At 33.7% G+C, this 57,671-nt stretch carries 65 protein-coding genes, 2 tRNA genes and 1 pseudogene (2 of these 68 running past the window's edge); 28 read left to right on the plus strand and 40 right to left on the minus strand.

Annotated elements, in window-relative coordinates; all coding sequences use genetic code 11:
* A protein-coding gene (locus DL91_RS09760; protein ID WP_156096065.1) for a hypothetical protein crosses the window boundary here: on the minus strand, positions 1 to 212 show its 5' portion. The gene continues 88 nt to the left of window position 1, outside the view; the window shows 212 of its 300 coding nt (coding positions 1–212); its start codon is at positions 210 to 212; its stop codon lies off the left edge, out of view.
* 987 nt (positions 213 to 1,199) lie between these two features.
* Between DL91_RS09760 and DL91_RS09765 the strand changes: the two genes are divergently transcribed.
* The 5 genes from DL91_RS09765 (at position 1,200) to DL91_RS09785 (ending at position 4,700) form a co-directional block, all read left to right on the plus strand.
* The gene (locus DL91_RS09765; RefSeq protein ID WP_052374364.1) at positions 1,200 to 1,874 is read left to right on the plus strand and encodes an Hsp20/alpha crystallin family protein; all 675 of its coding nucleotides are present in this window, start codon (positions 1,200 to 1,202) and stop codon (positions 1,872 to 1,874) included.
* A gap of 98 nt (positions 1,875 to 1,972) precedes the next feature.
* Positions 1,973 to 2,368, plus strand: a complete 396-nt coding sequence (locus DL91_RS09770; protein ID WP_048191367.1) for a DUF5518 domain-containing protein — start codon at positions 1,973 to 1,975, stop codon at positions 2,366 to 2,368.
* Positions 2,369 to 2,611: 243 nt separating this feature from the next.
* Positions 2,612 to 4,060, plus strand: a complete 1,449-nt coding sequence (locus tag DL91_RS09775; protein WP_231551443.1) for a B12-binding domain-containing radical SAM protein — start codon at positions 2,612 to 2,614, stop codon at positions 4,058 to 4,060.
* A 58-nt stretch (positions 4,061 to 4,118) separates the two neighbouring features.
* Positions 4,119 to 4,283 (plus strand): hypothetical protein, encoded by a 165-nt coding sequence (locus DL91_RS09780; protein WP_048191368.1) that lies wholly within the window; start codon positions 4,119 to 4,121, stop codon positions 4,281 to 4,283.
* Between the two features lie 84 nt (positions 4,284 to 4,367).
* A complete protein-coding gene (locus tag DL91_RS09785) occupies positions 4,368 to 4,700 on the plus strand; it encodes a DUF5518 domain-containing protein (protein WP_048191370.1) in 333 nt (110 codons plus the stop codon).
* A gap of 117 nt (positions 4,701 to 4,817) precedes the next feature.
* On the opposite strand, the gene DL91_RS09790 is transcribed toward DL91_RS09785, so the two are convergent.
* The 3 genes from DL91_RS09790 to DL91_RS09800 form a co-directional block, all read right to left on the minus strand.
* Complete coding sequence (locus DL91_RS09790; protein WP_048190476.1) at positions 4,818 to 5,081, minus strand: hypothetical protein; 264 nt, start codon at positions 5,079 to 5,081, stop codon at positions 4,818 to 4,820.
* A gap of 430 nt (positions 5,082 to 5,511) precedes the next feature.
* Positions 5,512 to 5,859: a hypothetical protein gene (locus tag DL91_RS09795; protein WP_048190477.1), complete on the minus strand. Its 348-nt coding sequence runs from the start codon at positions 5,857 to 5,859 to the stop codon at positions 5,512 to 5,514.
* Positions 5,860 to 6,182: 323 nt separating this feature from the next.
* On the minus strand, positions 6,183 to 6,782 hold the full coding sequence (locus DL91_RS09800; RefSeq protein WP_231551444.1) for a radical SAM protein: 600 nt from the start codon (positions 6,780 to 6,782) through the stop codon (positions 6,183 to 6,185).
* Positions 6,783 to 6,880: 98 nt separating this feature from the next.
* Between DL91_RS09800 and DL91_RS09805 the strand changes: the two genes are divergently transcribed.
* The 3 genes and pseudogenes from DL91_RS09805 to DL91_RS14265 all read left to right on the plus strand — a co-directional run bounded on the left by DL91_RS09805 (position 6,881) and on the right by DL91_RS14265 (position 9,759).
* Positions 6,881 to 7,948 carry an archaeosine biosynthesis radical SAM protein RaSEA gene (locus DL91_RS09805; protein WP_048191372.1) on the plus strand — a complete coding sequence of 356 codons (1,068 nt, stop codon included), beginning with the start codon at positions 6,881 to 6,883 and terminating at the stop codon, positions 7,946 to 7,948.
* Positions 7,949 to 8,054: 106 nt separating this feature from the next.
* Positions 8,055 to 9,305 carry a threonine/serine exporter ThrE family protein gene (locus DL91_RS09810; protein WP_048191374.1) on the plus strand — a complete coding sequence of 417 codons (1,251 nt, stop codon included), beginning with the start codon at positions 8,055 to 8,057 and terminating at the stop codon, positions 9,303 to 9,305.
* A gap of 181 nt (positions 9,306 to 9,486) precedes the next feature.
* A pseudogene (locus DL91_RS14265) lies at positions 9,487 to 9,759 on the plus strand (TMEM175 family protein).
* Positions 9,760 to 9,825: 66 nt separating this feature from the next.
* On the opposite strand, the gene DL91_RS13690 reads toward DL91_RS14265, so the two are convergent.
* Entirely contained in the window at positions 9,826 to 9,990 is a 165-nt protein-coding gene (locus tag DL91_RS13690) for a hypothetical protein (RefSeq protein ID WP_156096068.1), read from the minus strand.
* Positions 9,991 to 10,433: 443 nt separating this feature from the next.
* Between DL91_RS13690 and DL91_RS09820 the strand changes: the two genes are divergently transcribed.
* Positions 10,434 to 11,732 (plus strand): adenylyltransferase/cytidyltransferase family protein, encoded by a 1,299-nt coding sequence (locus DL91_RS09820; protein WP_048191376.1) that lies wholly within the window; start codon positions 10,434 to 10,436, stop codon positions 11,730 to 11,732.
* 82 nt (positions 11,733 to 11,814) lie between these two features.
* On the opposite strand, the gene DL91_RS09825 is transcribed toward DL91_RS09820, so the two are convergent.
* The 12 genes from DL91_RS09825 to DL91_RS09875 all read right to left on the minus strand — a co-directional run bounded on the left by DL91_RS09825 (position 11,815) and on the right by DL91_RS09875 (position 21,363).
* Positions 11,815 to 13,245, minus strand: coding sequence for an MATE family efflux transporter (locus DL91_RS09825; protein ID WP_048191379.1), 1,431 nt, complete (start codon positions 13,243 to 13,245; stop codon positions 11,815 to 11,817).
* Complete coding sequence (locus tag DL91_RS09830) at positions 13,242 to 13,724, minus strand: MarR family winged helix-turn-helix transcriptional regulator (protein ID WP_048191381.1); 483 nt, start codon at positions 13,722 to 13,724, stop codon at positions 13,242 to 13,244. Before DL91_RS09830 ends, DL91_RS09825 begins: the two co-directional genes overlap by 4 nt.
* Before the next feature lie 309 nt (positions 13,725 to 14,033).
* Positions 14,034 to 14,231: a hypothetical protein gene (locus tag DL91_RS09835; RefSeq protein ID WP_048191383.1), complete on the minus strand. Its 198-nt coding sequence runs from the start codon at positions 14,229 to 14,231 to the stop codon at positions 14,034 to 14,036.
* Between the two features lie 129 nt (positions 14,232 to 14,360).
* Positions 14,361 to 15,188 (minus strand): DUF1932 domain-containing protein, encoded by an 828-nt coding sequence (locus DL91_RS09840; RefSeq protein WP_048191384.1) that lies wholly within the window; start codon positions 15,186 to 15,188, stop codon positions 14,361 to 14,363.
* A 42-nt stretch (positions 15,189 to 15,230) separates the two neighbouring features.
* Positions 15,231 to 15,845 (minus strand): cytochrome c biogenesis CcdA family protein, encoded by a 615-nt coding sequence (locus DL91_RS09845; RefSeq protein ID WP_048191386.1) that lies wholly within the window; start codon positions 15,843 to 15,845, stop codon positions 15,231 to 15,233.
* A 12-nt stretch (positions 15,846 to 15,857) separates the two neighbouring features.
* Positions 15,858 to 16,307 carry a thioredoxin domain-containing protein gene (locus tag DL91_RS09850; protein WP_052374369.1) on the minus strand — a complete coding sequence of 150 codons (450 nt, stop codon included), beginning with the start codon at positions 16,305 to 16,307 and terminating at the stop codon, positions 15,858 to 15,860.
* A gap of 89 nt (positions 16,308 to 16,396) precedes the next feature.
* Entirely contained in the window at positions 16,397 to 16,915 is a 519-nt protein-coding gene (locus tag DL91_RS14405) for a DUF89 domain-containing protein (protein WP_255343939.1), read from the minus strand.
* 25 nt (positions 16,916 to 16,940) lie between these two features.
* Positions 16,941 to 17,258 (minus strand): ARMT1-like domain-containing protein, encoded by a 318-nt coding sequence (locus DL91_RS14410; protein ID WP_255343940.1) that lies wholly within the window; start codon positions 17,256 to 17,258, stop codon positions 16,941 to 16,943.
* A 77-nt stretch (positions 17,259 to 17,335) separates the two neighbouring features.
* Positions 17,336 to 18,349: a site-2 protease family protein gene (locus DL91_RS09860; RefSeq protein WP_048191387.1), complete on the minus strand. Its 1,014-nt coding sequence runs from the start codon at positions 18,347 to 18,349 to the stop codon at positions 17,336 to 17,338.
* A gap of 63 nt (positions 18,350 to 18,412) precedes the next feature.
* On the minus strand, positions 18,413 to 18,613 hold the full coding sequence (locus DL91_RS09865; protein ID WP_048191389.1) for a MoaD/ThiS family protein: 201 nt from the start codon (positions 18,611 to 18,613) through the stop codon (positions 18,413 to 18,415).
* Positions 18,614 to 18,746: 133 nt separating this feature from the next.
* Positions 18,747 to 19,691, minus strand: coding sequence for a TIGR00269 family protein (locus DL91_RS09870; RefSeq protein WP_048191392.1), 945 nt, complete (start codon positions 19,689 to 19,691; stop codon positions 18,747 to 18,749).
* 70 nt (positions 19,692 to 19,761) lie between these two features.
* On the minus strand, positions 19,762 to 21,363 hold the full coding sequence (locus tag DL91_RS09875) for a dihydropteroate synthase-like protein (protein WP_048191394.1): 1,602 nt from the start codon (positions 21,361 to 21,363) through the stop codon (positions 19,762 to 19,764).
* 110 nt (positions 21,364 to 21,473) lie between these two features.
* Between DL91_RS09875 and porC the strand changes: the two genes are divergently transcribed.
* The 7 genes from porC (at position 21,474) to DL91_RS09910 (ending at position 26,317) form a co-directional block, all read left to right on the plus strand.
* Positions 21,474 to 22,013, plus strand: a complete 540-nt coding sequence (porC, locus tag DL91_RS09880; protein WP_048191397.1) for a pyruvate synthase subunit PorC — start codon at positions 21,474 to 21,476, stop codon at positions 22,011 to 22,013.
* Between the two features lie 23 nt (positions 22,014 to 22,036).
* Positions 22,037 to 22,279, plus strand: a complete 243-nt coding sequence (porD, locus tag DL91_RS09885; protein WP_048191399.1) for a pyruvate synthase subunit PorD — start codon at positions 22,037 to 22,039, stop codon at positions 22,277 to 22,279.
* A gap of 1 nt (position 22,280) precedes the next feature.
* Positions 22,281 to 23,432, plus strand: coding sequence for a pyruvate synthase subunit PorA (gene porA / locus DL91_RS09890; protein ID WP_048191400.1), 1,152 nt, complete (start codon positions 22,281 to 22,283; stop codon positions 23,430 to 23,432).
* A complete protein-coding gene (gene porB / locus DL91_RS09895) occupies positions 23,433 to 24,299 on the plus strand; it encodes a pyruvate synthase subunit PorB (RefSeq protein ID WP_048191402.1) in 867 nt (288 codons plus the stop codon).
* Between the two features lie 6 nt (positions 24,300 to 24,305).
* The gene (locus DL91_RS09900) at positions 24,306 to 24,812 is read left to right on the plus strand and encodes a 4Fe-4S dicluster domain-containing protein (RefSeq protein ID WP_369792055.1); all 507 of its coding nucleotides are present in this window, start codon (positions 24,306 to 24,308) and stop codon (positions 24,810 to 24,812) included.
* 1 nt (position 24,813) lies between these two features.
* Complete coding sequence (locus DL91_RS09905) at positions 24,814 to 25,245, plus strand: 4Fe-4S dicluster domain-containing protein (protein ID WP_048191405.1); 432 nt, start codon at positions 24,814 to 24,816, stop codon at positions 25,243 to 25,245.
* Positions 25,246 to 25,474: 229 nt separating this feature from the next.
* The gene (locus DL91_RS09910) at positions 25,475 to 26,317 is read left to right on the plus strand and encodes a fumarate hydratase (RefSeq protein WP_048191406.1); all 843 of its coding nucleotides are present in this window, start codon (positions 25,475 to 25,477) and stop codon (positions 26,315 to 26,317) included.
* A gap of 252 nt (positions 26,318 to 26,569) precedes the next feature.
* Here the strand turns inward: DL91_RS09910 and phoU are convergent, their stop codons facing one another.
* The 6 genes from phoU to DL91_RS09940 all read right to left on the minus strand — a co-directional run bounded on the left by phoU (position 26,570) and on the right by DL91_RS09940 (position 31,745).
* Positions 26,570 to 27,271 carry a phosphate signaling complex protein PhoU gene (gene phoU, locus DL91_RS09915; RefSeq protein WP_048191408.1) on the minus strand — a complete coding sequence of 234 codons (702 nt, stop codon included), beginning with the start codon at positions 27,269 to 27,271 and terminating at the stop codon, positions 26,570 to 26,572.
* Between the two features lie 48 nt (positions 27,272 to 27,319).
* Positions 27,320 to 28,075: a phosphate ABC transporter ATP-binding protein PstB gene (gene pstB / locus DL91_RS09920; protein ID WP_048191409.1), complete on the minus strand. Its 756-nt coding sequence runs from the start codon at positions 28,073 to 28,075 to the stop codon at positions 27,320 to 27,322.
* A gap of 1 nt (position 28,076) precedes the next feature.
* Positions 28,077 to 28,925 (minus strand): phosphate ABC transporter permease PstA, encoded by an 849-nt coding sequence (gene pstA / locus DL91_RS09925; protein WP_048191411.1) that lies wholly within the window; start codon positions 28,923 to 28,925, stop codon positions 28,077 to 28,079.
* Positions 28,926 to 28,964: 39 nt separating this feature from the next.
* Entirely contained in the window at positions 28,965 to 29,840 is an 876-nt protein-coding gene (gene pstC, locus DL91_RS09930; RefSeq protein WP_048191413.1) for a phosphate ABC transporter permease subunit PstC, read from the minus strand.
* Positions 29,841 to 29,957: 117 nt separating this feature from the next.
* A complete protein-coding gene (locus tag DL91_RS09935) occupies positions 29,958 to 30,776 on the minus strand; it encodes a phosphate ABC transporter substrate-binding protein (protein ID WP_048191415.1) in 819 nt (272 codons plus the stop codon).
* A 156-nt stretch (positions 30,777 to 30,932) separates the two neighbouring features.
* On the minus strand, positions 30,933 to 31,745 hold the full coding sequence (locus DL91_RS09940) for a phosphate ABC transporter substrate-binding protein (protein WP_048191416.1): 813 nt from the start codon (positions 31,743 to 31,745) through the stop codon (positions 30,933 to 30,935).
* A 224-nt stretch (positions 31,746 to 31,969) separates the two neighbouring features.
* On the opposite strand from DL91_RS09940, the gene DL91_RS14415 reads away from it, so the two are divergent.
* The 7 genes from DL91_RS14415 (at position 31,970) to DL91_RS09970 (ending at position 36,771) form a co-directional block, all read left to right on the plus strand.
* Positions 31,970 to 32,458 carry a citrate/2-methylcitrate synthase gene (locus DL91_RS14415; RefSeq protein WP_255343941.1) on the plus strand — a complete coding sequence of 163 codons (489 nt, stop codon included), beginning with the start codon at positions 31,970 to 31,972 and terminating at the stop codon, positions 32,456 to 32,458.
* Positions 32,401 to 32,721 (plus strand): citrate/2-methylcitrate synthase, encoded by a 321-nt coding sequence (locus DL91_RS14420; RefSeq protein ID WP_255343966.1) that lies wholly within the window; start codon positions 32,401 to 32,403, stop codon positions 32,719 to 32,721. Before DL91_RS14415 ends, DL91_RS14420 begins: the two co-directional genes overlap by 58 nt.
* 204 nt (positions 32,722 to 32,925) lie before the next feature.
* Positions 32,926 to 33,540, plus strand: coding sequence for a hypothetical protein (locus tag DL91_RS09950; protein ID WP_231551446.1), 615 nt, complete (start codon positions 32,926 to 32,928; stop codon positions 33,538 to 33,540).
* A gap of 16 nt (positions 33,541 to 33,556) precedes the next feature.
* Positions 33,557 to 33,949, plus strand: coding sequence for a hypothetical protein (locus DL91_RS09955; RefSeq protein ID WP_048191417.1), 393 nt, complete (start codon positions 33,557 to 33,559; stop codon positions 33,947 to 33,949).
* Between the two features lie 180 nt (positions 33,950 to 34,129).
* Positions 34,130 to 35,479 carry a DASS family sodium-coupled anion symporter gene (locus DL91_RS09960; protein WP_048191419.1) on the plus strand — a complete coding sequence of 450 codons (1,350 nt, stop codon included), beginning with the start codon at positions 34,130 to 34,132 and terminating at the stop codon, positions 35,477 to 35,479.
* 114 nt (positions 35,480 to 35,593) lie between these two features.
* Positions 35,594 to 36,040 carry a universal stress protein gene (locus DL91_RS09965; protein WP_048191422.1) on the plus strand — a complete coding sequence of 149 codons (447 nt, stop codon included), beginning with the start codon at positions 35,594 to 35,596 and terminating at the stop codon, positions 36,038 to 36,040.
* 77 nt (positions 36,041 to 36,117) lie between these two features.
* The gene (locus DL91_RS09970; protein WP_048191424.1) at positions 36,118 to 36,771 is read left to right on the plus strand and encodes a TrkA family potassium uptake protein; all 654 of its coding nucleotides are present in this window, start codon (positions 36,118 to 36,120) and stop codon (positions 36,769 to 36,771) included.
* Positions 36,772 to 36,811: 40 nt separating this feature from the next.
* Here the strand turns inward: DL91_RS09970 and DL91_RS09975 are convergent, their stop codons facing one another.
* The 6 genes from DL91_RS09975 to DL91_RS10000 form a co-directional block, all read right to left on the minus strand.
* Positions 36,812 to 38,308, minus strand: coding sequence for a PAS domain S-box protein (locus DL91_RS09975; RefSeq protein ID WP_052374371.1), 1,497 nt, complete (start codon positions 38,306 to 38,308; stop codon positions 36,812 to 36,814).
* Between the two features lie 29 nt (positions 38,309 to 38,337).
* Positions 38,338 to 39,237, minus strand: a complete 900-nt coding sequence (locus DL91_RS09980; RefSeq protein ID WP_048191426.1) for a PhoU domain-containing protein — start codon at positions 39,235 to 39,237, stop codon at positions 38,338 to 38,340.
* A 12-nt stretch (positions 39,238 to 39,249) separates the two neighbouring features.
* The gene (locus tag DL91_RS09985; RefSeq protein ID WP_231551447.1) at positions 39,250 to 39,981 is read right to left on the minus strand and encodes a hypothetical protein; all 732 of its coding nucleotides are present in this window, start codon (positions 39,979 to 39,981) and stop codon (positions 39,250 to 39,252) included.
* A gap of 160 nt (positions 39,982 to 40,141) precedes the next feature.
* Complete coding sequence (locus DL91_RS09990; RefSeq protein WP_048191428.1) at positions 40,142 to 40,948, minus strand: metallophosphoesterase; 807 nt, start codon at positions 40,946 to 40,948, stop codon at positions 40,142 to 40,144.
* A gap of 83 nt (positions 40,949 to 41,031) precedes the next feature.
* Positions 41,032 to 41,103 (minus strand) — tRNA-Thr (locus tag DL91_RS09995).
* A 71-nt stretch (positions 41,104 to 41,174) separates the two neighbouring features.
* A tRNA-Leu gene (locus DL91_RS10000) sits at positions 41,175 to 41,258 on the minus strand.
* Between the two features lie 310 nt (positions 41,259 to 41,568).
* Between DL91_RS10000 and DL91_RS10005 the strand changes: the two genes are divergently transcribed.
* The 5 genes from DL91_RS10005 to DL91_RS10025 all read left to right on the plus strand — a co-directional run bounded on the left by DL91_RS10005 (position 41,569) and on the right by DL91_RS10025 (position 45,161).
* Positions 41,569 to 41,742 carry a 4Fe-4S binding protein gene (locus DL91_RS10005; protein WP_048191431.1) on the plus strand — a complete coding sequence of 58 codons (174 nt, stop codon included), beginning with the start codon at positions 41,569 to 41,571 and terminating at the stop codon, positions 41,740 to 41,742.
* Entirely contained in the window at positions 41,739 to 42,896 is a 1,158-nt protein-coding gene (locus DL91_RS10010; protein WP_048191433.1) for an NAD(P)/FAD-dependent oxidoreductase, read from the plus strand. Before DL91_RS10005 ends, DL91_RS10010 begins: the two co-directional genes overlap by 4 nt.
* Before the next feature lie 158 nt (positions 42,897 to 43,054).
* The gene (locus DL91_RS10015; protein ID WP_048191435.1) at positions 43,055 to 44,419 is read left to right on the plus strand and encodes a HEAT repeat domain-containing protein; all 1,365 of its coding nucleotides are present in this window, start codon (positions 43,055 to 43,057) and stop codon (positions 44,417 to 44,419) included.
* A 138-nt stretch (positions 44,420 to 44,557) separates the two neighbouring features.
* Entirely contained in the window at positions 44,558 to 44,887 is a 330-nt protein-coding gene (locus DL91_RS10020) for a hypothetical protein (protein WP_048191437.1), read from the plus strand.
* Positions 44,859 to 45,161 carry a methylated-DNA--[protein]-cysteine S-methyltransferase gene (locus DL91_RS10025; protein ID WP_048191439.1) on the plus strand — a complete coding sequence of 101 codons (303 nt, stop codon included), beginning with the start codon at positions 44,859 to 44,861 and terminating at the stop codon, positions 45,159 to 45,161. Before DL91_RS10020 ends, DL91_RS10025 begins: the two co-directional genes overlap by 29 nt.
* On the opposite strand, the gene DL91_RS10030 is transcribed toward DL91_RS10025, so the two are convergent.
* The 11 genes from DL91_RS10030 to DL91_RS10080 form a co-directional block, all read right to left on the minus strand.
* Entirely contained in the window at positions 45,158 to 45,625 is a 468-nt protein-coding gene (locus DL91_RS10030; RefSeq protein ID WP_048191440.1) for a 4Fe-4S dicluster domain-containing protein, read from the minus strand. The genes DL91_RS10025 and DL91_RS10030 overlap by 4 nt on opposite strands.
* 21 nt (positions 45,626 to 45,646) lie before the next feature.
* Complete coding sequence (acsC, locus tag DL91_RS10035; protein WP_048191443.1) at positions 45,647 to 47,035, minus strand: acetyl-CoA decarbonylase/synthase complex subunit gamma; 1,389 nt, start codon at positions 47,033 to 47,035, stop codon at positions 45,647 to 45,649.
* Positions 47,036 to 47,047: 12 nt separating this feature from the next.
* Entirely contained in the window at positions 47,048 to 48,208 is a 1,161-nt protein-coding gene (cdhD, locus tag DL91_RS10040) for a CO dehydrogenase/acetyl-CoA synthase subunit delta (RefSeq protein ID WP_048191444.1), read from the minus strand.
* A 12-nt stretch (positions 48,209 to 48,220) separates the two neighbouring features.
* Complete coding sequence (locus tag DL91_RS10045; RefSeq protein ID WP_048191446.1) at positions 48,221 to 48,979, minus strand: AAA family ATPase; 759 nt, start codon at positions 48,977 to 48,979, stop codon at positions 48,221 to 48,223.
* 62 nt (positions 48,980 to 49,041) lie between these two features.
* Positions 49,042 to 50,457, minus strand: coding sequence for a CO dehydrogenase/CO-methylating acetyl-CoA synthase complex subunit beta (cdhC, locus tag DL91_RS10050; RefSeq protein ID WP_048191447.1), 1,416 nt, complete (start codon positions 50,455 to 50,457; stop codon positions 49,042 to 49,044).
* 62 nt (positions 50,458 to 50,519) lie between these two features.
* Entirely contained in the window at positions 50,520 to 51,032 is a 513-nt protein-coding gene (gene cdhB, locus DL91_RS10055) for a CO dehydrogenase/acetyl-CoA synthase complex subunit epsilon (protein WP_048191450.1), read from the minus strand.
* Positions 51,033 to 53,378, minus strand: a complete 2,346-nt coding sequence (cdhA, locus tag DL91_RS10060; RefSeq protein WP_048191451.1) for a CO dehydrogenase/acetyl-CoA synthase complex subunit alpha — start codon at positions 53,376 to 53,378, stop codon at positions 51,033 to 51,035.
* Between the two features lie 273 nt (positions 53,379 to 53,651).
* On the minus strand, positions 53,652 to 54,725 hold the full coding sequence (locus DL91_RS10065; protein WP_048191452.1) for a type II secretion system F family protein: 1,074 nt from the start codon (positions 54,723 to 54,725) through the stop codon (positions 53,652 to 53,654).
* 58 nt (positions 54,726 to 54,783) lie between these two features.
* Entirely contained in the window at positions 54,784 to 56,409 is a 1,626-nt protein-coding gene (locus DL91_RS10070; RefSeq protein ID WP_081882658.1) for a CpaF family protein, read from the minus strand.
* Between the two features lie 413 nt (positions 56,410 to 56,822).
* Positions 56,823 to 57,029, minus strand: coding sequence for a hypothetical protein (locus DL91_RS10075; protein WP_048191453.1), 207 nt, complete (start codon positions 57,027 to 57,029; stop codon positions 56,823 to 56,825).
* 218 nt (positions 57,030 to 57,247) lie between these two features.
* On the minus strand, positions 57,248 to 57,671 hold the 3' portion of the coding sequence (locus DL91_RS10080; RefSeq protein ID WP_048192715.1) for a response regulator. The gene runs 32 nt beyond the window's last position; the window shows 424 of its 456 coding nt (coding positions 33–456); the start codon falls outside the window, past its right edge; it ends in the stop codon at positions 57,248 to 57,250.

The raw sequence follows: 57,671 nt of genomic DNA on the forward strand, positions 1-57,671 counted from the left end.
AAAGATCCCATGTAGAGATTTTTAGATTTAGACACAAGATGAGGATAATTTTCATTTAAAAATTTATTGTAAAGAGTCTTACAATCATTTGGTGCATCACCAAAAAGAGTTAATCCTGCAGGCATAACATAGTCTGCACCATAATCCTTTGCAGCAACTACCATGTTTTCAATGTCCTCCTCAGAGTCCGAAATAAAAGGTAAAATAGGCATGTTAATGATTCCATAACAAAAATGTCCATGATTTTCTAGATTTTACTTCCATAAAAAAAAGTCAATTATAAAACTTTACTATTTGTTCAGTTAAAAAAAATTGTTGGAGAACTTACAGTTTCTAGCTACCTCATCACTGCACAGTATCATAATTCATACACCAATACATAACCATTGAATTTACTTGTGTTTACTTCAAGATACTGTACTCTCTTGCTCTTAAACTCTCAATATTATTACATTGATACACATTCAACTGTTCTTTATTGGTTATTCGCTGATTCGGTTGCTAGATTTATCGGATACTTAAAATGTGGAAAGAAGGTACGACAGCAGTTTTAACGTGTATAGCAAACCAGTGCAAAAATTTGGCGATTCAATTTCTGAAAGTTTTTATTACGTTATAATGGATAAGTAATATTATTTTGGAATTTATAAATTCTTTTTTTAATTATCCATCAAAATATGGTAAGTATGCGGGCAACACACTTTATTAATTTAGTTAGTATCCATAATCAAGATCAAGTTAATAATTTCATAATATTTCTATGTAACTATTGAATAAGTAACCAACTTCCTATAAAATCACTTGAAAATATTTTAAACAACCGTTTAATACTTCTTTTAAATAACTATTGAAAACAATTTCACTTGGGACTTTTTAAATGATAACCATCAAAATAAAGCAATTCTTGGCTGAAAATATAGAAATCTATAATAATAACGATTGACATAGAATGTTATACAGTGAAATACATTTGAATTAAATGAAATTGATATAGATTTGTTTTAGTTATTAGACTGTGTTAATGTACCAACCGTAGAAGTGAAAATATGAACGGAAGCAGATCCAGTCTGTTATATATTATAGTAGTTATTAATTGCGTTAATTATCCTTTTAAGATTATTAAGAATATATAAACAGAACTTAAATCAATTATAGAGAAAATTGGATTACAAGATAAGAAAATTGTGGAAGGGGATAGAATGGTAGATAAAGATGAAATGAAAGAGAAAATGGGTGACATCAAATCTAGTGTTTCTGATAAAAAAGATGATGTTAATGATAGTATAAACGAAATGAAGGAAAATGCCCAAGATAAATCTGATGAAATGAAAGAGAAAATGGGTGACATTAAATCTAGTGTTTCTGATAAAAAAGATGATGTTGCTGATAGTGTAAATGAAATGAAGGAAAATGCCCAAGATAAATCTGATGAAATGCAAGAAGAAGTTGGGAAAAAGAGGACGCAGGCAGAGAAGTTGTTGAATGACATAATGAATGCTATTAAAGTTAAGCAAGTAGAAGTTGGAAAAACTCTATCTGATTACACAACAGCTCTCCAAAAACCACCAGCAGACATTATGGAAACCAATGATAGTATAATACTAAAAATAGACCTTCCTGCTGTGAAAAAGGAGAACATTGAAATTGGAATTGCAGGTGAAAGTATAGATATCATGGCAAAGTTTGAAGAGGAAAGTGAAGATGAAGACATCGATTACATCCAAAAAGAAAGGAGTTACGGCGAAACAAAGAGAACAATAAAACTTCCTTCTGAAATAAAGGTTAAAGAAGCATCAGCTAAATTCCAAGATTCTGTTTTAACCATTAAACTGCCTAAAATAGAAAAAGAAATACATAAAATTGATATTAACTAAATAATTTCTTTTTATGGAGGATAATTTATATGGTAAGTGTTGGAGCGATAGTTGAAGGTTTTATTTTAGCAATTATAATTACAGTAGTACTATAAATTTTGGGTGTAGGATCAGTTATTGGATTGCCAGTTGCAATATTTGGTTTTCTACTCGCAGGTATAATCGTTGGATACATATCATATGGTGACATTATTGATGGTGTGATTAACGGAGCACTTATGGGAGTTGCAGGTGCAATAATCTTATGGATACTAAGCTTATTCAAAGGTCAGATAGCTGCATTCTCTTCACAATTATCAACTTATGTCCCATTAAACTCAGCACCAGAATTAATACTGGTAATAGTCGCAGGCGCAATAGGCGGTTTAATCGGCTCTCTAATATTATTATTAAACCGCAGAAACCGCAGAAACTATGGTGACACAAGGGACGGAGATCGAAGAGATGAAAGAAGAGATGATGATCGAAGGGATGATAGGGATAGGAGAGATTAAGACACATTTATGGTGAAATAAGTCAAAAGTGAATATAGGAGTGATAGGAGATGAATAGCATTCTCTATTATATTATCGTCATAATTATTATTGTAGTTGTTTTAAGATTTTTAGGGATTTTTTAGGGATAACGAGAGTTATCCCCTGTGTTTATGCCATAAACATAAAGAACATTCAAATATGATAAAAAAAGTTTTATAAATTTCAGATAGGCTCTTGATTGATAACTAAAAAAGGTATAAAATGAATAAAAAAATTGATATACTGCTTATAAATCCTTACGATGAAAATGCATTAAAAAATTCACTTGGTTTCATAACCCCACCCACAAATCTTATGTACCTGGCATCATCACTTGAGAAAGAATCTTACTCAGTCAAAATTGTAGATGATGATCTTCTCCAGATGGGCTACGAAAAGGTTTCTGAACTGGCAGAAAAGCTCAATCCACAAATAGTAGGTGTTACAGCAACCACATCTACTATAAAAAGCGCCTTGAAATACGTGGAACTAGTCAAAAACATTCTACCCAATTCATTAACTGTAATAGGTGGACCCCACACTACTTTCATGCCATATGAAACCTTAAAAAATTCAGAAAACCTAGATGTAGTAGTTATAGGTGAGGGAGAAGAAACAATGGTAGATTTAGCCAACCATTCCACCGAAACTATCCAAGATCTTGACGACATTAAGGGAATTGTTTACAGGGATTTAAAGAATGGAAATTTTAAAACTACACAAAAACGGCCTTTGATAAAGGATCTTGACGCATTACCGTTCCCTGCAAGACATCTTGTACCCTTTGATTCATATGGTGCTTCTAAAGAACAGACTGGTGGAATAATAACCAGCAGAGGTTGTGTGTACAACTGTAACTACTGCTCATCATCATTAATCATGGGTAAAAAGTTCCGCTCACGCAGTCCAGACAATGTAGTGGACGAAATTGAAGAATTAATAAACCAATACCAAATAAGAGATATAAGATTCATGGACGACACATTCATGCTCAACAAAAGAAGAGCTAACGATATAGCAAATGAAATCAAAGCCAGAGATCTAGATTTAAGCTTCGTTGCATCATCCCGAGTTGACAGTGTAGACCAAAATTTACTTCAAAATCTCAAAAGTGCAGGATTAAAAACAATCTACTACGGTGTAGAATCAGGGTCACAACGTATACTGGACCTTATGAAAAAGGGTATAACATTAAAACAAGCTGAAGATGCAGTTAAAAGTGCTAAAAATGTGGATCTAGAAGTTTTAACCTCTTTCATTCTAGGATATCCTGGAGAAACCGAAGAAGATATGAATAAGACCATAGATTTCTCAACAAAACTTGACTCAGACTACTCACAATATTCTATACTTACACCATTCCCTGGAACACCTATCTACAATGAACTCAAAGAAAAAAATTTAATAGACAATGATGACTGGGATGAATACACAGTACTCAAACCAGTTTTGAAATATGATGAAATGGGTTTAAACAAGAAGATGGTGGAAAGAAAACTGGCCATGGCATATTTAAAATTTTATGCAAGACCACGATATCTCATGAACCATCGTCACATGTTCAAGGTTATGTTCAAAACAGTTATGCGAAGTTTTATACTCCCAAAACTCATGGGAGGCACCGGTAAAGGTTGGTATCAAAACTTAAACAACAACACATCATCAAAATAGAAAATATAAATATAATATTAGGAATTAGGAATGTAAAACATATTATGGAGGAATTTTTATGAGTGAAAAAACAGGTGAAATTAAAGGAAAAGCTAAAGAAATGAAAGGAGAAATAAAAGGAAAAGCTAAAGAAATGAAAGGAGAAATAAAAGGAAAAGTCAAAGAGATGGAAGGAGAAATAAAGGGAAAAGCTAAAGAAGCCGAAGGTAAAAATAAAAGATAAAATTAGGAGACGCAGTGAATATTTATTAAAAATTTTATTAATATATTATCTTCTTAATCATAATAAAAATAATGGAGGATGAAGATGGTTTATGTAAGATGGAATACTGTAATAATTGGTGTAGTAATTGCAATAATTCTTGGTTTTGTCCTTGGTTTGATATCAGCATCGGGAGCATTCATAGGATTCTTAATAGCTACTATATATGTTGGTTACATGGTAGGCGGGGACTATGTAAATGGAGCTATACATGGGGCGCTTGTTGGTATCGTTGCAGCAATAGTATTATTTATACTTGCTTTAATTGGATTTGGAGTTGGAGCAGGTTTAACGGATATAATCATTCTTGCAATTATCGGTGCAATAGGTGGAGTAATAGGAGTTTTAATAGGAGGTAGGGGTAGAGGCAGATTCTAAAACCCCGAAATTAATTCCTAATTCTTTTGTAAAGCAATAGAACTTTCAATTACAAAATTTATTCCAAATTCAATCTTTTTTATTCACTTTTGCTTTTATACAATCGTATTATTATTTTTAATCGTCTGTAAAAAGTTTCCAACCGTTTTTAACTAATTCTTGGATATATTGGTCAAGATGGTCTACAACAGATCCATCTGCTTTCTTTAAATGTATTTTAACAAACCCTTTTGAGGGATAAGAAAAGGTTCTTCTTATTACTTCGTATTTTTTATCATCTAAGATTAACCAGTCTCCAGAAACAGGATAATCAAGTAATTCTATGGTTTTTGCCAAATATTTGTTTTCATCAAAGACTAATACTAATCCTACTTTTACCATTACAACCACCTCTGATTTAATTCAAACTCCCCTCTATAATCTTGTTTCATCTACTGTCAAACCATACAATTCATAAACTAATTTATCTGTAGCATCTAAAATTTTCTTAAAATCAATCCATTTTTTTCATTAGTCTGACTGGTAATGTGATTATGTTGTTGAGACATTAACTAATTTTATTGAGTATTCGTTCTGTTTCCAGTTATGGTAAGTTCGGTGTATAAGATAGGATGGGGAGTTTTTTTTGACAGATTATGTAATGGGGAAAAGTCTTCGCCGTATCACCACAAATCAAATACCGACATATAAGTCAATGAAGCTTATAAGAAACTTCCATGAACATCACGACATTCATCAAAAACTAAAAATGGAAAAAATAAAGAGTAAATCTACCCAAAAATAAATTTTTTTGCCAATTAAAAATTTATTGTTAAAAAAATGGACCTAATTTCAATTCTATAATTTTTTGGTTGAAAAACGTAGCAAAATCTTGTTTAGTTTCTTCTATTAATGTATCTACAATTTCATCGTTTAGATATGTAGGGTAGTCGAATTCAATTGTTATGGCAAAATAAGTTTTATCACCCTTTTCTATTGCTTTACTAAAATAAGTTTTTGCATTTGGATTTTCGATATTCCAAACTTTTAAATATTCCTCAAGCATTGCAAAATTCTCACCAAAGCTTTTCTCTATTGAAAAATATATAAACCACCTAGCTTCAAAAGGTACATCTTTAACTAATTCCGCATGTTCATATTTTAAAACAATATCTACCATTTTTACCACATCTTTGATCCTGTTTAATTTAATAAATAATGTTATAATACAATTATGAATTTTAAAGTAGATATAAATAATTTTAATATATCCCTAGTGAAGATTTTTAATTTCAAGTTGGTTTAAAGAAAAATAAATAAATGAGTTAAAAATATTACATAATGTTATTTTTCAATTCTTAAATTAACAGCAGCTATGATTAAATGACACAATCAATATCTAACTATATGAATAAATGTATGTATATATGAGTAAAACAATCCATTTATATATAATGCATTTGTGTGTGCTTGAACTATAGCAACCAATCAATAGAAGTTCCATTACTGTTGAGGCATGTTAATGATTCCTGTTTTGAAACCTGCTTCACTGAATTTCTTCATTATTTTGAGTCGTTTAATTGGACTAGGTGCACCAGGTTCCAATATCTTGGCAATTTTTTCATTTAATGTTGAAAAGGAAAAAGATAAAATGATACCTGAATCCAATTTATTTTCAAGTCCAGTTGGCAAAATTGCAACATCTTTAATCCCATGGAAGATTTCTATATCCCTTAATACTAATGTGGATTTAGTGAGTATATGAAGTGGGAATCTGTAACGTTTTATCAAGCCCAATATTTCACTTGTTAATTTTAGTTCTGTTTCTAGGGTAGGATAGGGATCAGCAGATGATCCAAGGACTATAAAACCCCTTTCATTTTTTCTTATACAATTTTTTAATTGTTTTTTTAGGATGGGCACAGCATTAGACTTAGCTGACACAATGGTTCCATGGTCACCCCCATATTTACTACCACGTGTGTAGCAATAAATGCAACCCATTGAACAGCCAGCATATGGATTGAGAGTATAATCCCCTAAAAACCAATGATCACGTTTTTTATGTTTGTTAAGTAGTGATTTTACTCTTACTTCATTCACCAATTTATTCACCTATACCCTTATCAACAACTAATTTATATTATTATAATAACCAGAATATTATTTTAAAATTATCTATTATTAAGGAAAGTGAATAAATGGAAATTCAAAATTTAATGCAAGAAATCAGAGAAAATGCCCTTGATAAAATGGAGAAAAGATCCCCTAAGGATCTTGCTGCATGCTGGTCCGGGGAAGACATTCTATACTCTGGAAAAGGTAACGCTATTTTTATAGTTCTACCCACCCAAGGATGTGCATGGGCAGTTTCAGGATCTGGAGGCTGTACAATGTGCAGTTACGTTGCAGATTCTCCTCTTGAAAATGTAGATGCTGATGAATTGATAGACATATTTAAAAATTCAATTGGACGACAAGAGATAAAGGAAAAAGCAGTAGTGAAAATATTCGTTTCCGGAAGTTTCCTTAATCCTGATGAAGTACCGATAAAAGCCAGAAATGAAATTTTAAAATTTCTTAAAAATGAAGAATATGTTGAAGAGGTAGTTGTTGAATCTAGACCAGAATTTATCACTGCAGAAGTACTAAAAGAATGTTGTGAATCTCTTGGAAATAAGATATTTGAGATTGGTATCGGTCTTGAAACATCCAGTGAATATACCCGGGAAGAAAAGATCAACAAAGGTTTCTCTAAGGAAGATTTTGAAAGGGCTGTTAAAACTATTAGAACAACAACATTAGATTGTAATGTAAAAGCCAAAGCATATCTCTTTGTTAAACCCATATTAACATCAGAAAAAATTGCAATAGAAGAAGCAGTTAAATCAGCAGAATATGCAGAATCTGTTGGTGTAAGTAGGATATCATTTTGCCCTGCAACTATCCACAAAGATACTTTGATGGAACTTTTATGGAAGGGCGGATCCTACCAGCCGCCATGGATATGGAGTATAATGGAAATCATAAAACGGGTCAGGAAATCCTTAAATATTCCCATAATTATGGATACTGCAGGTTTTGGAAGTAGAAGAGGCCCGTATAATTGTAAAAAATGCAATTCACGTTTAAAAAGTATGATAATTGAATCGAATCTCAATCAGAGTATTCCTGAAGATTTTGAATGTGAATGTAAGGATAAATGGCGAACTGAGATTGAATTTTGTGATATTACAAGATCAACTACCAATTTGGTTCGTAAAAAATAATTATCTAATATATATTTTTTAATAATCCAAATTTTTGAAATATTATTTTAAATAAAAAATTTGTTCAATATCAAAAGAATGAAATCCTTTAAAGACTGGTACACCAATGGAAAATAATGATCTTAAAGTAAATGTAACTTCATCAAATGGTTTAATGGAATTTTTAACCGAATTAGGTAAGGCTTTGACAGCTTCTGGAATTTCTGTGGTGGATATTACATCAATTCTGGAAAAAATTGCACAAGCTTATGATGCAAAGGCTGAAATCCTTGTGTTTCCCACCATGTTACTTCTGAAAATTGGTGAACAGGAATCAGCACCATTAAATGCTGCTATTCAAAAACCTGGACTTTTACCATTAAATCAGGTTTCAGAAATTTACGACTTGATATACCTGGCAGAAGCCGGGAAAATTTCTCCAATTGAAGGTAAAAAATGCTTAAGAAAAATACTTTCTGAAAAACATAAATTTGGACCTTTAGGTATACTATTTGGATATATTTTATTTTCAATGGGCATTGGAATGCTACTCCAACCCACACCAGAACAGTTGATAGTTTCAGGAGTTCTTGGAGCAATAGTAGGAATTTTATTAATATTTAGTCGTGGTCGAACTAGATTTTTACTTATACTCCCTGTTGTTGCGGCTCTGATTGTTACTTCTCTCTCTATTTTGGGTGTTAAATATGGATTGGTTACAGGTTCTGTTGCAATGTTATTGCCTGCATTAGCCTATTTCCTTCCAGGTGCTACTCTAACAACAGGAATGTTCGAACTGGCTTATGGTGAGATTATATCCGGTGCAAGCAGAGTAATATACGGAACTGCAATACTGTTTCTGATACTTTTTGGAGTACTTGTTGGTATACAAATTACAGGAATTTCCCAACAAAATTTTCTGGTAACCAACCCGCTAAATGCATTAGGATGGTGGGCACCATATTTAGGAGTTTTTATATTTGCAATGGGAATGTATCTTTTCATGTCAATAAAAAATAAAGACTTGCCTTGGGTCATACTAATATTGTACATAGCATTTTTTGGCCAACAAGCTGGAAATCACTTTGTAGGAGGCGTATTTGGAGCTTTTTCAGGATCGCTTTTAATGACAATTAGTGGAACTATAATTGAAAGACTGGATCATAAAACACCAAGTATTGTTTCAATAATGCCAGCATTCTGGATACTTGTACCTGGTGCACTGGGATTTATGAGCCTAGCAACTTTAGTTAGTCAAAATTATTTCACAGCCATAACAGATGGGATAATGGTTGCAATGACCATCGTGGCTATTTCACTTGGGCTTTTGATAGGTGCTGTTATAACAGAACCATTGAAAGAAATGGAAATAATATAAATTCATTACTATAATTTAGAATATGCATAAAATCAAAAAAAGACTAATAATTGTATTTAATAATAAATATTTAAAACAATGAATTAAATTTAATCCTGAGGCAAATATTATGGAAAATTATAATGTTCCAATGACCACCAAACGTATTGAAACTTTGGTAGATGGTATATTTGCCATTGCAATGACATTATTAGTTTTAAGTCTTAATGTACCACAATTAATTTATCCTGCCACAGATATTGCTGTAATACATAGTCTTTCTGCAATGCTTCAATAATTTTTTATTTATTTCATGAGTTTTATCTTATTAGCATTATTCTGGAGAATAAATCACACACAGTTTTATTTTATAAAAAAAGCTAATCAAACCATTTTATGGATAAATATCATATGGTTAAGTTTAATTGCATTGGTCCATTTTCAACAAACTTGGTGGGTAGTTATGGCTATCTAAAAGTTCCAATAATATTTTTGATTTAAATTTATTTTTTATCGGTGTTTTATTTAGTTTGAACTGGTATTATGCCGATAAAAAAAATTTCCTTGATAAGAATGCTGATAAAAAGATGATTAAATCTCGTAAAAAAGCCAATTTAGCTCTCCCTTCATTGGCATTGATTGCAATTGGTTTGTCATTTATAAGTCCTGAATGGAGTTCTTTGGTATATTTTGCACTTTTTTTCATAAATAGCCACAAATTTTTCAATTGATTATTATTGATAAAAATTTACATATCTAGATTTTTAATATATTTCATTATTTCAGTTATTTTCCAGATTGAATTTAAATACCTGATATGCTTGTAAAAACATAATAAATACCCTCACATTAAATAGTCAGAAAGTAAGTAATAGATCGAACATATGGTGACTTTATAGGTTGATGCATCGGTAAAAACCATTTTATATTAAAAAAGAACAAGTGAAGACAATTGAATGGTACAGGCAGAGTTATGGTACAGTTATTTCGAATTATTGAAGAATGCTTAAACATTAATGGGATAATCAATTAATAATTCTATAATAAATAATAATTAAAAAAATCTATCTATAAATTTAGATTTATAATCATAATTCAAATTATCATGTACAATAAATAAAAAAGAGACGATTTAATGGATGTAACACTATGATAGGTATAAGTGCTGATTTTGACCCAGTCCATAAGGGACATGTTAAACTCATTGATAAAGCTAGAGAACTTGCTGATAAGAAAAACGATGAAGTTGTTATTTATCTAAATAAGGGATACAGTGCAAATCATGCACCTTTTTTTGCAAATTATGAGTCAAGAAGTAAAATGGCGTTAGAAGCTGGTGCCGATAGAATTGTACCTATAGAAGGACTCCATCATAGATTAACACTGGCTTATACCGTCCCAATAAGAATAGCCATGATGATAGAAGACGGTGTTATTGATTATGTAGATGCAGCAGATGTTTCAACCGCCAGAATTAAGAAGTACGCGTCAAACTTTGCTAAAAAGGGAATTTTCAGCGGAATACCAAGAAATTTACCTAATAGAAATGTTATAAGATGGTTTGCTGTAAACGAATTTTTATACAATAAGTACAATCAGAAGCTCAAATTTCACATAATCCCCGAGTACAAAATCTCTGGAGATAAAATATCTGGAAGAATGATACGAAGAGAAATACTTGAAAATAATATGGAAATACCTGAAAGTATTGGAAAACTGCTTCCAGATTCAACTCTCCAGATACTTGAAGAAGAAATAAAAAAAGGAAATGTTCCTGGTGAAAGGAACCTTAAAGATCTTTCTAAACGCTTGAATACTTATTCTAGAGCTAATCTGAATAATATAGCACATATGAATGCTGATGCTGTGAATGCTATTGTTGCAGGCCGCAGTTATAAACGTGAAGACCAAATATGGGCTTCATTCAGAATGGCAGGTTATGGGCCTGTGCTTACCCGGCTAGCTGTTAGTGCTGCTGAAGAAGATGTAACCCGTAGAGAAGTGTTTAATTTGATTAAAAAGTATGAAAATAATGGAATAATTCCACAAGACATGAGTGTAGAACAAGTAATTGAAAGAGCTTGGTATGTATCTTCTAAATCAAGTGAAGGTAATTCTTCATCTGATGCTCATAAAATGTTCAGAAATGGAGATAGGGGTTCTGATAAAGCTTTATACTCCTTTGATGCCGGGATGCATCTTCGAAGTTTTGAAGTAGAATCTCTGAAAAGTGGATTAGAAACCCTGTTTTATGTTGATAAAAATGAGAGGCTTTGTTGTGAAATGCGTACTGAAGATCGTAAAATAAAAAGTCCACTTAAATTACCTGCACAACAAGTAACTTACCTCCGTCTTTTAATTGATTCCCATTTCATACCGCTAAGGGGAGAAATTATTGAAAAAGAAGAAGGGTGGAGAGTAAGGATATTCGTTGGAGATGAGGTTTAATTAATGATAATATAACCAAAAATTAATCAACTCTGTAGGAATAAAAGAGATATGGTAAGGTTTACACCATAAAATTCTTTATTTATTCTCCAGAAGAGATTCTACTTTTAGAGGTATCCTGTTTATAATAACTTCTTTTAAGACCTTTAATATATCTAGATGCCCAAATGTATGCTATTCCACATCCGAAAGCCCCTCCTATTACTATTCCCCACCATATTCCATGTTCGCCTAAACCCAAAGTAAATGCCATTAAATAGGCAAATACTGAAATGAATAAAACTTCTCTGATTACAGTAAGAATTAATGAGGTTAATCCTTTTCCCATTCCCTGGAATACCGAACTTGCAGAAATTCCAAGAGGAACTACAATTAAGAAAAGGCACATAACCTGTAGAAATGATGCTATTGATGGTGCCATGAATGCGCTTTCAGGTGAATATGCAAATATACTAGCTATACTTGAAGCGAATACATAGATTATCAGACCGGTTATTGATGCAATTCCAATTGCCAATTTAGATGAGTAGTTAAGAGCAATGGAAATATTACCATACTTTCGTGACCCATATGCTGCACCTGCAATTGTGATTGCAGCAGTTCCTATTCCAATAGCAGGTATCATGGCTATCATTACAACCCTCCAACCTGCAGTATAAACTGCTACAGCATCTGTTCCTCCGGTCATAACCAGCATTATATTAACAACAATTCCTAATATGGACATTACAAAGAATTCAGCACTTGCAGGTAATCCAACACCCAGAATATCTTTTATAACATTCCAGCTTGCATGGAAATCTTTTCTGGACAACGATACATATGTATCCCGTTTTAAGAGCAACCAGTAAAGAATTAAAGCCGATGAAATCGTTGCAGATATTACAGTTGCAATTGCAGCACCTGACACTCCTAATCCAAAGTAGTATATGAAAATTGGATCAAGAATTATGTTAAGAATAGCAGTGGCAGCCATTGCATACATTGGTCTCTTAACATCCCCTTCTGCCCTAAGTATACCTGAAGCAACGCTTGAAAATATCAGGAAGATTAATCCCCCAAAGACAATTTGTCCATATTGTATTGCTAGGTTGAGTGATGCGCCAGCACCCATTGCCAGAAGTATATCCTTAAGAAAGATCAATATAAATACAGTTAACATGGCTGAAAGGATCAGTGTAAGGATTAAGGAGTGTATTGCAGCATTGTCAGAACCTTTTTTGTTATTTGCACCTATACATCGCGATATTAATGAATTTGCACCGGCACCAAGACCGTTTCCTAACCCTATCACCATCATAAATAGTGGTGTGATAAATCCTAATGCTGCCAGAGAGTTTGGTCCAAGTCCTGCAACCCATATGCTGTCTGCCAGATTGTAAGCCATCATAAGAAGCATTGAAATTATCATTGGGATAGAAAGAGCACGTATTGCCTTTTTTGGATCTCCTGTGATCATTGATACTCGTTTATCCACGCTCCCAATGGATATTTCATTATTAGAATTATTCATTTTTTATTTTCTCCATTTCTATTTACTTTTTCCAAGCTATTGATAGCTAGGATTTTTAAAATTTCAAATAATCTACTGTATTCCTCTTCAGAGAACTTTGAACAAATAGAATTTTCCCATTCTTGTTCAATATTTGTTATCTTGGGAACTGTCCTCTTTCCCTTATCAGTTAAATAAATAAAGTATCTTCTGCGGTTTTTTGAATCCACTTTCCTGAAAAGATAGTTTTTATCTTCAAGTTTCCTTAAAGCACGAGCAACAGTTCCTTTATCAATGTGAAAATGTGCTGCTAGCTCTTCTTGAGTGATACCCTCTTCATTTGAGAGCACCATTATAAATGGGAATTGACCGGGAGTTATATCCATATCCCCCACCCTATCGTTAAGGTACATCATTCTTGTTCTATGTATCATAGACACAATAAGTCCAAGTGGAATCTTGGAATTATTAATTTTAAGTAACTTTTCAGCTTTGTACATAGTAAAATACTCCTTTATTTAATAAAAAATTCAATACTAGATTAGAAAAGAAATATTAATTTTATTACATTTTTTTATAAAAGTTGCATATTCAACTAATATATAAAAAAAGTTCATTTAGACATTACTAACGATTATTTTAAAATTTAGTATCAATTAACTTATTATTATTAGATAGTATATTACACCATATAAATGTTGCCTATGCAACAATTGTTTATGCAACGATACATTTTTTTCATAGACAACATTTAAAATAAAAATTAAAGAATCCAAATGCTTAATAATATAATTTAAGTCAGTAAATTATTATTCAACTTCCCTATGCTCAACTTCGGGACATGTCCAATCTCTGCAGAAACTCATTACCATCTTACCCTTATCTGTGGTAATATAAAATCTCCAACAATCACCATTATAGGGTTTGAATTTGATGTCAACTATTTTTTTACCAACCAGTTTACCAAGAGCTTCATTACACTCCTTTGTACGTTCTTCCACCTTCATGGATAGTTCCCCTCTACTTACATTAACTTTATTTCAAGAGCTAATATTATTTTATGTTTTTTCTATAATTTAAATTCATAAAAAAATTTAAATTTGAAATAGTGATGGATATATCCCATTAAAATAAGCCTAATCTTCAGATAAGAGATTAAATACTTCGATATAATTATCAGGTCTATTTTCATGCCTTTTAATATTTTTACTCAAATTTCTGAAGAATTCTGCAGTTGCCTTACTCATAATAGGATTCTGTTTTTCCGAAAGCATTTCAACTACTTCCCTCATTTCTTCTGAACGCCTTTCAGCATGAAATGCAGCAGATATTATCCTTGAAACAGATGAATCTGTAAAATCCTGTCCTTCTGTTTCTGAAATGTAATTAAGAACTTCCTTATCTATACCCATTTTAAAAGCATGATAAATTGACTCAAAAAGTAATGCAGAAACGCCCTTGGTATAGGCACTTCTAAGAAGTTTTATTCCTGAAGCTTGACCATTTTCATCCCCAACAACTGTAATATTCATCCCATAATCTTCTAATTCTGCAAAAGCCCCGGCAAAAGCACCTGAAGCTATTACCTTCACATTAATTCCATTTTTCAAAACAGAACCAATTATAGCCGCATCAACTGTTTTTCCATTTTCGATCATTCCCAAAGTCTTCCTAACAGTTTTTGGAGAAACATTGTTCATATCCACATAGATACCCTTAGAATATTTCCCAACCATCTCAGCAACATCAATAGCATTTGAAGGTACAACTGAAGATATGAGAATATCCGACCTTTCTGCCAGCATTCTATACGAGTTGTATAACTTCACTTTAGTTTTTTTGGCCATTTCCTTTGTTCTGGTACCTCTATCTAAAATACAAGTATAAACATCGGCACCATTTTCCATAAGACCCTGAGATAAGGTTGATGCAACCTCTCCAAATCCAATAAATCCAACTTTCATAATAACCACTTTTAACCATTTAATTTTGTACAATTCCTAAATTTACCATCCCAAATATCCACTTAACAGATAAACACCTGCAATTATGATTATAACTCCTGAAAAGATTCTTATTTCATTAGAATACTTCATTATACGATTAAAAGGTAGTTTAGATGCCAAAAATGCTATTAGTAACAATGATACAGAAAATCCAACTGCAAATAATAACATATTTTCTGTACTGTATATCCAGTTACCTGTAGCTGCACTGTAAGCTGCTACTGCAACTATATATGGACCATAACAAGGTGACCAAGCAAGGGAAGTTAAAATTCCAATTAAGAATGATCCTGCAGTTTCATTTTTGGGATTAGGTTTGTATGAGTAATTGAAAATATTTCTGTTCACGATAAAATATATTCCCAATACAATTATAAGAATTGCAGCAATCAACCGGAAATAATAGATGTAATGGTTTATAGCAACGGTAAAAATTGCGGTTGAAACAGTTAAAACTGCAAAAACTATGTAAAAACCTATTATAAATGCAAGAATATCCTTAGTTTTGCGGTTTAAAATTGAATGCCCTACTACTATTGGTATCAATGGAAGAACACATGGAGAAACAACTGATACTAGTCCGGCTGAAAATGAGAATAAAAATCCAACATCCATTAAATATTCACCTCAGATTATATTTAAAAGTTCTGTAGCTGATACAAATCCTGTCTGCCTTTTAATTTCATTTCCATTTGAATCTAGTATAAGAAGTGTTGGATAACCGTACACTTTGTATTTGGAGGTGATATCTGGATACAAATCCCCATTTATTTTTACAAGAACATATTTCTGCGCAAATTTCTCTTTAACCTTCTGGTCTGTAAATGTTTCTTTATTTAGTTCTTTGCAGTAACCACACCAGTCAGCATAAAAATCAATGAAAACTAGTTTATTTGATTTTTGAGACAATTTTAAAGCAGAATTTAGATCAGTATTCCACTGGAGATTTATTTGATCATTTTGATTTTGTAGCTGTTTGGAATTATTCTGTCCTTGAAAACTTGAAATTGTAAATATAATACCTACACATACCACAACAACTACAAATACAAGTAATATTTTTTTCAAATAGTCCATGATCTGCTTATATAATCATAGTATAACTATTTTGCTAAAAGTTGTTAACTTTCTAATTAAATCTGTATCAAATTTAAGAATTGTTAAAGTTAAGATTTATTGCTTAACATTAAAACAATATTATCTCCAAGATCAACACCTATATCCCTTGCTACTGGCCTGCATTTAGCATTTAGGAGGCAAAAGACGGGTTTCATCTTCAGATCCATTTCACCTAAACCTTCATAATTGCCCAATCCCTTGGCTATAACCATGTCAGATTCATGGAATAATTTCATAAACTCTGCAGACACATCCTGTTCTATCACTCCAATTGAATCTGTACCTGTTGTTGTGAGTTTGGCTAAATCATTTAAACCTATTTTTAGAGCATCCTCAATACATGCGTCATTTAATATAGGTTTTTCTTTAAGGGCAACTGTAACTTCAACATCATATTCTACTAGTTTTTCTATAAGAATCTTATCAAAAACAATTTCTCCTATGTTATCTGCAAGATAAAGAACTGTTTTACATTTATTTAATTCATTTTCAAGCTCTTTTGAATGGTCTAAAGTAGGATTTTTCCCCATAGTTTTAGTTATCAAAGATTCCATGTCCGTATCCAATCCAAGAGCACCAAAATCAATGACGTTACCTGCTAATACAACTTTTTAGATCTTTTTCTTCCCCTAGAATTTTTTTAACTTTTGGAAGAAAATCCATTGCAATATCATTAGATATTTCCCTTTCTTTGCTGTAAGGATCTTTATTCCCAGTTTCTTGCTTTATGGTTCTGTGAACCTTGGTGCCTATAACATTGGAAACAGCCCCAATATGGAAATTTTCTGAAACAATTTTCACCACTTTTTCAGTGACTTCCATCTTTAATGAATCATTGTTTGTTGCAAGATCTAATGCTTCTCTTGTCTGTCTTAAAAAACATGCTGCGCATTCATAGTGAACTTTCATATTATCTCCAAATAGTTTAACATTTTAATAAATTCATTAGTTAATTTAATAAATAAAATGATCAGGTAGAATAATTTTTATACTATTTGTGGAACTGGTGTAAGACATAGTATAAAAATTATTAACATGACAACAGCCAGGATCTTCCTGCTCACTGTCAACTTGGAAACATTATCTAATGCACCAGGATGTCTTCTGTTTAATACCAATATCAACATCATAAGTAAGGCCATTGGTATCCATCCAAGTAAAAATGTAACAAATACACCAACTATAGATATTATTCTGTGAATTTTTTCAGTGAACAGTGCCCTTACTATATGTCCTCCATCCAAAAAAGCCACAGGCATTAGGTTAAGAAGTGTAACTATTATTCCAACCCAACCTGCAAATGCAATTGGATGAAGCTGCAGTTCATATCCTGAAGGTATGTTCGGTGCTAAAAAGTACATTAATATACTCATAATAGGTGGTGGATAAAAAATCATAGACCCAGATATTACAGGAGTAATTTTCGACAGGTATATTCCAATTATGAGGACTGGGACTGCTATAATAATACCTGCAAGTGGCCCACTGAATCCCAAGTCAAAAAGGGAATTTTTATCAGGTATGGGAGATTTAACATTTATTACTGCACCAAATGTCCCTATAAAAGTCGGAGCAGGGACAAAATAGGGTAATGTGGATTGGACATTGTGTTTTCTAGCAGCATAATAATGAGCTGTTTCATGTACTCCGAGTATTCCTAATAATGCTAAAGCAAATGCTATTCCATCCCATATGTTACCACCAGCAACATTATAACCTGCAAATATCGTGGTTGCTACTGTTGCAACGAATAGAATTATGTTTATATGGATACGGGATTCACTCTTCTCTTTTTTACTAGCAATTCCTATTGTGTATCTTCCTTCAATACTTTCAATGAATGGAATGTAACCTACTTTATCTAGATCCTTTATTAATTTCGAAAAGTTATTGTGATCGTAATTATCAACAGTAAAAAAAGAACCTTTAGGAGTGGTATGAAATCCAGTTATATTGAAGTACCTTGATATATATTCCTCAATTAGATCATAGTCTTTCAAAGATTTACATCCCCAATTTATAAAATTGAATCTTCTTATTTGAATGTTCAATTAAACTATAAATTATCCACCATAAATAACTTGTATAACTTCTATTAAGTCCCCTTCTTCAACCAGTTCTTCATCAATTACTATACAATTATTTTTTTTAACAACAACTGTTTCTGGTGCAATATCAATATCATTGAGGAGATCTTTAACAGTATTATTCTTATTAATTTCAATTAACTCTTCTTTTTCACCAATAACCAACTTTATTTGCATGAATTTTCTCCTTTATACAAAATATTCATAAATATCTAATATATTTTTTAGAAGCTATCTTTTATCTTAAGAATAATCTTTTAATATAAATTATATTTAATAATAAATTTATTTTTGGAAAAATTTGATTGTATTAATCTACTTCAGATTCTTCCCATGATTCTAAAAAGCTGCATACTTTACAAAGGCGTGCTGCACTTGGTTCTCCACATTTTTCACATCCCCTCACTAAGGACTCTGTTGAAAATTCCTTTTTCAAAACAGGTTTCATCTTATCAAAACCTCTTAATGTAGAGTACATTATGGTTGGATGTTCATTTGATAGTTGTTTTAAGAAACTACCAACTTCTGCGCGGAATGATTCTCCGGCATATGGGCAGCCTGCAAAGTGTATTTCAAGTTCTTTTGCAATAACATATAATCCAATTTCTTTTTCGGGTATTTCTCGAAGGGGTTTAATTTTTATTGTAAACATCTCATTTTTTGTTTCTGATTTGGGGCCAATTCTTGTTAGATTATGTATGTTCCCTTCAAGGTAACTCATGACAATTGACTGGGTTTCATCGTCAAGATTGTGTCCTGTAGCTATTTTGGTAGCACCTTCTTCTCTTGCAACTCTATTAAATATCCAGCGTCTGAAAACCCCACAATATGTACATGCGTTCCTTCTACCCTCTTTAAGAGTATTTTGTGCTATTATGTCATCGAGAGTCTTTCCAAAATACTCCTTAAACGTCACAACTCTATGTTCTACACCCAATTTTCTTGCATTTCTAGCAGCAATTTCAACTCCTTCTTCTCTGTAACCATGTATTCCTTCATCTATTGTAACTGCTATAATATCTATAATATTTCTTTTCCGAAGAGAGTTAAGAACATCAAGGAGCATTACGCTATCCTTACCGCCTGAAAGGCCTAATAATACTTTGTCACCTTTTTCAATAAGTTTATATTTGCGAATATCTTTAATAACTTTATTTTGGGTTGATTTAATAAAGCAGTCTTTACATAATTTCTGACCCGATTGTTTTTTTTTAATTATGATATGGGGATTACCGCATTTATCACATGAATTCATATTTGTTCTCCTAGAGGCACTGTTAAATCAAATTTACACTTATTTGTAATGAAATAATTTGTTTATTAATCTAATTATAAATCCTCTTGAAAAGTGGAAAGTCTTGGATATAATTCTTACCAATTTTAGATGCAATTTCTGCTTTTTCAAGCTCTGAACCTAGGTAGGTTGCATGCTCCATTCTTGAAATTAAATTCCGTTTTAATATTTCATCATATACAGCCTTTGCTGTAGTTCCCTTTATTGCAATTTGAGGTTCCATTTTTAGATAGTGAATTACTTTTATCTGTTCATCCTCAACCATGATCTTAAAACTGCCTGAAGGATCATGCATAAATTTATAATCTTCTACAGCTTGAACAACAGGAATATCTAATTCTTCTGAGATTATATCAGATCTACGCTTGTCTTTAAATAACACGAGATTTATTCCAAGGTCTTTTGGAATAGAATTCCTGTTTTTCGATAAAAACATCATTTTTGAAGAAATTGCAAGTTCTTTAACACTGCCCATAGTTTTTCCACTCTCTTCTGGTGTGAAAAGTACACTTGCACCGAGTTCCATTGCAATACCGGAAAGAAGTGCATTTACTCCAACAGAATCTGCATCTAATAGTTCAGTTACGTTACCAACTCCAAAAAATACAGGCTCTCGATTTTTTTCTTTGAATTGTCTACAAGCTATTATAGAATCCACCATACTTCTGCTGTTAATTGGATCAAGAATAAGATCTGCTAAAACTTCAATTTTACTGCATTTCATCCTCATTTCTTCAATGGATTTAACCCTTTCATCAACTGTTTCTGGCACCCAATTTTTACTGTAATCTGTTGGTAGGATAACAGCAGGAATATTCTTATCTTCAATATAGGGGAGAACTTCTTCACAATTACCATGATCCAGACTTAAAACCATATCAACACCAGCTTCAACTGCAGATTTAATCTCTACGGGATTTAAAGTATCAATGCTTATAGCAACATCCAAATGTTCCTTCAGTAGAGTTATCATTTTAGGTATACGTTCCACTTTCGTTTCACCAGCTATCATACCTAAATCAACCATATCTGCTCCGGATTTAACAAAATATTTTGCCCTTCTTAACAGTTCATAATCGCTTAATATAGGAGCATTTGCTATTTCAGCAAGTACTCTCATAGGAAAATCTTGTCCAACCGGCATTGCACCAACAAGAATATTTTCTGGTTTTTTAAGGAGTTTTTGAATGTTCTTATCATTATTCTCAAATTCTTCAATGAATTTGAAAGCCCTTTTCCGGAGTTCATCTTCGATTAGTTTATCAGCAGGAATACTGGAGGATAGAGTGAGTTTATCGATCATCTCAATGACTATGGCAATGTCTGCTGCATCTTTAGGCCCTTTATACGTATTAATACCCATTTTATCTTTAACATAATTAACATCTTTCCGTATTAAACCTGGAGTTAATATAATATCAAATGATTCAATGTCAAAGATTAGCTGGTTTGTATTAGAATTATCAGAATGATTTAAACCATATCTTTCAATTTCTTCAACTATCTTTTTGGGGGTTAAAAATGCTGCTATGGGTGTGTTAACTACGTGTACATGCACATCATGTTTAGATTTGGAGGATTCTTGTTTTACCAACTGACTTGCTAGTTTTCCTGTGATTATAAGTATTTTCATAAACGCCTCATCTATTTAATTAACTAAGATCATTTACTATAAGATCGTTACCAACACGTATATATATTACAATTTATAATGATTAACTATGAGGAATGGAGGTATGAGTGATGATTGAAGTTCGCTTTCACGGACGTGGAGGACAGGGTGCAGTTACAGCTGCGGAGATACTTGCAAAGGCCGCTTTTGAAGACGGTAAATACTGTCAGGCGTTCCCATTTTTCGGGGTTGAAAGAAGAGGCGCCCCAGTTATGGCATTTACCAGAATAGATGACCAGCCAATTAGAAGAAGGTATCAAGTTTACAATCCGGACTATGTCGTAGTTCTGGATGATGGGCTTTTAGAAGTCGTGGATGTATTTTCAGGGCTTAAAGATGGAGGAAAAATAATAATAAACACCAATAATGGTGTAGAAACAATTAACGGTGCAGAGATCCACAAAGTTGATGCAACAGGAATAGCACTTGACATTTTGGGTGTTCCAATCGTTAACACCATATTATTAGGAGCATTTGCAGGTGTTACTGGTGCAGTTTCAATCGAATCAATTATAAAAATTATAAAAGAAACCTTCAGCGGAGAAATAGGTGAAAAGAACGCCAAAGCCGCAAAACTAGCTTACGACGCTGCAAAAGAGGACATTAAATAAATTAATATAATAAAGGTGATTTCATGGTATCAATAGGAGCAGCAGTTAAAGAACCGGGCAGTACCCGTCAAAATAAAACAGGTAGCTGGAGAACATTTAAACCCATTCTTGACAAGGAAAAGTGCATAAAATGCGTAAACTGCATAATGTTCTGTCCTGAAGGATGTGTAAACAAGGATTATGACATTGACTACGATTTCTGTAAAGGATGCGGCATATGCGCAGAAGAATGTCCTGTAAAAGCAATAAAAATGGAGAGAGAATAAAATGGTTATTAAAGTGATGTCTGCAAACCAAGCTATTGCAGAAGCAGTCAAACTTGCAAATCCAAAGGTTATTCCAGTTTATCCCATAACACCCCAGACAACCATATCCGAATACCTTGCAAAATATGTTGCTGACGGAGAAATAGATGCAGAGTATATCAGAGTAGAATCAGAGCACAGTGCAATAAGTGCTAGTTTAGGTGCTTCTGGTACTGGTGTAAGAGTATTCACAGCAACATCATCACAGGGACTAGCTTTGATGCATGAAATAATCTTTGCTGCTGCAGGTTTAAGATTACCTGTGGTTATGGCTGATGCCAACAGAGCATTATCTGCCCCATTAAGTATTTGGAATGATCAGCAGGATTCAATATCAGAAAGGGATTCAGGCTGGATGCAAATATATGCAGAAAACGGTCAGGAAGCACTTGATTCTATATTGATGGCCTACCGGATTTCAGAAGATAAAAATGTTCTTCTTCCAAGTATGGTATGTATTGATGGTTTTATTTTAACACACACAGTTGATCCTGTTGATGTACCTGAAAAAGAGAAGGTAGAGAAGTTTTTACCCTCATATAAACCAGATCATGCTTATCTTGATACAAAAAGACCAATGTCAATTGGTACATTCACAGACCCTGGCTATTATATGGACGCACGCCACGATATGGAACTAGCAATGGAAAGCGCTCAAAAAATCATAGCCAAAGCTCACACAGAATTTTCAGAGATTTTCGGAAGGGATTACGACTTTGTTGAAAAGTACAGATCCGAAGATGCCGACCTAATAATTGTTGCAATGGGATCCATATGCAGTACAATTAAGGATGTTGTGGATGAGCTTAGAGATGCTGGAGAAAAAATTGGACTGGTACGTGTAAGGGTTTTCAGACCATTCCCAACCAACCAGATATATGAAGCAATTAAGGGTGCTTCAAAAATCGGTGTAATCGATAAAAATATCTCCTTCAGCGTAGGTGGAGTACTAACTACCGAAATCAGATCAAAAACAGGTTTAGATGCCTCTGGATTCATAGTGGGTCTAGGAGGAAGGGATATTAAACCTTCAGATATAATGGAAATAATTGAAAAAACTAAAAATCCAACTAAACATACACAGTGGATAGGACTAAACAAGGAGGAACTTTAAATGGAAATATCTGACAAAGAATTCCTTGCACCTGGACATAGAGCCTGCGCTGGATGTGGCGCAACAATAGGTGTCAGACTCGCCCTCAAAGTGTTGGGCGAAAACACAGTAGCAGTATCTGCAACTGGTTGTTTAGAAGTTATTACAACTCCTTATCCTGAAACTTCATGGGAAATACCATGGATGCATGTTGCATTCGAAAATGCTGCAGCAGTTGCATCGGGTGTTGAAGCTGCACTGAAATCACAGGGAAAAACCGATACAACGGTAGTTGTATTTGGTGGAGATGGAGGAACAGCAGATATTGGGCTTCAAGCTCTCTCAGGAGCTATGGAACGAGGACATAACCTAATTTACATATGTTACGATAATGAAGCATACATGAATACAGGTATCCAAAGAAGTGGAGCAACGCCATATGGAGCATCAACAACTACTTCACCCCATGGTAAAGAAAGTTTTGGTGAAGACAAGCCCAAAAAGAATATGCCTATGATAATGGCTGCCCATGGAGTACCATATGTTGCTACTGCTTCAATATCATACCCTGAAGATTTCATGAAAAAGGTTAAAAAAGCCGCAGAAATCGAAGGACCTGCATACATTCATCTGCAACAACCATGTACAACTGGATGGGGTTACAACCCTGCCAAAACCATAGAACTTGGAAGACTAGCAGTTGAAACAGGATCATGGATACTCTATGAGATAGAAGAAGGTGAATTCAAAGTCACCTACAGACCACTTCAAAGAAAAATGGTTAAAGAGTACTTGGATGCACAAAAGAGATTTAAACATTTAACAGACCTCGAAAAAGAAAGGATTCAAAGCCATGTAGATGCAATCTGCATTGAGCTTAAGATATAGGGGGATATGAACTTGGATAAGATATTGATTCAACCCGACCTCTGTGATGGCTGCGGAGACTGTGAAGAAGCTTGCAGCAAACTCTATGGAACATCAAGGATATCTGTAAGGGAGATTGAAGGATCATTCTATCCAATAATCTGCCAGCAATGTGAAGATGCACCATGCAGGAGGATATGCCCCACAGATGCCATTGAAATGGATATCACCTCTGAAAAATGTATTGGCTGTGGCCTCTGTATGATGGTTTGTCCATTTGGTTCCATAACCATTCATGAGAGAAAAGCACATAAATGCCACCAATGCCCTGATAAAGACACACCTGCCTGCATTAAAGCATGCTCCAAACGGGCTATTGCAAAGGTAGACACAGAAAGGATGAAATTCGACAAACAGAAAGAGCATATTGATAAGCTCAGTGGTCTGGGTAAAAAGAAAAGAAAAAGCACCAATATGATTGGCATTTTAACAGCAAATTCGAGAACTAAAAAAGTTCTTCACAAGGAGGTCTGAAATGAAAGAATTAATTTCAAAACCAGAGCTCTGTGATGAATGTTCACGATGTGAGCGTGAATGTCCTCAAAATGCAATAAGAGTCATAAGTGGAGTTCCAGTACACTGCCTTCATTGTGCTAAAGACAGAGCACCTTGTATGACAGTCTGTCCAGAAGATGCAATTGTTGAAATTGACGGTGCCATTGTAATTATGGAAGATGAATGCATTGGTTGTGGATTATGCAGAGATTCATGTCCAATAGGTGCTATACATATGGATGAATTAGGAATTGCTAAAAAATGCAATCTTTGTATAGATAAGGATGTACCAGTTTGTGTTTCAACATGCCCTAAAGAAGCGCTTAAAATGGATTCTGAAGATATTTTAACACAGAAACGTGACAAAATTGCAGAGGAACTCCGAAAAGTTAAAATGATAATGAAATATTAAGGGATCTTTTTTTTATTCCCTTTAATTATTATTTTGTAAATTTTTTATACAAAAATTTATTTTTAAATCTAATTTTTTTAATTTCTGTATTATTACTTTAAATATCAAAAACCTAATTTATTTAAGGGCTTCATTAGATAATAAGGTATATTCTCCCAAATTTACTTAATAACTAATTTAATATTTATAAACAAATATAACCCCTAATATATATCTTAGAGCTGATCAGATGATAACACAGAAACAAATTGAAGATACTATTTCATTTCTCTATAAAAATTCTGTTATTGAACTACCAAATGATGTGAAGAATGCTTTGAAGAAGGCCTATCTTAATGAAACAAATGAAACAGCTAGGTTTAATCTTAAGGCAGTACTTGATAATATTGATGCAGCACATACAAATGGGATCCCTATGTGTCAAGATACTGGACTACCCATAGTATTTGTAAAGCTTGGTAACGTAAAAGTTGAAAACTTATATCATGGGATAAAAAATGGAGTGGAAAAGGCCACAATTGAAGTACCATTACGTCCAAACGTTGTTGATCCTTTAACACGCGAAAACACAGGTACCAACACAGGTAAAGGTGTTCCTCTTGTGGATATTGAAATAGTTGAAGGAAATTATATTGAATTAACCATTTTTCCAAAAGGATTTGGATCAGAGAACAATAATGCAATGAAAATGGCGCTGCCGGGTGAGGGTATTGAAGGAATAAAAAACTTTGTTGTTGACACAGTTCTTGCTGCAGGCGGAAAACCATGCCCTCCCACCAGGATAGGTGTAGGAATAGGAGGATCATCCGATTATGCTTTAAAACTAGCCAAAAAAGCCTTATTAAGGGAAATTAATTCTAAAAATCCCGATAATCGATTGGCTGAACTTGAACAAGAATTGCTTGAACTTGTGAATTCAACGGGGATCGGTCCAATGGGTTTGGGAGGTAATACAACAGCTTTAGATGTTAAAGTAGAACTTGTTGATACCCATACTGCAGGTCTGCCCATTGGTATTTGCATTCAATGCTGGGCTGCAAGACATGCTAGCGCCATTATAAGAGATGAATAAATCTAATTTAGATGATGCAAAGACACTTATTTCAAAATCTGATAAAGAGTAATTACTAAGTTTATACAAAAACAATGAATTAATAGTTAGATCACTTTAATAAGAAAATCTAATATCGGGTCTAAAAATTTTTACTTGGAATAACAGCAAGTTGGAATACAAAATTCCATTTATTGTTATACCACAATAAAATGAGTTATATAATTCATTATACTCACTTATATAAAAATTAAAAAAGAGGATTAAACTATTTTATTTTTTATCCTCAACTAATCCATCTAATTTTCCTGCTACACCGGGCTTTTCACATGTGATCATGTAGATGGTTCTGTCCCCAATATTTTCTGCCCTATCAGCAATCCTCTCAAGGAACCTTGCGACAAACAACAGATATATCAGGAAGGATATAGCATCTTTCTCCTGAAACATACTAGCAGATATATCTTGAAGGGCCTGATCAAATAGATCGTCTACCTTGTCGTCATCCCTTTTTATTTCTCTTACCAGGTTCATGTCCTCATTTAGAAATGCAGATATACTCTTACTCATCATTCCATCAACAATATCTGCCATATGAGTGATGTCACTCATTGGTTTTTCAGGTATTTTTTCGTCCTTTATCTGTTTTGCAACGTCTGCAATATTTGAAGCTAAACCTCCCATCCTTTTTAAATGGCTTGCTACTTTTATACATGTTTCAATAAATCTTAAATCTCTTGCTACTGGTTGCTCTGAAGCTATTACACTCATTGCTTTCTGCTCTAGGTTATAATTCATTTCATATAATTTATCATTTGACTTGCTAACTTTCTTAACCAGTTCCTCATCGTAACTAATAAAAGCTTCCAATGCATTCTTGTATGCAGAGAGGCTTGTCTGCCCCATTTCTTCAACATCTTCTCTAAGATAATTCAATCTTCTTTGGAACCTCATCCTTGGATATCTTCTTTCCATTCTATCCTCCACCTATTTTAAAATAAATGATATTATCTTATATTCAACTCATCCGAATCTTCCTGTTATATAATCTTCAGTACGTTTATCTTCTGGTTCTATGAATAGTTTGTCTGTAAGACCACTTTCAACTATTTCTCCATGAAGGAAAAATGCAGTGTACTTTGAAACCCTTGTTGCTTGTTGCATGTTATGTGTTACAATAATAATAGTGAAATCCTTTTTTAGCTTGTGTATTAAATCCTCTATTTTGGTTGTTGATATAGGATCGAGTGCTGAACAAGGTTCGTCCATTAGAATAACTTCAGGTTCGACTGCAATGGTCCGAGCAATACACAGCCGTTGTTGTTGTCCTCCTGAAAGTCCCATTGCAGATTTATCTAATTTCTCTTTAACCTCATCCCAGAGAGCAGCTTCTTTAAGACTTTCCTCAACCCTTTGTTCTATGAAATCTTTGTCTGAAATCCCATGAATTCTAAGTCCATATGCCACATTGTCAAATATAGATTTAGGAAATGGGTTTGGCTTCTGAAAAACCATTCCAACCTTTTTTCTAAGATCAACTACATCTACTTTGGGATCATAAATATTCCCATCATCAAGTAGAACTGTGCCTGTCATTTTAAAGCTATCTATCAAATCATTCATTCTGTTTAAAGTCCTTATGAAAGTAGATTTACCACATCCAGAAGGTCCTATGAGTGATGTGACCATATTCTTTTTTATATTAATGTTTATATCTTTTAAGATATGTGATTCGTCAAAGTAAACGTTCAAATCTTCCACTTCAATTCTATAATCCATTTTATCGCCCCATCATCTTTTTGGAGTATCTTTCAACTACTGTGTTGGTTACAACTGTTATAACAAGAATCAGCAGAACAAGAACTGCAGCAGTCCCATATGCATTATCAAGGGAAACACCTTCAGTTGCTAGAACATACAAATGCAGTGGTAATGGCCTTCCAGGATCAAATATTGAAAGTGGCATTGCCAGAGCCGATCCAACAACAAATAATATTGCTGCAGCTTCTGACATTGCCCTTGCCATCCCTAGTATTACACCTGTGGTAATACCGGGTATTGCAGCAGGAAGTATAACTCTATATACAGTTTGCCATTTAGATCCACCCAGTGCTAAGCTCCCCTCTGCATAAGATTTTGGTACAGCTGCTATTGAAACTTCTGAAACCTGGAGAATTGTCGGTAAAGCCATAAATGCAAGAACAAGTCCTCCTGAAAACAGGGACCATCCCATACCAAGAAATACAACAAAAAATGCCAGTCCAAATAGCCCGAAAACTATTGAAGGTATTGATGCAAGTGTTTCTGATCCAAATCTAATGAGCTTTACAAAAATATTTTCTTCTGTATACTCCTCAATAAACACCGCTGCACCTACCCCTAGTGGAGCTGCAACTAGTACTGCAATAACAGTTACAATAACAGTTGAAACTATCATAGGAGCAATGCCTCCAGATTTACCTGAATCTATGGGATTCGCCAATAAAAATTCCAGATTCACGACTGGAAGTCCTTTAATAAGTATGTAACCAATTATTATAAGTAGTATGATTATAGTAACTATTCCTGAAGCCCAAAATACTCCTTTCATGATTTTCTGGGCATTTTTAGGAGATATGATTCTATTCATATTTTACCTCCGGAATCACTATGATATTGTACCTGAATTTCACAGGTATCCTCCTCCAATTGTGATTTTCTTTTTATAATGGAAGTAGTTGGCAATCACGAGAAGTATCATGATTATGATGAACAGGACTATTGCAGTTCCAAATAATGCACTGTAGTGAATTCCTGTTGCATAACCCATTTCTATTGCAATGTTCGATGTTAACGCCCTAACCGGGTCGAAAATTGAATTTGGGAATTGAGCAACATTTCCTGCAACCATTATTACAGCTAGTGTTTCGCCTATTGCTCTACCCATTCCTAATATTATGGCTGTTATAATTCCCGGAATTGCTGCAGGAAAAATAACATTTTTAATTGTCTGCCAATGTGTTGCCCCTACTGCAAGTGATGCTTCCTTGTATTCATGAGGTATAGAACGTAATGCATCCTCGGATACACTGATTATAGTTGGAAGTATCATTACAGTGAGAATTATTGATGCTGTAAGCATACTGAAACCAGTACCTCCAAATTGAACCCTCATAATAGGAACCAGTACTATCAATCCGAAAAATCCATATACTACTGATGGAATTCCTGCAAGGGTTTCTATGACTGGCTTTAAAATTTTCCTCATTGTTTTGGGTGCTATTTCTGCCATGAATATTGCACAAAGCAATGATAAAGGAACAGCAAAAAGTAATGCCAGACCTGTTATTCCCAGAGAACCCACTATCATTGGTAAAACTCCATAATCACCTGATGAAGGATCCCAAGTACTTCCAAATATAAACTTTAAGAATCCATAGCTCTCCATGGAGGGTAAACCTTCAGAGAATATGAAGATTATGATGAGTAGGATTATGATTATTGATGAAAGAGCGGTAATTAACAGACCCTTCTCTATTAGAAATTCTTCGATATTATCCTTCATTTGAGTACTCCAAAAATCATTTAATTTAATTTCAATTTTTTATGTTTCGATGTTGGTTGATAATATTCTCATTTTATTTAAGTTATGTAATCATATAATGTCTGATATTAACACAATCTATTGTTTTAGTTGATTTGCAGGCACTACTTTCTGATTTTGTATTATGGCCTGTCCTTCAGGACTCATTACATAATCGAGAAAATCTTTGGAAATACCAGTGGGTTCACCATTTATTAATAATTCAAATGGTCTTTGTAGTAGATATGAACCATCGGCTACACTCTGTTCTGATGGTGTAATTCCATTTACTGTAATTGCTTTGACAGAATTATCCATGTTTGCAAGGGATATAAATCCAATTGCACCGGGATCCTGTTTCACTGCCTGTTTCACTGCTTCGGTTGAACTTTGAACAATCGCATCTTTGCGTATTTTAGTACTACCCATAATTATATCCTGGAATGATTGAAGAGTTCCTGAACCAGACTCCCTTACCACTACATGAACCTCTTCATCAGAACCTCCAATTTGATTCCAATTGGTTACTTCACCGCTGAAAAGATTGCGAATTTGTTCGGAAGTTAAGTTGATAATTGGATTGTCGTTATTTACTGCGATGATAATTCCATCCTTTCCAATAACATATTCATTTAATCCATCTTTTTCATCGGGGCTGAGAGCCTTTGAACTCATTCCCATATTAACTATTCCTTGTTCAACTGTCCTTATACCAAGACCTGAACCTCCACCTTGTACATTTATTCGTACATTGGGATGTGTTTCTTGATATTTTTCTGCAAGTTTCTCTATAACCGGTTGTACGGATGTCGATCCTGCAATTTGTAGTCTTTCGTATTGATTTCCTGGATTAAACACAAGATAAGCACTGATAATTATTATAACTGCGATTATTAGAAGAACATATTTAGAATCCATACCATCACCTTACAAATACCTTCAACCTTTAAGTATTTAAAAATGTGGTATGAAACTCGAATATGTTACCTATTGTGTTTATATCGATTAATTTAGATTAATTTAATAAATATACAATTGAAATGGTATTTTTACCATTTCAAAAGCTCTTTCTAACTATTTTGCCGGTACAACATTTGCTGATTTAATTATGGCCTGCCCTTCAGGTCCCATAACCCAATCTATAAAGTCTTTAACAGCACCCTTTGGTTCGCCTTTGGTTAAGAAAATGAACGGCCTCTGGAGTTTGTAAGTACCATCTGAAACAGTCTGTTCTGAAGGTGTAATACCATTTACAGTTAATGCTTTAACAGAAGAATCCAAGTCCGCAAGTGATATAAATCCAATTGCATTTGGATCACCCTTAACTGACTGCTTAACTGCTTCTGTTGAACTTTGAACAATTGCATCAGCCTTGATTTTGGCAGTTTTATTTAAAACAAGATCTTCGAAAGCTGTTCTTGTACCTGAACCATCTTCACGGGTAATTACATCTATTTTAGCGTTTGCTCCACCAACCTGATTCCAGTTGGTAACATTACCACTGAATATGTCCTTCAGCTGTGTTACTGTGAGACCACTAACAGAATTTGCGGTGTTGACTGCAATGACTATTCCATCTTTACCTATTACATTTTGATTTAAACCTGTTGATTCATTGGCACTAATGTCCTTAGAACTGGTACCTATGTTTACAGTTCCTTCGCTTACACTTTTAATTCCAACTCCAGATCCCCCACCTTGAACATTGATCTTTACATTAGGATTTTTCTGCATGTACACCTGTGCAAGTTTTTCTGCTACAGGTTGAACCGATGTTGATCCTGCTATTGTTATCTTTTTACTATTAGATCCAGATGCAAATACCATGTATGCGCCCGCTATTATCACTATTGCTATTATTATTCCGATTATATATTTTGAGTCCACCTATTTCACCTCATTCCTAACCTTAGTGCAATTACATATAAAGGTTACTATATGTGTTTTTATTAACACATAATGTGAACAATATCATAGCAAAATATAAATTATTTCCAATTCTTTTTAAAGATTACACATTTAGTGTTTTAATTAAGACCAAAGGGTTAAATTTAAATATTATTCATTTTATTTAATATAATAACATGATAACTGAAGAAATATTGAGAGGTATGTTAAAACTTAAAAATTCTGACTTGAGAACCTCGATAACTCAAGTAGAAAGAAACATGCTGAAAACACAGGGTTTTTCTCAGGAGGAAATAATTGGCAACTTTTCTTTTCCAGAGATGGTTTATCTTCTTTTAAAGGGTGAAAAACCATCAGGAAATCATGAAAAAATGTTCGAAGCAGTATTGGTATCATTTTGTGATCATGGGATAACTCCCCCTAGCACAATCAGCAAGATAATGGCATCTGCTGGTTCACCTGTAAATGTTTGTATTGCTGGAGGAATACTTGCTTTTGGAGAAAACCATGCAGGAGCTATAGAAAATGCAATGAAAATTTTTCAGGAAGGAGTTAAAATATCCGATGCTTACAATGATCTGCATCAGAAACTGCACGGTTCATCATTGAGGAATATAGAGACCAAGGTAAAAAGATACCCGGATTTGGACATCGTTATCATTCAGAAGATCCAAGGGCACGAAAACTCTTAGAAATTGCACAAAATTGTGGTTGCGATGGAAAACTTTTTAAAATTGCGATTGAAATGGAAAAATTATTATTAAAAGATAAAGGAATAAAAATGAATATTGATGGAGCAAATGCAGCAATATTATCTGACATGAAATTTAATTGGCATTTAGGATGTGGTATATTTGCAATAGGTAGGATACCCGGGTTATTGGCACATATAACAGAGGAAATATTAAATGAAGATCCCTTCAGGAAAATCACAGAACTAAAATCTACACTATAAAATTACAAAAATCCATATTCCACTATAATCAAAAAAAATATTCTTACATCAAATTTGAGATTAGAAATATAGTAAAATGACATAGACTTCAAGTGTAAAAAAGAACACATAAAGCCTAAAAATAGTGATGTTATATCAAATAATTATCAAAAAAAATTAGATTTTGAAATACTGATGTTTTTAATGTTATGATATGGAGAAAAAATGCAATTTGATTACACTATAATATTGGCATTAATGGGTTTATCAATCATCTCAGTAATTATTTTAATTAAATTGATCTATAGGCATAATCCTTATTATAATGAACAATATGGAAATGAAATAGTCCTTTTTCACAGTCCAGATAGATATAAAAAAAGGGTTTGGAGATTCAATCTAATTGAAGATTTAAAAAATTTCAATAAAAAAAGAAAAACCCTTGATAAATTGAAACTCAAAGTTATTGTTGGGGAATTTAGTGAAGGTACACAAGAGATAATAAAACACGCAGCTAATCATCAATTTGCATCAATAATAGTAATTAGTGGACCTAAAGTATTTTGTGAGGACAAGATGGAGATTTATACTCTTCTCGATAAATATGAAAGTGTAGAATATTTAATATTGCCAAAAAGGCCTACAAAACATTTTATGATTTTTAATGATAAGGGTTTATATATTGAAAAACCTCACAGACACAACGAAAATCGTGGATCTGTTGGTATAAAAAAAGCCCAACCAGAATTGATAAAAAAATATGACCAAACATTCAATAAAATGATGGAATTTGCAATTCCAATTACTAAAGAAGAAGTGTTAAAACAAGAATGTTATTAACAAATGGAGCTAAAATATGGATATATCTGCATTAATACCCGAATTTCTAGTTTTAAGTTTAGCAGGATCTTCATTATCAATAGCAGCCTATTCTTCATTTAAAGATAAGAGTGATGATCAAAAATTATTGTTAATCATTGCCAGCTGTTTTATATTTGCATTTTTAGTGGTTTTTATTTTATCATTACTAACACTTGAAAACTTAACATTTTATCAGTACATATTAGCTTTAATCTTCTATGTCCTGATTTTCATGGCTATATTGTCCATTATAGGATTTATTATCCATCGTTTAGTAACCGATCAAAGATACAAGGATGATGAATTACAATCTGCTATAGATATAATTGAATCAAGTAAGGATGGATTGGACAGTTCAATAACCCTGTATGAATCTGAAAAATTTTAATGACTAAAATTTTTGATATAAAATTTTTTCTTGTTTAAATTATTTTTTTTTAATAACCGATTAGAATAATGCATCATGATTAATCATTATGAAATAAATTTATATGATATTATATTGTAAGTTATATTTTGTGAATTTAAGGAGGGATAAAAAACGAATATTAGTTTTAAGACTTTAGGGATGCCTTTGGCTATAATTGCTTTTATTTTGGTCATGCTGGTCCCATTACCTGGCTTGAGTTATCCGGGTCATGCTGCAATAGCTCTATTGATTTTTGCAATCATAATGTGGGCTAGTGAAGCACAGCATCTCGCTGTCACCTCTATAATACTGTTATTTTTACAACCCCTATTGGGTATTGAAAGTTTCAGTAATGCCGTAATTGGATTTGCTAATCCCATTATCTTCTTGATGATTGGTGGATTTATTCTGGCAGTGGCCATTGGTAAAAGTGGGCTTGCTAAGCGTTTCACTTATTGGATGCTCTCTAAGGTGGGTACAAGCCCAAGTATGAGTATTTTTGCGGCTGTTTTTTCAACAGGGCTTTTGTCTGCATGGATTGAAAATGTTGTTGCATTTGCGATGCTTCTTCCCATTATCAAAACAATTGTACCATTGTTTGGTGTAGAAGAACCTGAGAAGGGTAACAGTAACTTTGCTAAGGCAATGGTTTTAGGTGCGTCATATGGTTCATTAGCAGGTGGTTTTGGTACTGAAATAGGTACAGCACCAAACTTAATGGCTGCAGCTTACACACACCTTCCATTTGTTAATTGGATGATATTTGGATTTCCGCTTGCAATTTTTATGTTATTTGTAACGTGGAAGTTGTTAGGTTGGATTTTCCCGCCAGAAACCGATGGAATTGTTGGTGGAAAAGAAACATTGACCAAAGCTATGAATGTCATGGGTTCTATCACAAGAACAGAGAAAATAACAGCAGCAATATTATTCTTTACCATTGGTTTGTGGGTAACTACAGGTATAACAGGTATAGATAGTTATTCTGTTGCTTTGATTGGTGCAGCTTTGTACTTTATCACTGGTGTTATAGATTGGAAAGATGCCCAAGAAGGTGTAGATTGGGGATTAATAATCTTCTTTGGAGGAGCTTTATCTCTTGGAGCTGCACTGCTAAATACAGGTGCCGCAGCATGGCTTATACATGATTTAATAGGTATGATGGGCAGTAATGTTTCAACACTTGCTATAATGCTCTTGTTGATGGTTATTGCTGTGATTTTCACCCAGGTAATGTCTAACATTGCATTGGCTGCTATTTTAGTACCTCTGTCAGTTACTTTAGCTGCTGCTCAGGGACAACCTATTGGGATTTATGCTGTTCCAGTAGCTATTTCATGTTCGCTTTCGTTCATGTTCCCAATGGCAGATCCAACTGTAGCAATGGCATATGGTACGGGTTATGTGAAGATCAAAGAAATACTCAAAGCAGGAATTCCAATGGTAGTAATTGGAATTATAGCAACCATAGTGGTAATGCTGACTATAGCCAAACCATTCCTAGGATAAACAAACATAAGAATTAATTGCAGAAATATTGATTCTGTAATTATTTATTTTTTTTTAAAAAATATTTGAAATTATTAAAAATTAAAAAAAATTAAAATTATATGGGGGATTTTTATGTCTAAAAAAATATTATTACCTACCGATGGATCAAAAAATGCAGAAAGAGCAGGAGAATATGCCATATCCCTTGCAGATATAAGTGGTGCAGATATAATAATTTTAAACGTGATAGATACCTATTACTTGGATTCTATACCACAACCAGATGTTAGAGAAAGTGTAGATGAAGAATTGAGGTCAAGCGTGAAACAATCCATAGAACGCTTTGAAGATGAAATAGAAGAAAATAAATGCAATGGTAAATGTAAAAACGTTAACTTCAAAATACTCATCAAAGAAGGAAAACCAGCAGATATTATACTACAAACCATTGACAATGAAGGAATCGATCAGGTAATAATAGGAAAATCTGGTAAACATGGATTAGAAAGATTGTTGCTTGGAAGAACAACAGATAAGGTAGTAAAAGAAGCTAAAGTACCTGTTAATGTGATTTCATAAATGAATCTATTAATCTATATTCAAATAATATTAGATAATTAAGAAATTAAATATTCTAATATTGGAGTTATTATAAAATGTACGTAGTAATTATGGGTGGTGGAAAAATGGGGCGGAATTTGGCCTCATTTTTGATTGCAGATGGACATGATGTTACTTTGATAGAATGTGATCAAGAGTTGTGTAATGAAGCTTCATCTGAATTGGATGCAATGATTATCTGTGGTAGTGGTACAGATGCTAAGGTATTGAAAGAAGCAAATTTAGAAGATGCTGATGTTTTTGTAGCAGCTACTGGAAATGATGAGGTCAATTTATTAGCATCCATCCTCGTAAGTGAGTTTAAGAATACAAAAATAATAGCCAGATTAAGTGATCCAAGCCATTCAAGTGCATTTAAAAAGATTGGTATTGACTCTGTTGTAAGTCCAGAAATTACCACAGCTAGCTATGTTGAAAAATTAATTATAAGGCCTAAAATTGCTGATTTAGTTGTCATGGGAAAAGGGGATGCAGAATTATTGGATATAAAATTGGAAAACGAAAAATCAATAGGCAAAAAAATAGGTGATATTAGTCCCAATGATAACTTTTTAATTGTAGCAGTCTATGAAAATGGAAATTTAATAATTCCAAAACCTGAAATGGTTTTAAAAAAAGATATGAAAATTTCTATACTAGTAAAAACTAAATATGCCCAAAATGTCATGAAAAGATTTACTAATTTGTAAAAAAAATAAATTTTTAATTTTCCCTTTAATTATATCAATTTTATTGTTCTTCTAAATGATCCCGGGCTTGTCTTAATTCTTCTTCTAATATTTTGCGTTCGGTTATATCTTTCCAATATGATGAGATTCCATCAGCAGAGGGGTATATGCTAAAATCAAACCATTGATCAGAGTTTTTAATACCTCGAGCTTCAAAGTGTTGGATTTCATCTGATTCCATTGCACTGCGGAATAACTCTTCATATTTTGTTCCTATGAATTCTGGAAATAATTCCCATAGATTTTGTTCTATTAAGTCATCATGTTCTATTCCAAAGTATTCAGCAGCATATTGATTAATATAAATAAAATTCCAATTATGATCCAAAGCAAAGAAAATGTCCTGTATACTGTCCAAAATCTCCCTCATTTGACTTTTACTGCGTGCAAGTTCTTCTTCTGCATGTTTACGTTCAGTATCGTCAAATACATATCCTTTAACTCGAATAAGTTCATTTGAATCATTAAATATACCAAAAAGATTTGCAACTACGTGAATTCTCAAACCATCTGATCTTCTCTGCCAACTCTGAAAACCATAAAGTTTGCGTTCCTTTTTTAACCTTGTGACCATATAAGGCCAATCAAAACGATTAAACTTTGAAATATTTGAATTAGATGCCACTCTACAGCTATTAAAACCGTAAATCTCAGCAAATGCAGGGTTACATTCTAAAATTTCACCATCAATATTCGCAATAAAATCCCCGGTTAAATCTTCATCGAAAAGACGATGATATTTTTCTTCACTTTCTTTTAAAAATTCTTCTGCTATTTTTCTTTCAGTATCATCGAAAATATAACCCTTAACTTGAATAAGTTCGTTTGAATCATTAAAAATACCTACAACATTAGCAACCACTTGAATTATATTACCATCTGGTCTTGTATGACTACTTTGATAACCTTTGATCTTAGGCTCATTTTTGAGCTGATTGATGAGGTTAATCCAATCAACTATGTTGAATTTTGAGATATCAAATTTCAATGCACTTTCACGATTATCAAATCCATATATCTCTAAAAAGGAATTGTTACATTCTATTAATCTACCCTCGGGAGTTGCAATAAAATCACCAGTTAGATCATCCTCAAAAAATCGATAATACTTCTCTTCACTGTAGGGAATATCGATTTTTTCTGAAGGACCAACATTTTGAATCATCACTAAAAAACCAGAATCAACAACTGAAATAATAAATTCAATTATATCTTTACCAAAATTAGTTAAATCAATATCCCTTTCAACTTTACCATTTCCAAAATCTTTCAATGGGATTTGAAACCTAACTAATCCTTCTTTAAATAATGTATCTTTTATTGGAACAAAATTAGAAATTCCAAATAGGTTAACCCCTAAAACATCATCTAATTTAGATATTCCTAAAATTTTAAATGAAAATGGATTAATATCAATTAATTTACCTTCTTCATTATAAAAAAGAATTCCTATTGGAGATTTATCAAATATACTCATGAATCTATCTATATCTTCCATTATAGATTCTCCCTTCTTTTATAATAATATTATTCTAAAGATCTTCTCCTGAAACGTTCAGGTGTGGTTGTTCTAGGTATATTTCTGTAAAATTCGCCAGCAGTATCGATTATTTCTACAGATATATCTCCAATCCTTTCAAATGCTTTAACCACTCTAGATAAAGTTAAATAATATGTTGAACGATCCTTATCCATTACATCATCTTCAGCCATTTGAATTGCGATGTTGTTTAGGGCTTTTTTCTGGAGTTCATGAATTTTCTCTTCATAATCCATAACTTTTTCTTTTAAATCTAATTCTTCGTTTAAAAATCCTTGCATTGAATATTTAACCATTTTTCGTGATGTTAAGTACATAGAGTTAAGTACCTCTAACATCTCTGGATCGACTTCATAACAACCATTTAATACAAAATTGGCAATATGACAGGTGTGATCTGCAATACGTTCAAGATCGTAAGCAACTTCACTGAATACCATTGTTTTACTAAATTCAGAATAGGGATTTATTGATATAACTGTATCAACTGAAGAACGAACCTTTTCATGCATGTTGTTACTAATATAATCCATTTCAAGTGCTTTATTAGCCATCTCATCATTATAATTTACAAAAGATTCAAATGACATATCAAACTGTTTGCAAACGTGTTCAACCATGTTCTTTAACATATCTTTTATGAGATACGCTCCAGCGTATTCTCTTGAAGTTTTTTCTTCATCAAACATTTCTGAAAATTCGTCAAACTTTTTCAAATCGAGAATATATGCTCTTCTAACAACACCACGTTTAACAAGGGGCTGTAGTAATTTAGTAACATATCTTCGAGTCAATCCAAGTTTTTCAGCTATTTCATCCTGAGTTGAGGGATTGTCATGTAATATTACATCAAGTATGGCTTTCAACGTGCTGTTAGATCGTTTCATTTTAAATCACTTTTACCTCATATCATGATCCCTTTTGGTCTCATCATCGTTATTAATCTTGGGATCATTTCCCTTCTTACTATCTTTAAACCAATAATCTAACTTTTTATTATACTTAACATCCTCATCCTCAATTTTTTCATAATTCTCAAAATCAGTTTCATTTTTATCATTAATTATTGTAACTGATTCTTTTGTTATGGCTATTATAACATAGCTAAGCGCAGCAATCACCATAAGTGATATAATGATTCCTAATTCTGAAAATATCACCGAATAAAGGTCAGTGATAGGAGTATTAAAGTCTGCAAAACCTCCTAAAAGTACTATGATACCCACTATTATTATTATATATCCATAAAGTTTTTTAATATTTTCTGGTTGTATTATGGGATAAAGTCCCATTATGATAAGTCCAACACCAATAGAACGGAATAAGTTGTTTTCCGTTGCATTTTCGAGAATGTAAAAGAAATTTCCAGGTTTTAAGTAAAGTAATGCAAATACGAATAATATTTCTATCGCAACTATCAAAATAAGGGGGATCGTATAGACTATTCTGGCCTCTACATTTTGAGTTCTAATTCCTTCCAATGGGGCTTTAAATAAATGTGACATTATCTGATAGAGAATAGCACCTAATACTGCCCCAATAACTGTTCCCCCAATTCCAAGTATTGATGTGGCATAAGCCACAATTCCAGCGATGATTCCTGCCATCGCTACATCCAATGTTTTTGACATGTTTTATCACTTTAAATCTTAGTTTCATTACCTTAAAATCTTATTAACCTTTTTTATTTAAATTTATTGAATTGCAATTATGAATTTTTGTAAAATAATTTATTTATTTTAAATTATTATACTTATTAAAAAAAATTGTATAAATGGGCATGACTATGCCTTAAGGCAAATGAAGTGTGTTATGGTTATAAGAGCATATACTATATTCATTTCCATCTACTTCTACAGAATAGTTAGCTAATTCTTTCTTGTACCCAGTTTCTGTATTTATCAGGTTCACAAATATTCCACATTCATCTATTAAAAGTTCGTTGTATGAAGGATATGTGTGTCCCCTCAATTTTCTGGTTGTTGCAGTACCGGAATTTAGTGTTACCATCTTTTCAAGCATCCAAACGTTAGGAACATGTTTATGTCCATTCAATACAAAATCAACACCATAATCCGTGAACACTCGTAAAAGATCTCCAGAATCTAATAAAATATTTCTTTCACGACCTGTTTGAGGGATTGGAAGTAAATGGTGGTGAAAAGTCACTATCTTGCATATGTCATCCGGAATTTTATTCAGTTCATTTTTTAACCATTCCAATTGATCAACGCCAATTTGTCCATCATTTATATCTGGTTCTGATGAGTCTAACCCTATTATTGCAAATCCTCCACTTTTATCATTATGAATAAATTTGCGTTCCCCAACCTGTTTTTCAAAATGGACTAAACCAACGTTTCTAGCATCATGGTTACCTGGAATCACATGGATCTCTGTAATAGACTCTAATTCATCAAGAAAAGTGGATGCATCATTATATTCATGTACATAGCCCTGAGTTGTTAAGTCACCAGACACAATGATCAGATCAGGGTTTTCATCGGTAACCTGCTTTAATAAATTATTTTTGAGGTCTTGTGAAAATGTTTTTTCCCCGAAATGTATATCCGATACCTGTATTATCTTTTTTTGCAAATTAATTCACCTTTAAATCCTATTTAAATAGTATTCAATTTGATAACCATTTATAATCAATTAAAAAAACATAAAAAAATTTAAGCCTCAGGGGGGATTTGAACCCCCGGCCTATGCCTTACCAAGGCATCGCTCTACCCCTGAGCCACTGAGGCATTATTAAATTATTAATAAATGTATAATTTAAAATTTTACAGATTAAGCGGTTACAAAATTGATATAAAAGTGCAGGGGATGGGATTCGAACCCACGTAGGCCTACGCCAGAGGATCTTAAGTCCACCCCCTTTGGCCAGCTCGGGCACCCCTGCATACAAACGAAGTTAGTTTACATCATATATTAAGTTAACGGTTTCACTAAAGATAAATCAATTTATTACCTTTCAAAGCTAAATTTCAGAGATTAAACTCAAAATAATATATATTAAAATATTAAATATTAGTTCTAACCAAACAAAAAAGTGTTATTATTTATAAATATTACTTTATCCCCACATATTCTCTTTGATATCAATTTAATCGCATTAAATAAACTTAATAAGGATTTAAGATAAAAACATAAGATATATAAGAATCTTATACCAATAAATAACTATATTGAACTTATTAAAGGTGATTAGAATGGATATCTTATCAGAAAATTGTGGATATTGTGGTTGCTGCGTAGGAGTATGCCCGGAAAATGTTCTTGAATTGGAAGAAAGTAAATTGCATATTAAAGAAGGATGCACTGAATGCGGAAACTGTGTAATTGTGTGTCCTCTTGGAGCACTGATCATTGGAGGTAGCCAATGAAAAAATTGGAATATGATGTTGTGGTAGTTGGTGGACGAGTAGGAGGTTCAACTGCATCCTTATTCGCGTCAAAATCCGATGTTAACGTCCTTATGATTGAGAAAAGGCAAGAAATTGGAAGTCCTGTACAATGTGCTGAAGGTGTAACATATAACACATTTGAAACCCTTGAAATAAAGCCATCTGAAAGATACATTCGTTCAAGAATTAAAGGTGCATACATTAATGCACCAGATGGGAGAAGAATCAAATATGATGGAGATATTGCTGAAGGGATGGTTATAGATCGTAAAATATTTGATAAAGAACTTGCAATAGAGTCTGCAAAAGCAGGAACAGACATTATGGTTAAAACAACAGCTAAAGATTTAATAATAAAAGATCAAAAGGTCTGTGGTGTTGTAGCAAAACACTTGGGAGAAACAATTGAAATAAGCGCCGATGTTGTGATAGCTGCTGACGGTATTGAATCTAATATGGCTAGATTAGCAGGCATTGAAACCCATCACAACCCCGATCTGATCTGTTCTTGTGCCCAATACGAGATGGTAGGAATGGATGTTGATCCTGGAGTCTTAGAATTTTACTTTGGGGAAAAAATTGCACCAGGAGGATACTTATGGATATTTCCTAAAGGAGATGGTATTGCAAATGTTGGAGTGGGTATTCGAAGTTCAGTTGAAACTGCTATCAACTATCTTAACAAATATGTTTCTGATTTAGATGCAACTCCTGTAGAACTAAATATCGGAGGAGTACCTGTTTCAGGACCAATAGATAAAACATATACAGATGGATTTTTAGTCGTTGGTGATGCAGCAGGACAGGTAGACCCGATTACTGGTGGTGGAATCCATCCCACAATCTCATGTGCAAGGATTGCTGGAGAGATTGCAGCAGAAGCAGTACAAAATAATGATTATTCATCAGAATTCTTAAAGAGCTACCATAAAAAATGGCGAGATGAAATAGGGGAAACCCTTGATCAATCTGTTAAATATCGTAGAATGGCAGATAAACTAAATGATAATGATATGAATGCACTTGCAGAATTTATTGAAACTCAGGATCTGGAAGCTATATCTAAGATATCTGTACTAAAATTTGTTGGAAAACATCCCAATCTTATGAAGCTCTTAACAGAGCTATTATAATACATTCTATTTCTTTTTAAAAAATTAATCCAAAATAGTTTCAATTTATGTGGTTACTACAATGATAAATCCTAAATTATTTATCCATAAAAGAATACATATTAAGTATAAAGAGATCATTATGAACTTTAATATCTTGAAGGATGTGAACAACACTGATGGATTCTAAAGAACAAGAGTTTAAACCTAATATAGATGATCTAGAAGCCAAAAAAGATATTAAGGGTTTAATTAAAGCCCTCAAACATGAAGATCATATTGTTAGGAAGCAAGCTGCAGTATCACTTAAAAAGGTAGGTGATAAAAGTGCAGTTGAAGCTCTTATAGAAGCTCTTAACTATGAAAAATGGGAAGACAAATATACAGTATTAATAGCTGTTAGAGAAAATGCAGCAGAAGCTCTAGGAATAATTGGAGATAAAAGGGCTATTGAACCTTTAATAAAAGCTTTATTCGAAGACACAGATGAAGAGGTAAGGTGGAAAGCTGCAGCAGCACTTGGAAAGATTGGAGACCCTCTTGCAGTGGAACCATTGATACATGCCCTTAATGATGAAAGCTGGACAGTACGAAGGACTGTTACAATATCTTTAGGAGATCTTGGTGATAAAAGAGCTTTTGATTTTATATTAAAATCCATGAATGACAAAGATTGGCATGTAAGGAAGTATGCTGCAGTTGCACTTGGAAAAATTGGGGATGAAAGAGCAATAGATCCCCTTGTGAAAGGTTTAAATGATGAAGATGGTGATGTGAGATGGAAATCTATTATTGCCCTGGGAAATATAGGTACTTCTGCTGTTGAACCATTATTAAAAGCCTTTGAGACTGATAATTGGCAGACAAAATCAAGGGTTGCCGAAGTACTTGGAAAAATTGGAGATAAAAGAGCAGTAAGTCCATTAATTCAAACACTGAACAATAAAAATCAGAACAAATATGTTCGAGGTCGTATTATAGAAGCTCTTGGGAAAATAGGAGATGAAAGAGCAGTGGAACCATTGATTAAAGCTCTTGATGATAAATATATTTATGTAAGACTCAAAGCTGAAAATGCTCTTGATACAATTAAAACCAAAGGTACAGGATCATGGATTGTGCACTATGAAAATGGAGAAATTTCATTTGATTACCCTCATAGCTGGGAGATAATTGAAACAACAGATGAAAAAAAAGTTATTAAGGGAGGGGTTGCTAACAATGCAATTAACTTCTCAATTAACAGACTTGAAGAGGCAGAGGATATCAAAGTAAAAGAGTTTTCAGGTATACTGAAAAATGTATTCTTAATGCAAAACAGCAAGATCATATCAGAAATGGAATTCAAAGCCAAGGATATGGATGCTATCATATTAGTGGGCGAAAATCCACACAAGGTATCCCTTACAAAAATAATGATAATTGCTTTTAAAAAGAAGGATTTATTATTTTATTTATGGTTTGCTGGGGAACATGAAAATTTCGAACTTTTCAACGAAGACATTGATTTTATAGTTGACAGTTTCCACATACAAAATTCTTAAACATACAAAAATCATAATTTATTTTATCATTAAATTTAAATGTTAAATATTAATTATTCTTCTGTAGACTTATTTATATTAATAAATTAGATGAATACTTTATTTATATACTCAATAAATGACTTAGGTCCTGATAAAATGAATAAAAAAAGTAAGAATCCCACAATAATTTCTACACACAAAAATGAAAATCTATACTTTGCAGTAGGATATTCAGAAAGAGGAAAAATAATACGAATATCACTACCCCAAAAGAGTGAAGAAGACGCAATATTTGAAATAGCAAAATATCATCCTGAATTTTTAGTTTCAGATCAATACTATGAAACTGCAGAGATGATTTGTAAAATGTATCATGGAAGAGATGTAAAATTTGATTTAGAAATTCTTGATATTGAAGAATCAACAATTAATACTTCCTTTGAAAAGGATGTAATTCTTGAAGTTGCAAAAATACCCCTGTGGTAGCGTAAGAACTTATAAAGAAATCGCAAAATTACTGAATAGCCATGCTTACAGGGCAGTTGGAACAGCCATAGGTAAAAACCCATTCCCCATATTAATCCCTTGTCACAGAGTAATTAGATCAGATGGAAAAATCGGTGACTTCAGAGGAGGAACTCCAATGAAGGTTGAAATATTGAAAAATGAAGGAATCAAAATTCAAGATCTAAAATTATTGGATCCAAAAAAAAGCTTACAAAAAAATAAAAAAAATAAAAAAGACAGAAAATCTATCTAAATTTTATCCTGATATGCTTTCATAGCTTGTTCAAGCACATCTGCAAATGTTGTATCATTTTTAAGATCTTCAAGATCTTCAATTGAGAATATCTTGAGAACATTATCTTTACACGCTTCAACACATGCAGGAATAATTCTATCTGTTTCCATACATAAGGTGCACTTCTGTGTTGATTTTTTCTCTGCATCAATAACAATCATCCCCACAGGACATGCAATCATACACAGTCTGCAGAGTATACATGCTTCGTAATCCACAAATAAAGTTCCATCCTCCTCCCTTATGGCGTTAGTAGGACATATTCTAGCACAAGGTGCTTTATCAGGATGGCATTGCATGCAGAAGATTGGAACAGTGGAGGTCTTTTTTGCCCTTGAAACTCCATGCTCGTCACTACATGCTGTAATACAATCCTTGCACTCAGTGCACATTCTAGGATCAACAACCATCAGCGTCTTCATAAGATCATTCCTATCACTTTTTTATTTTGCTTCTTGTTTTTCTTTCAATTTTAAAAAGAAATCAGGTACTGCTGACGAATCTCTTGGACCAACAACAACATCCCATCCAGATTCATCCTCAATTTCCCCACTTAATGGTGCAGATAGTCCCGGTATAATTAAAGTCCTCGTTTTAACCTTTTCTTCTATTCCAGATTCTTTAATAAGATCTGAAACAGATTTACCAGATTGTTGTCCTCCTGCAAGAGATACATCAACTGCTCGGCCTTCAGTATCCAGAACAAGTAGATAACAGTTTGCTTTACCTGATTTTAGATCTCCTTCAACAGTGTAATATGTGAGAGCGAAGTTAGTTGTCAGTAAAACAGGTGAGTTTTCATCGAGTTCTCCAAACTCGTAAATACCAGGATCAACCATTTGTGGTTTTCTTGGATCTGTGAAAATGCTCTGTCTAAGAGTTAGTACAGGTATGAGCTCCCATATATTGGTTCCATGGATAATTAACATATCCGCATATTTGTTCATGAGTGTTGCTGCTATGGTGGCCTCTTTTATGCCGCCTTGCACCTCGTCCTTTTCATATAACCACGTTAAAGCGGGAACTCCTAGAATAGGGAATCTAAAGTCTTCATCTTTCTCTTCAATTGCCAATCTTCTGATCATAACGAAGTTATCGAGTGTGTCACCAATTCCATCATCCACATATGTTCCAGGGTCGAGTACAATATCCTTAATTCCCTTAGATCTAAGTATCCTCGAAAGTTCTTTCATTTTTTCAAGATCATTTGGAACAAACAGTGCTAAAGGACATTCATATTCAATAGCCAGAGATGCCATATCTTCAATGTTATTTTCTGTTGCAGCATATATGAGTGGTCTTTCGTCTCCAACTTTTTCAAGAGCAGCCTTCATTGCCTCTGGATCCATTGAACATAGAACCAATGGTAATTTAGATGATTTTAGTTTTGATGCAGTTTCAGCAAATTTATTATTGTCTCCTGAAACATTCCTTATGGCAATACCATCAAGAACAAGTTTTTCACCTGTTCTTTCAAATTCAGATTCTTCAATGATTTTAACTCTCTCTTTTAGAGTTTCATCATCCATATTATCGTTTACATCAATTACCATAGGCGTTGGGTTATAATATGTGAGTTCATATCTATAAAGAACCTCATCACCACCCATTATCATAGCTTTTGAGCCTTTTCCTATAGTTATCTCCCTCACGGCAGGTGCCAATAGGTTTTCAAGTTTTTCCAGTTCATCTGCTGCCATTTGTGTGCAAAGTTCAAGGTCTGTTTCCTTGTCTGAGAGTTTGGTGGCGAATGCCATACAAGAAGCCTCTCCACATTTGGCGCAATTGGTCTTGGGAAGTAGCCTGTAAATTTCCATTGCAGTGACTTGCAATCTAAAACCTCCTTATTCAAGTTCCGTAATCCAGTTTGTAATATCAGGGACATCAGTTGAAAGGTAATCCCTTGTGAATGTATTTCCTATTTCCTTGAGCATCTGTACAGACGATGGATGAAGCATCATGAATATATCGACACCGCATAACATCATTGTAAGACCCGTTATAATTTCCCATATTGGTCCACGGTAAGCTGTTGGTCCCCATTCATCTTTTTTCATCCAAGCTTCACGAGAACCCCATGCATTGGTTGTACCTGATGACATTGGCATCTGAAGATCTGTGTCTCCTTTCAGTGCAGCCAGTCTAGTCCTGGTTATTACATCGATTGAGAATTCCACACCATACCCCAAGGCACATGTTGTTGGGTCCATGACAATATCTTTTTGAGTTAATCCTTCCTTCATTAAGTACTTGTTAAGAGTTTTCTGCATGTTAATGTCAGTTATTGCCCAAGATAGTACTGCATGATTATAATCCATAGCAGCCTTTGCAACTTTTCTGAAATCAAGATCAAGGTTTGCAGAAGCAAGCAGACATCTCTCACCTTCAGCTGCAGCTGCAGCAGCTTCAAGAACAATAGGATCCTTTATTGGATCTCCTGACCCTCCTATTACCAGAGGAACTTTAACTGCCTGGAGTACTTCTTCTATATCCTGTGCAGCTTGACGTGGAGTTTTATCCATTACCTTTGGACCAGTTCCTATTAAATGTATAGTGATCATGTTTGCTCCATAGTCCTTAACAGCCTTTTTTGCCCATTCTCCAGGATGTTCCATAACATCCTCAAAATGTTCCCTTATTGGCTTAGGAAGGCCAGGCATGGGAATATCAAACACATCAAAAGTAACAACAGGAGCATTTGGTTGTGCTTCTTCAAATCTGTAAAGTGCCTTTTGACCACCCAAGAAAACCGGTTTCCTTGTACCTGCACCCAGTTGAACCTCAGCAACCTCACCCGGATAGTTGTGCACCGGTGGTGCAAATGGTTCTATAGTTGGCAATGTTTCCTTTGCAATAACAGCTTGCTTTTGAGCAACCTGCTGCACCATTTTTTGGACGGCTGGCATCAAATTAATTTCCAGCTCATCAAAGTCCATTCTAAAATCATTTATCTCTATGGTGTCTGTATTTTCCAATAGTTTAAGAAGTTGTGTCATTTTATCCATTGATACACATCCTTAATTTGAATTTAAAATCCTAGATACGATTTTTGAAACTGTAACAACAGAATTAGAATCATCTGGAAGGTTCACGAGAGGTGTTCCTTCAATATCATATTCTGCTACTTCTTCATCTTCGTAAATGGTTCCAATAATTTCAATACCAGTTTCTTTGGCTTTTTTAATTATCATATCTTTGTTATCTGGAGTGATTCTGTTAACAACAAGAAACATCTTTTTGAAGTTTATATCCAGCTCATTAGAAAGTTCTCCAATCCTTTGAGCTGTCAATATTCCTCTTTTTGATTTGTCTGTTACAACTAACATTGTGTCAACGTTTTGAGTTGTACGCCTACTTAAATGTTCAAGTCCTGCCTCTGTGTCTATAACTATATAATCATAGTTTGCAGAAAGGGTTTCTATAATCTTTCTCAGCATATTATTAACTGCACAGTAACATCCACTCCCTTCCGGTCTTCCCATAACCAAAAGATCAAATTTTGGTGTTTCAACTACAGACTCCATTATCTTGTAGTCAAGAATATCCCATTTATTCATATCCTTGGGAATGTTACCCTTCGCAGTGTCAACCTTCAACTCTTCCCTCACATCACCAACAGTTTTTATAACTTCAACTCCAAGTGCCTCTGGAAGATTAGAGTCAGGATCTGCATCAATTGCAAGAATATCCTTATTTTTCTCTGACAAAGCCTTTATTAAAAGGGAAGAAAGCAATGTTTTACCTGTTCCACCTTTCCCACTTACCGCGATTATCACTAGATACTCTCCATTTATTTAGATAGAAATATTTTCAATATTATTCATTTATTATTGTAATTCTATTTTCTCTTAATTATCACCTTTTCAGCGTATATTTTAGCATTTCTGAAGATGATTTTAACTCCACCACTTGCTGAAGGTACTGTGAGTTCTGGTGCATATGCAACTTGTGTCATAGGTACTCCTTCAACTTCCATTTCAGGCATAGCTTCCATTTCTATAGAAGATTCTTCTTCAACTGAACCAGTTTCTTCTGCAGTTTTTGCTTTAGCTTCTTTCAACCTTTCAATGATAGGATGGTTTTTTTCTCTAAGGAACTTTCTGATCTCTTTAATACTATTTGCATCTTCTTCGGTTGGTATTTTATCAGCCAGATCTTCTGGTATGAAATCTATAAGAGAATCTTTAATTGCTTTAGGAAGCCAAATAATCCTTTCATAACCACCATCTGCTTGTAAAAACTTTGGTGACCTCATGTATTCCAGACTTAAACCAGCAAATCCTTCAACTTGCTTTCCTCCAGAACATTGTCCTGCCATTGCAGAAAATGGAATTCCAAGAGGTGTTTCTCCTTTAAAGTCCCTGTCTACAATTCCTACGCCATCAAGTTCAGGTATGTAAAATGCAACCGCTTCAAAACATCCACAGGAAGTATGGGGGTATCCAAATACACTGTGTAGATAAACTCTGTCAACTGTTCCTTGAGATTTGTCTGCCATTACAGTGTTCACATTGGCATATTCTCCCCTAATTTCGTCTAATACTTCTCCTTTATCAATTTCGAATATTGGACCATCAGGATCCATTTTAGCAGCTGCTCTGCAGTCAAACCAGTTAATTGCTCCGCAAAGTGCTGTTCTATCTGGTGTTACAATACATGTATGTGTTGGTGCAAATGATTGACACATAACGCAACCGTAAAATACATCTACATCCTCGTCTGAAAGTTCTCGAGCCCTTGCATCTCTTTCTTCATATTGTTTACTTGTATTTTCAAGGAAAGCTTCAACTTCTTTTTTATCCGTGTAAAATGTGATTGATATTTCCTCGATTATTGGAAATTCTTCTTTAAAAAGTATAGAAAGAGATTTTCCAAGATGTTCCAGTTCAAAACCGGCATTCTTAGCTTCTTTGCTCACCCGACACCATATTTGATCGCGCTGATTTAGATGCATGAATCCTTTTATATAATTACTAAGTTCATGCGTTCTACGTTCTATAACTCCTTCAAGTTCCTTTTCGAGTTTTTCTCCCTTTATCTCAATGAGAATACCGAATGGATATATTTCTCCTTCCTTCATCTCGCTGAGATTAGGGCCTATCACCTCTACTTTCCCGTTTTCAACATCTTCTTTTACTTGAACCAGTTCTGCCCCTATGGATTTAGGGCCTGCAAGTTCAACGAACATGTTCGCCGATCTTATCCGTTCTCCCTCGTACATTGGGCTGACATCAACAGGTATATCCTCAAACATTGCATTCCTCCGATTTATCTATTTCTAGTTTATATATGCTATATATTCCAGTTTTTAATTAATTAGTCTGTTTTCATTTTTTCAAGGTATATTGACCATTCTTTATCCTTCATATTAGGGAATGATGCATCTGCATTTGAGTGGAAATATTTACAAAGTGTAAGGGTTTTAAGATGTGGTGCAAAGTGCTTTAGAGTTGAAAGACCCTGTGAAGCCATGTAATATATGCCTCCAATGAATATAACCAAATCATGTTGTCCTTCACCTTTCAAACCTTCCCATTCAGGGTCTTTTAAGAGGTTAATAATTTCAACAATTCCATATGCCTTTGTTTCTACTCTTTTGTCAAGATAAATCTTGAAGGTATCTGCGGTAGTTACAATGGGCAGATCCCATTTTTCAGCTATTTCAATTGAATGAGTAACAAGAGGTTCCTCTTTTGCAAGTGGTCCTAATACTAATAACGGCCTTTTTGCTTTTTTAACCATCATCTTAGCAGTTTCAGGTGTCACCATAAGTGCCTGTTTGGGTCCTGCTATAACAGTTGGCTGCCATGGAATAACTCTTTCATTCATCTAATCACCTTTCATATCCATTAAAGAAGGTTCTTGAGGTAATTTTTTAGGTTTCCAATTTTTTTCATCTAATATTTTCATAACATCCCTTTTATAGGTGATTGGAATATCCTTTTGAACCCTTACAAACTTGTAAATATCTTCGGGTATGGTTCCAAAGTACTTCTTGTGAAGATCTATGTAATGGTTAAGCTTTAACTGGCGACCCTTTGAAGTATCGTTTGGTCTTAAACATAATTTAGCAGTCATTACGGTTGCTTCTCCAATAGTTTCAGCGGCATAAAGAAGGTGTTCAGGTGCAGGTTCCCCATTTACAATTTCTCCATTTCTTAGATCGTTGACCTGCCATGATTCCTCTTTGTCTGTCCTTCCTAAGAATAAACGCCTATATTTAGAAGCATGAGGACCTACAACTACAGGTATTCCCCATCTGTTTACACCAGTTGCAATTGCAGCCGCTTTCTGAGAATATGCTCCCCACGCAACACCGCATGCTCCCACCCTGTTAAGTATATAATCTGCTATTTCCTCAAAATTGCCTTCTAAAGGCTTTTTAGCAAATATATTAGCGATTTTAATAGCCACGCCAGGGATATGTGCATTTGAAACACAAGACCCCATGTTTACAAGTCCTTTTGCTTCAAAAGATCCACTATAACGCTCGTATAGAGTTTTTCCTTCTTCATCCTTGTATTCCCCAAGCGTCATTGCTCCACAGCCAGTTGTGACTACTATATAATTCCTTTCAAGGAACTCTTCAGCCATTTTAGCTACTTCTTCTCCACCATCAGGGTAGTTAGTGCAGCCGACAAATGCTATAACTCCAGGAATGTCTCCTAAAACAATAGGTGCACCAACCCTTCTGACTTCAACATCTTGAACAGGCCCTCTGCCTGCCCTTATGTTATATTTCTGGTCTTGGAGGTTTATTTCACCTATTTTAGCCATCATTGATATGATTGGTATGTCCCTCGGACATTCTTGTTCGCATCTTCCACAGGAATAACAGATGTCATTGTTATAAAGTCTCTGCATCTGGGAGAGATCTCCCGTACTAGCAGCCATTACAGCATCCATCATGGGTATGCTATTTGGACATACACGATCACACCATTCACATTCTGTACATTCTTTTGCTAATTCAACAACTTCATCTAAATCTGGAAGTACTTTAACTTTAGAACGTCCCTCTGATGTTTTCATTGCAACTTTAGCAGCTACTTCCCCAACTTTATCAGGGTTTAATATCAATGCGCCTTCGATTTGGTTGTTGACAAGTTCTGATACGATTTTATCAGAGTCTTCATCTGTTTTATTAGGAAGTCCAAGACACATCTTATCAGTGGTTGCAATTACCACTGCATTATTTTTCTTGGCTTCTTCAAGCACATCTGTTCGTATACATTGTTCATCAACAATTATAACATCAGCAACACCACTTCGTATGAATTTGAGTTGTTTTGAAATGGGACCCACAATTTTTGCATTTTTATTGTAACGGGTTATATCTATTGCAGCACAACATATACCACAGACCTCCAAATCTTCTTCAAGATTCTGCTCCTCCAGGTAGTCCATTATGCCTGCTCCAGGGGCAACATTATGTCCAATGCATAGAATCACTGGTTTTTCCCTGTCAATTGTTCCTATTCCAAGTTCCACCAGTGGTGCTTCAGCATCACCTTTTGGCATGTCAAGAGCAACTATCTGTGCCAAATCTCCTATTTCTTTTCCAAGATTATCCATTAAGCCTGCGTGAAGTGCTTTTGATTCAAAATCAATACTACTACCTTCTTGCCCAGTATGACAAGCTGAAAGGAGGTGAACCATCTGTTCTTCAAGATAATCTAAAGCTTCTTTTAAATCTCCTAATTTTTTAGGTGTTTTACCTATTAATGTCCTCATAATTGGGGCTTCAATATCTATGCCCGTCCCCATATCTATTGGGAAGTCTTTGCCTTTTTTATCAATGAGATATTCCAGGAGATGTCTAGCGTGTCCTGAATGGGCTGCTGATCCAATACAGCATGCAAGAAGTACTGTTCTAGCTTGCTGTGCGGCAGCATCAATACCACACGCTCCTTTTTTCCCGAGTAGGTCACATTTACCATATGTGCATAAACAACACATATCGCAGAGTGGAGCGTAGAATGGCTCGTATCTCTCCAGTAACTTCATGTCCCAAGATCGTAAATCTGTTACATTCGGTTTTTGAGTAGGACCCATAGGTACCAATGGTTCATCAGTACTTTGAGTTCCTTCTTTCTGGATTATATCTCCTATTGATATCTTGAAATCCTTTGTTTTCCAAAAATCGTCCTTGAATTCCTTAGGTTTAGGTGCCATGCTTATCACCAATTATTAATGATTTATAATGATGTTTTTCCTATGTAACAATATATATATAAATATGTGGGTATTACGTTTTATCAAAATTCTATGTCTTTTTGATTAAAAAGTGATTTGATCTGTTGATCAAAATTATTGATAGAGAGGTTATTATAAACAAAAAGAACAATACTGCTGGGTTCTAACAATTTTCAATATTTTATTTAGAATATTATTAAAAATCTTATAAAAAATAGTATAAAAAAATTTTTCCTAAGAATTTTTATTGGATTATACTTGTGGTTCTAATCTCTTAATCATGAAAGCTAAGAAACCAACTATCATTGGAAATAGGAACAAATACATTATAATAAGTAGTATAGGAGGTATTAAAGCCCCCATTACAGTTGAAGCTGCTATTAACATGATCATTGTTATAACCGGAGCAAGAATTGCAATAAACATGTATAACATTGTGAATGAATTTAGTTTCTGGGCATAATCCTTTAATTTCATCCTTAATTCATAAGCAGTGTCCTCTGCAATAACGTTAAGTGTTTTTGCAAGATCTCCTCCGCTTGAAAGCGTTCTTGTTATCTGATAAACAGCCCTTCGAAGTCCTTCAGAATTTATCCTGTCGCTCATGTCAACTAATGCTTTTTCAGTTGTTTCACCATATTTTATTTCTTCAAGCGCTCTTGCAAATTCTTCTGAAAGAGCCCCATAACCTGAGAGAGCAACAGACCTCATACTATCGTGCATTCCTATACCTGCACGAAGTTCTGTCGCCATTTGTCTCAATGCAAATGGTAATTCTCTTGATGCTTCGTTTGAACGTGACCCCTTTTTGATGTTGGGTAAGTAAACAATAACTAAAGACATCATGAGGATTATTAATCCAAAAGCTGCCCCTATAATTATTCCAAATCCGAGTATGATCATGAGCATGAACACAACAACAAATGAAATTCCACCCATTACAATGATCATTCTTGGTTCTAGGCCCTGTTTCTCATCTTCTTTTAGAAGTTCTTCTAAAGATGCCTTTTGATAAACATCTTTTTTAACCTTCTTTTCCTTGGCCGGTTTCAAACCCCTATCATATTTTTTATCAATTAATTCTTTGAAGATCTCTATCTCATCCTTGTCCATACGCATTTTTTCGATTACACGAGGTGATGTTCTTTTAACAGTACTTTTACTAGATGAGGTCCTTTTTAATCCTTGACCAACTTTACCGGTTCTGGTTCTAATTTGACTCAGTTTATCAACTGGTACAGATACTCCTTCGCCAACCTTCTTAGTTGAATCTACGGTCATTCCACCTATTCTATTGAAGAAATTTTTGAGACCTTCAAAAACCATTTTATCACCAAAAAGTACCCTTTAATGTTTAATAATTAATTTAATTATCTTTTGCTAATTATAATATCTTTTCGAGAATTTGCTCAGGATCTTTATAATAATTGTTAATATAATTTCCAACTTCCTCTATGGATCTTAAGTTATTATCTGCCAGATACTCCAGTAAAAGTCTCCTTTTTTCGATCTCTTCTTCGATATCAGTAATTCCTATTCCCCTAAGTTCAGCTATGTCTCGCAGGGTTTGGCTTGCTATTCCAACATATTCCACCTTATCAGAAACATTATTCCATTCAAAAACTCTATTTAACTGAACATTGCCCTCTTCCATTCCCACTATTTCTGCAACCTCAGTTACACGTCTGATTGAGCCGCCTTCTGGTCTGTACATCCTGTTTTGCATTATAATAAAATCAAGGGCAGGAATCATGATAGTTGGTACATTCATTGGAGGGTTTACCAATCTTGTAACAGTTTCCCTCGCAGTGTTTGAGTGAACAGTTCCCATACCTGAGTGTCCTGTGTTCAATGCTGTAAAAAGAGTTACAGCTTCACCGCCCCTCACTTCACCTACTATTACTCTATCTGGTCTCTGTCTCAATGAATTTTTAACAAGAGTATCCATTGTTAATTCTCCCTTCCCTTCAATATTAGGTGGGCGGGTTTCCATTCTCAAAACATGAGTATGAGGAAGTTGAAGCTCTAAAGTATCCTCAATTGTTATTATACGTTCTCGTGGAGGTGTGAAAGCTGTAACCGCATTTAAAGTAGTTGTTTTACCTGAACCAGTTCCTCCAGCAATTATAGCATTACAAGGTTTAACACCAAGTCCATCGGTGCAAACCCATAAAAAACCAGCAAGATGAGAGGATAAAGTTTTGAAATTAATCAAATCTACAATTGTTAATGGGTCTTTCCTGAATTTCCTAATAGTTAATGTTGCACCATCTGCAGAAACAGGAGGTATTGTTGCGTTTACCCTTGAACCATCAGGGAGCCTAGCATCAAGTATAGGCGTTTGTTGATCTATTCTACGGTTAACTTGCCTAGCAATAACATCAATTATTGCCTTGATATCGGAATCATCATCAAAAATAACATTCGTAATCATCATACCTATCTTTCGGTGGTAAACAAACACATTTCTATTTACACCTATCACCATTATCTCTTCGAGGTCGTCATCCTTTATCATTGGATCTAGCTGACCATAACCAAGCATTTCCTGTGATATTTGGGTTGCCAGTCTGTCAACATCCCTCACGCCTTTAGATCTTAAAAATTCCTTTACTTCCCCTATAAAACTTCCTTCATCTATTCGAAAATCTTCACCTTGTGCCACTGCTACCTCAACTAGTTTTTCACGAACTTCGTTGAATATCAATCGTTCATTTTCAGAAAACTTAGGAAGACTCACATTATAAGTGGGTATTAAACCTTCTTCTATAATTTCTGCCTTTAAAACATCCGAAACTTTTTTTACAGACTTTGAACGTTTAGAAGGCCGTTTCATGACTTTATCTAAATTAAATGCCGAATCTTCACTTTTATCCGGAGCCTTATGTATCGGCTCTTCTTTTTTTTCTTTACTCTGCTTAAATATGTCATTTGAGTCGTTTTTAGACTCATCATCATCAGCAAATTCCCCAAGAAGATCTCTGAGGATTTCTTTACGTTTATCTTTCATAACTCTCAGATATCTATATAATTTAACCAATATTTAAGGATAACTTTTTATTATTGTATTCTTTTTCTAAAAATAAGATCATGAAATTAAATGTTTTTTAATACAATCAATGCAAATGATAAACTATTTCTAATTATAAAATTTGTCAATTTTTTCAGATAAATGAATCTACTATATTTCAGTATTTAACATATTATCCAGAATAATTTAAATTAGAATATTATGATATAAATCAACAAAAATAAAAATAGATAACAACATTACCCCAAATCATAATATCCGCTGTTAATTATTTGATTTTATTTAATTTTTATGCTTAAATATTAATAATATACAAAATGTGACTGTTTGATTGGAAGTATATTCATTCTTTTTGTGGTAATATTAAATTAGATTTTTCAACCAAAGCTATATTATTCAACTTCCAAATCCAAACATCTTATTTTACTATGTAGATCCCAAAGCTCATCATATAATCTATGATAACTATCACTTGATGGATCATCTTTAATAAGTAATATCTCATTATATTTTGAATAGAATTCATTTTTTAATTCAAATAGTGTTTTATGTTCGTTTATTAAAACGTTAATTTCATAAATTTTACTTATATCCTCCATTATTGCTTAAACCCCCATTGTTCTATTAAAAATATTGAAAAATTTTCGTCTAAAAACATACTATTTTCAATTGGTATTTGTTACAAATAAATTTTGTTGAAACTTATAAAAAAGATAACCTGAGACCATCAGATAAGTAAAAAAAAATATATATTATTAAAAAAATAATAATCAAAAAAATTAGTACTACATCTCTTTATTAAAATAATTACCATTAATCATGCTGCAATATTTTTTATTTTTTTTATGGTTCTTTTTATGAATTTCAACAGTTTAGAACCGTTTTTCAATTTTTTCTCCCTTTCAAATTTGTATAATGCCATCTGTATGGAAGTATATAACCCAATATCATCGAATGGCTTTGTTATATAACCATATGGGTTGGTCATTGATGCTCTTTCTAATATCTCATTATCATAATAGGCTGTAAGATATATAAAAGGTATATCATGGAGTTTTCTTATTATCTGGGCTGTTTTTATTCCATCTAAATCCCCTTTTAATATAATATCCATTACTATTATATTAGGTTGCATTTCATTTGATTTTGATATTGCATCTTTTCCATTAGATACAATTCCAAGTACAAAATAACCCATATTTTCTAATCGTTGCTTTAAATCTTTAGCAACTATGGATTCA

It is taken from the genome of Methanobacterium sp. SMA-27, from assembly GCF_000744455.1.
GTDB lineage: Archaea > Methanobacteriota > Methanobacteria > Methanobacteriales > Methanobacteriaceae > Methanobacterium_B.

Excerpts from the sequence above, each read along its gene's own strand:
- DL91_RS09765 (WP_052374364.1), top strand. The coding sequence starts at position 1,200 with ATGGTAGATAAAGATGAAATGAAAGAGAAAATGGGTGACATCAAATCT.
- DL91_RS09775 (WP_231551443.1), top strand. The coding sequence starts at position 2,612 with ATGAATAAAAAAATTGATATACTGCTTATAAATCCTTACGATGAAAAT.
- DL91_RS09780 (WP_048191368.1), top strand. The coding sequence starts at position 4,119 with ATGAGTGAAAAAACAGGTGAAATTAAAGGAAAAGCTAAAGAAATGAAA.
- DL91_RS09785 (WP_048191370.1), top strand. The coding sequence starts at position 4,368 with ATGGTTTATGTAAGATGGAATACTGTAATAATTGGTGTAGTAATTGCA.
- DL91_RS09790 (WP_048190476.1), bottom strand. The coding sequence starts at position 5,081 with ATGGTAAAAGTAGGATTAGTATTAGTCTTTGATGAAAACAAATATTTG.
- DL91_RS09795 (WP_048190477.1), bottom strand. The coding sequence starts at position 5,859 with ATGGTAGATATTGTTTTAAAATATGAACATGCGGAATTAGTTAAAGAT.
- DL91_RS09805 (WP_048191372.1), top strand. The coding sequence starts at position 6,881 with ATGGAAATTCAAAATTTAATGCAAGAAATCAGAGAAAATGCCCTTGAT.
- DL91_RS09810 (WP_048191374.1), top strand. The coding sequence starts at position 8,055 with ATGGAAAATAATGATCTTAAAGTAAATGTAACTTCATCAAATGGTTTA.
- DL91_RS13690 (WP_156096068.1), bottom strand. The coding sequence starts at position 9,990 with ATGAAAAAAAGTGCAAAATATACCAAAGAACTCCATTCAGGACTTATA.
- DL91_RS09820 (WP_048191376.1), top strand. The coding sequence starts at position 10,434 with ATGATAGGTATAAGTGCTGATTTTGACCCAGTCCATAAGGGACATGTT.
- DL91_RS09825 (WP_048191379.1), bottom strand. The coding sequence starts at position 13,245 with ATGAATAATTCTAATAATGAAATATCCATTGGGAGCGTGGATAAACGA.
- DL91_RS09830 (WP_048191381.1), bottom strand. The coding sequence starts at position 13,724 with ATGTACAAAGCTGAAAAGTTACTTAAAATTAATAATTCCAAGATTCCA.
- DL91_RS09835 (WP_048191383.1), bottom strand. The coding sequence starts at position 14,231 with ATGAAGGTGGAAGAACGTACAAAGGAGTGTAATGAAGCTCTTGGTAAA.
- DL91_RS09840 (WP_048191384.1), bottom strand. The coding sequence starts at position 15,188 with ATGAAAGTTGGATTTATTGGATTTGGAGAGGTTGCATCAACCTTATCT.
- DL91_RS09845 (WP_048191386.1), bottom strand. The coding sequence starts at position 15,845 with ATGGATGTTGGATTTTTATTCTCATTTTCAGCCGGACTAGTATCAGTT.
- DL91_RS09850 (WP_052374369.1), bottom strand. The coding sequence starts at position 16,307 with ATGGACTATTTGAAAAAAATATTACTTGTATTTGTAGTTGTTGTGGTA.
- DL91_RS14410 (WP_255343940.1), bottom strand. The coding sequence starts at position 17,258 with ATGAAAGTTCACTATGAATGCGCAGCATGTTTTTTAAGACAGACAAGA.
- DL91_RS09865 (WP_048191389.1), bottom strand. The coding sequence starts at position 18,613 with ATGCAAATAAAGTTGGTTATTGGTGAAAAAGAAGAGTTAATTGAAATT.
- DL91_RS09870 (WP_048191392.1), bottom strand. The coding sequence starts at position 19,691 with ATGAATTCATGTGATAAATGCGGTAATCCCCATATCATAATTAAAAAA.
- DL91_RS09875 (WP_048191394.1), bottom strand. The coding sequence starts at position 21,363 with ATGAAAATACTTATAATCACAGGAAAACTAGCAAGTCAGTTGGTAAAA.
- porC (WP_048191397.1), top strand. The coding sequence starts at position 21,474 with ATGATTGAAGTTCGCTTTCACGGACGTGGAGGACAGGGTGCAGTTACA.
- porD (WP_048191399.1), top strand. The coding sequence starts at position 22,037 with ATGGTATCAATAGGAGCAGCAGTTAAAGAACCGGGCAGTACCCGTCAA.
- porA (WP_048191400.1), top strand. The coding sequence starts at position 22,281 with ATGGTTATTAAAGTGATGTCTGCAAACCAAGCTATTGCAGAAGCAGTC.
- porB (WP_048191402.1), top strand. The coding sequence starts at position 23,433 with ATGGAAATATCTGACAAAGAATTCCTTGCACCTGGACATAGAGCCTGC.
- DL91_RS09900 (WP_369792055.1), top strand. The coding sequence starts at position 24,306 with ATGAACTTGGATAAGATATTGATTCAACCCGACCTCTGTGATGGCTGC.
- DL91_RS09905 (WP_048191405.1), top strand. The coding sequence starts at position 24,814 with ATGAAAGAATTAATTTCAAAACCAGAGCTCTGTGATGAATGTTCACGA.
- DL91_RS09910 (WP_048191406.1), top strand. The coding sequence starts at position 25,475 with ATGATAACACAGAAACAAATTGAAGATACTATTTCATTTCTCTATAAA.
- phoU (WP_048191408.1), bottom strand. The coding sequence starts at position 27,271 with ATGGAAAGAAGATATCCAAGGATGAGGTTCCAAAGAAGATTGAATTAT.
- pstB (WP_048191409.1), bottom strand. The coding sequence starts at position 28,075 with ATGGATTATAGAATTGAAGTGGAAGATTTGAACGTTTACTTTGACGAA.
- pstA (WP_048191411.1), bottom strand. The coding sequence starts at position 28,925 with ATGAATAGAATCATATCTCCTAAAAATGCCCAGAAAATCATGAAAGGA.
- pstC (WP_048191413.1), bottom strand. The coding sequence starts at position 29,840 with ATGAAGGATAATATCGAAGAATTTCTAATAGAGAAGGGTCTGTTAATT.
- DL91_RS09935 (WP_048191415.1), bottom strand. The coding sequence starts at position 30,776 with ATGGATTCTAAATATGTTCTTCTAATAATCGCAGTTATAATAATTATC.
- DL91_RS14415 (WP_255343941.1), top strand. The coding sequence starts at position 31,970 with ATGTTAAAACTTAAAAATTCTGACTTGAGAACCTCGATAACTCAAGTA.
- DL91_RS09950 (WP_231551446.1), top strand. The coding sequence starts at position 32,926 with ATGCAATTTGATTACACTATAATATTGGCATTAATGGGTTTATCAATC.
- DL91_RS09955 (WP_048191417.1), top strand. The coding sequence starts at position 33,557 with ATGGATATATCTGCATTAATACCCGAATTTCTAGTTTTAAGTTTAGCA.
- DL91_RS09960 (WP_048191419.1), top strand. The coding sequence starts at position 34,130 with ATGCCTTTGGCTATAATTGCTTTTATTTTGGTCATGCTGGTCCCATTA.
- DL91_RS09965 (WP_048191422.1), top strand. The coding sequence starts at position 35,594 with ATGTCTAAAAAAATATTATTACCTACCGATGGATCAAAAAATGCAGAA.
- DL91_RS09970 (WP_048191424.1), top strand. The coding sequence starts at position 36,118 with ATGTACGTAGTAATTATGGGTGGTGGAAAAATGGGGCGGAATTTGGCC.
- DL91_RS09975 (WP_052374371.1), bottom strand. The coding sequence starts at position 38,308 with ATGGAAGATATAGATAGATTCATGAGTATATTTGATAAATCTCCAATA.
- DL91_RS09980 (WP_048191426.1), bottom strand. The coding sequence starts at position 39,237 with ATGAAACGATCTAACAGCACGTTGAAAGCCATACTTGATGTAATATTA.
- DL91_RS09985 (WP_231551447.1), bottom strand. The coding sequence starts at position 39,981 with ATGTCAAAAACATTGGATGTAGCGATGGCAGGAATCATCGCTGGAATT.
- DL91_RS10005 (WP_048191431.1), top strand. The coding sequence starts at position 41,569 with ATGGATATCTTATCAGAAAATTGTGGATATTGTGGTTGCTGCGTAGGA.
- DL91_RS10010 (WP_048191433.1), top strand. The coding sequence starts at position 41,739 with ATGAAAAAATTGGAATATGATGTTGTGGTAGTTGGTGGACGAGTAGGA.
- DL91_RS10015 (WP_048191435.1), top strand. The coding sequence starts at position 43,055 with ATGGATTCTAAAGAACAAGAGTTTAAACCTAATATAGATGATCTAGAA.
- DL91_RS10020 (WP_048191437.1), top strand. The coding sequence starts at position 44,558 with ATGAATAAAAAAAGTAAGAATCCCACAATAATTTCTACACACAAAAAT.
- DL91_RS10030 (WP_048191440.1), bottom strand. The coding sequence starts at position 45,625 with ATGAAGACGCTGATGGTTGTTGATCCTAGAATGTGCACTGAGTGCAAG.
- cdhD (WP_048191444.1), bottom strand. The coding sequence starts at position 48,208 with ATGGATAAAATGACACAACTTCTTAAACTATTGGAAAATACAGACACC.
- cdhC (WP_048191447.1), bottom strand. The coding sequence starts at position 50,457 with ATGTTTGAGGATATACCTGTTGATGTCAGCCCAATGTACGAGGGAGAA.
- cdhB (WP_048191450.1), bottom strand. The coding sequence starts at position 51,032 with ATGAATGAAAGAGTTATTCCATGGCAGCCAACTGTTATAGCAGGACCC.
- cdhA (WP_048191451.1), bottom strand. The coding sequence starts at position 53,378 with ATGGCACCTAAACCTAAGGAATTCAAGGACGATTTTTGGAAAACAAAG.
- DL91_RS10065 (WP_048191452.1), bottom strand. The coding sequence starts at position 54,725 with ATGGTTTTTGAAGGTCTCAAAAATTTCTTCAATAGAATAGGTGGAATG.
- DL91_RS10070 (WP_081882658.1), bottom strand. The coding sequence starts at position 56,409 with ATGAAAGATAAACGTAAAGAAATCCTCAGAGATCTTCTTGGGGAATTT.
- DL91_RS10075 (WP_048191453.1), bottom strand. The coding sequence starts at position 57,029 with ATGGAGGATATAAGTAAAATTTATGAAATTAACGTTTTAATAAACGAA.